Source organism: Nocardia sp. NPDC058518, assembly GCF_042719655.1.
GTDB lineage: Bacteria > Actinomycetota > Actinomycetes > Mycobacteriales > Mycobacteriaceae > Nocardia.
In genome coordinates this window covers 1-57,671 of record NZ_JBHXNJ010000028.1, presented here as the reverse complement: position 1 = coordinate 57,671, position 57,671 = coordinate 1, and the positions used below count along the sequence as shown (strand labels likewise).

Sequence of the window (57,671 nt, the reverse complement as noted above, 5' to 3'; positions counted from 1 at the left end):
GCGATCGAGACCGTCGAAGACTTCCTTGCGCAGCCAGGTGGCCTGGGTGTGGCCTTCCGGCACGGGGAAGACCGGCATCCGGTCGCGGTGTGCCCAGACGTCGTCGTAGGGCTGTACGCGCTCGCCGATGAGTTCGGTGTTGTCGCAGGCGCCGGGGACTTCCGCGTCCCAGATCGCGCGCATCTCCGCGGCGGACTTGAGGTAGTAGCCGTCACCGTCGAACTTGAAGCGGGTCGGGTCCGAGAGCGTCTTGCCGGTCTGAATGCACAGCAGCGCTTCGTGGTTCACCGACTGGTCTTTGGTGACGTAGTGGCAGTCGTTGGTGGCGATCGGCGGGATGCCGAGCTGCTTGCTGATGTCGATCAGGCCCTCGCGGACCCGGCGCTCGATGGACAGACCGTGGTCCATCACCTCGAGGAAGAAGTTGTCGGCGCCGAAGATCTCCTGCCACTTCGCGGCGGCTTCGAGCGCTTCGCGATCGTGGCCGAGGCGCAGGCGGGTCTGCACCTCACCCGACGGGCAGCCCGTGGTCGCGATGATGCCCTCGGCGTGCTGGGCGATGATCTCCTCGTCCATGCGCGCCCACTTGCCCAGCTGGCCCTCGATCGAGGCGAGGCTCGACAGCTTGAACAGATTGCGCAGGCCGACGGCGTTCTCGGCGACCATGGTCATGTGGGTGTAGGCACCCGAGCCGGAGACGTCGTCGCCCTTCTGACCCGGATCGCCCCACTTCACTCGCTTGGTGTCGAAGCGCGAGCCCGGTGCGATGTAGGCCTCGATGCCGATGATCGGCTTGATGCCCGCCTTCTTGGCCGAGTTGTAGAACTCCGAGGCGCCGTACATATTGCCGTGGTCGGTCATGCCGACCGCGGTCATGCCCAACCGATCCGCCTCCGCGAACAGCGGCGAAATCTTCGCCGCACCATCGAGCATCGAGTACTCGGTGTGGTTGTGCAGGTGAACGAACGATCCGGACGGAGCCAAGACGGTCCTTCCTCCCATAGAGTCGGCGGGGGTTGGCCTTGGCATTCTATGCACGGGGGTCCGACAGATTTCGCACTCGGCACGCGCGCCCCGAACCGCACCTCGGCGTGGGTCGGCGTGTCGTGGTGAAGGTCACCGAGGAGCACCCGACCGCGCGATGAAGGCGACCTGAGCCGATTCAGGTGCCCACACCGACATAATCGGTGGGTGTACTCCGATCGGCCCACTCGTTGACCACCTTCATCGTGGCCGCTGTGGTCGTCGCCGCCCTGCTGGTCGTGGCATTACTGGTGTGGCAGCGGACCCAGCGTGTCGTCACCACACCGGCCCAGCGTGCGGTCCACCAAGCGCTGCACACCGCCTCGCTGGCCGCCGTGCCGTTGCGTCGTGGGCTGACCGAGGAGTCCGCGAACGAGGCGGCGCCACACCTGCGCGCCCTCGCCGGCGCCGAGGCGCTGGGCGTGGCCGATGCCGAGGGGACTCTGCTGGCTTGGGACGGTCCGCATACCGGAATGCTCGCGTCGTTCGCCGATGCCGCGCGGCGGGCGGTTGCCGATGAGCGGCCCGTGCTGGTCACCGGCGACGAGCACACGCTGATCGCCCAACCGTTGCCGATCGACACGGGAGCGGCGGTCGGTGTGCTCGGCATGGTGACGACCGGGAAGCCGGGACCGGGCATGCTCGGCGCCGCTGCGGAGGTGGCGCGGTACGCGTGTGGGCAGCTGGAACTCGCCGAGCTGGATGCTTCGAGGTCTCGGGTCGACCGGGCCGAATTGCGTGCGCTGCGAGCCCAGATCAGCCCGCACTTCATCTACAACGCGCTCAATACGATCGCCTCGTTCGTCCGCACCGACCCGGATCGGGCCCGCGAACTGATCCTCGAATTCGCCGACTTCACCCGCTATTCCTTCCGCGCCGCAGGCGAATTCACCGTCCTCGCCGACGAACTGCGCAATATCGAGCGATACCTGGCGCTGGAACAGGCCCGCTTCGGCGACGCCCTCGACGTGCGCTTACGCATCGCGCCGGAAGTCCTCGGCGTCGTGCTGCCGTTCCTCGCCTTGCAGCCACTCGTCGAGAACGCGGTCCGGCACGGCCTCGCCGGCGGCGGCCGGGGCGGGCAGCTGAGCATCGTCGCCAGCGACGCGGGCACCGACTGCTTGATCAGCGTCGAAGACGACGGCATCGGCATGGACCCCGACCTGCTGCGCTCCGGCGCCCTCGACGCCGTCGACACCGATTCCGGCCCTGCCCGCACCGGCGAGGCCGCCCACGTAGGCCTGGCCAACGTCGACGACCGCCTGCGTGCCGCCTTCGGCAACGACTACGGGTTGGTCGTGGAAACCGCGCCGGGAGCGGGAACGAAGGTCAGCATGCGGGTACCGAAGTTCCGCGCCGGAATCCGCGCCTGATTCGCGTAGCAGGGCAGTTCGACACCGCCACCGACGGCGCCGGTTACGATGGATGGGTTGTGACCTGGAACACCGAAGAATCCCCGACCGCTCTGCGGGTGCTCGCCGTCGATGACGAGAAACCGGCGCTGGATGAGCTCGTATATCTGCTGAGCACGCAGGCGGGGGTCGGTGAGATTCATCGGGCGGGTGAGGCGACCGCGGCATTGCGGTTGTTGCGGGCGCATCCGATCGACGCGGTGTTTCTCGATATCGATATGCCTGGGCTCACGGGAATGGAGTTGGCGGGAATTCTGTCGGAGTTCGCGGAGCCGCCCGCGGTGGTTTTCGTGACCGCTCACGATGATCACGCGGTGGCCGCCTTCGATTTGGGCGCGGTGGACTATCTGCTGAAACCGTTGCGAGGTGCCCGGTTGGGCGAGGCGGTGCGGCGGATTCTGGCCGGGCGGGTTTCGGTGCCCAGCGCGGTGGATACGGAGTCCGCGCATCCCAGTGAGGTGATTCCGGTGGAGCTCGGCGGGGTGACCACATTGGTGAATCGGGCGGATGTGGCGTGGGTCGAGGCCGATGGGGACTACGCGCGGTTGCATACCGGAAGCGGGTCGCATCTGGTGCGGATTCCGTTGTCGGCGCTGGAATCACGGTGGGCGGACGCCGGGTTTCTGCGGGTGCATCGGTCCTATCTGGTGGCGTTGCGATTGGTGACCGGGTTGCGGAGTGCGGGGAACGCGACCGTGGTGTGTTTGCGGGCCGAGGGGGCGGCAGGCGCGGTGGAGTTGCCGGTGAGCAGGCGGCAGGTGCGCGAACTCAAGCAGCGGCTCGTGCACGGACCTCGGCAGAACTGGTCGCAACGATGACGGGTCCGCAGCGGCCCCCGCGCGAACGGGTGGTGCTGGCGCAGCGGCGGGGTGCCCGTCAGGTGCGCACTCGCACGGAGATGGTCGAGCAGACCGATCTGGGTGCGGCGTTGATCGGTGGGTTGATCCGGGCGCAGCTCGGACTGGCATTGCGCCTGGGATTGGTGGTGGCGGTCGGGTTCGGTGCGCTGCCGGTGCTGTTCCGCGTCGACGCGATCGCCGAGGCCACCGTTGCCGGAATTCGGCTGCCGTGGCTGGTTCTCGGCGTCCTCGCGTTCCCGACGCTGTACGCGGTGGGGTGGTTGTACGTTCGCCTCGCCCAACGCAACGAAGACGATTTCCTGGAACTGGCCGGGGATTGACACATGAGCCCCGACAATCCAGCACTGACGGTCGCCGCACTGCTGCTGGCCGCCCTTGCCACTGTCGGCATCGGCGTTTACGGAGTGCGCCTGTCCCGCACGACTTCCGACTTCCTGGTCGCCTCACGCACCGTGGGTTCGCGATGGAACGCGGCGGCGATCTCCGGTGAATATCTGTCCGCGGCTTCCTTTCTCGGCGTCGCCGGACTGATCGCCAAATACGGCGCCGACGCCCTCTGGTATCCGGTGGGATTCACCGCGGGCTATCTTGGCCTGCTGATGTTCGTGGCCGCGCCGCTGCGCCGATCCGGTGCGTACACCGTGCCGGACTTCGCCGAATTCCGGCTCGGGTCGATTCGGTTGCGGCGCATGGCCGCCGGTCTCGTCGTGCTGGTCTGCGCGGTGTATCTGATCCCGCAGTTCCAGGGCGCCGGACTCACTCTGCACATTCTGCTCGGGGTGCCCGCCTGGGTGGGCGCGGTCGCGGTGGGCGCGATCGTCCTGGTGAATGTGATCGGCGGCGGAATGCGGTCGGTGACCTTGGTACAGGCCTTCCAATACTGGCTGAAATTGACGGCCGTGGCGGTGCCGGCACTGGTGCTCGGCATGCACTTCCTCGCCGATGAACGACCGGTCGCAACGCCCGTGCCACCGACCGTCGACGAGCGCACCACCGTCGACATCTCCACCGATGTCGTAGTGCACCTGGATGTTTCGCAGCGGGTCACGATCACCGGGACGCTCGACGGGCAACCCATCGCGGGTCCGGTCGTGCTGACACCGGGCGATCACACTCTCGCCGAAGGTAGCGAGCTGATCCTCGCGCCGGGCTCGGCCGTTCCGGTGGTGGCCGGAGCACCGGCCGACGGCGCGAGCTGGGTGGCGGCCGGCGGCGGCTTCGGCGGACAACATCCGCAGTACCAGGTGTTCTCGCTGATCGTCGCGACCTTCCTCGGCACCATGGGACTGCCACACGTGCTCGTCCGCTTCTACACCAACCGCGACGGCCCGTCCGCTCGCCGGACCGCGCTGACGGTGATCGGGCTGGTCGGCGTGTTCTATCTGTTCCCGATCCTGCTCGGCGTCTTCGCCCGCCTCTACGTGCCACAACTGCTGATCACCGGCGCCTCCGACGCGGCGGTCGTGCTGCTGCCCGGCGCGGTACTCGGCGGACTCGGTGGACAGCTGCTGGCCGCGTTGGCGGCGGCCGGGGCGATCGCGGCGTTCCTGTCCACCTCGTCGGGGCTGCTGGTCAGCCTGGCGGGCGTGCTCAGTACCGACGTGCTGCGCGGGCGCATCCGGGACTTCCGGCTGGCCGCTCTGGTCGCGGGCTTGGTCCCGCTCACGCTCGCGGTGACCGTCGCGTCCCTGGATCTGTCGCGCACCGTCGCCCTCGCCTTCTCGGTCGCCGCGTCGACCCTGTGCCCACTGCTCGTCCTCGGTATCTGGTGGCGCGGACTCACCGCGACCGGCGCGGCCGCCGGCATGCTCACCGGCGGCATCACCGCGGGTGGAGCGACCGTGCTGGCGGTGCTCGGTGGCGTCTCCCCCGACCTGGCGAACGGCTGGGCCGCCGCGATCGTCGACTATCCGGGCGCGGTCAGCGTGCCACTGGCCTTCGCGGTGACCATCCTGGTGAGCCTCGCCACCACGGGCCAGGATCCCCGGACGGTAGCCGGAGTCTTCCTGCGCATGCACGCCCCCGAACGGCTCGGGATGAGCGCCGACCGCGACCCCGAAACCACCGCCCACCGGTGATCTTGCGACGACCGTTCGTCGCACCACACCGACCGCTCACCGCACGGTCAGCCACCTTCACCGAGTGACCCACGCCACACCATCATGCGGGCACGTCCGGCCCCTTACCGTCATCTCCACGCACGACCCCCCTTCACGCTAGGACGACCGGCATGACCCAAACCGACACCGAGGCGCCCGATCCGCGCACGCCGAGTGCCGACGAATGGCTCGCGGTACAAGCGAGTCCGCAGTTCCAAGATCTGCGAAACCGGCTGCGCCGCTTCATCTTCCCGATGACCGCGCTGTTTCTGGTGTGGTACCTGAGTTATGTGCTGCTCGGCGCGTACGCGCACGACTTCATGGCGCGGCCGGTCTTCGGCAACATCAATGTGGGCCTGCTGCTCGGCCTCGGGCAGTTCGCCTCCACGTTCCTCATCACCGGGCTCTACGTCCGTTTCGCCAACCGTGAGCTGGATCCGCGCGCCGCGGCCATTCGCGAAGAACTCGAGGGGGGCCGGGCATGAGCGTCACCCTTGCCGCGTCCGAGACGGTGGGCAACCCCATCGCCAATATCGCTATCTTCCTGCTGTTCGTCGCGGTCACCATGGTCGTGGTGATCCGGGCCAGCCGCAACAATGCCAGTGCCGCGGACTATTTCACCGGTGGGCGCGGCTTCTCCGGCCCGCAGAACGGCGTCGCCATCGCCGGTGACTACCTGTCGGCCGCGAGCTTCCTCGGCATCGCGGGCGCGATCGCCGTCTATGGCTACGACGGGTTCCTGTATTCGATCGGGTTCCTCGTCGCCTGGCTCGTCGCGCTGCTGCTGGTGGCCGAAATGCTGCGCAACACCGGCAAATTCACCATGGCCGACGTGCTCAGCTTCCGGCTGAAGGAAGGCCCGGTGCGCACCGCGGCCGCGCTGACCACCCTCACCGTCTCGCTGTTCTATCTGCTCGCGCAGATGGCGGGCGCCGGTGGCCTGGTCGCGCTGCTGCTCGATATCTCCAGTCGCGCGGGACAATCGGTCGTCATCGCGGCAGTCGGCGTGCTGATGATCGTGTACGTGCTGGTCGGCGGCATGAAGGGCACCACCTGGGTACAGATCATCAAGGCGGTGCTGCTGATCGCGGGCGCCGCGCTGATGACGGTGATGGTGCTGGCCAAGTTCGGCTTCAATTTCTCCGACATCCTCGGTGCCGCACAGGAATCGGTGAGCGATTCCACCAGCAAGGCGGTCGCCGCCCGCGATGTACTCGCGCCCGGCGCGCAATACGGCGGCAGCGAGATGTCCAAGCTGAACTTCCTGTCGCTCGGCCTTGCCCTGGTGCTCGGCACCGCGGGTCTGCCGCACGTGCTGATGCGCTTCTACACGGTCCCGACCGCGAAAGAGGCTCGGCGCTCGGTGGTCTGGGCGATCGGCCTGATCGGCGCCTTCTACCTGTTCACCCTGGTGCTCGGTTACGGCGCGGCGGCCATCGTCGGCCCGGACAAGATCCTCGCCGCGGCGGGTGGCCAGAACTCGGCGGCGCCGCTGCTGGCGTTCGAACTCGGCGGGGTGATCCTGCTCGGGGTGATCTCGGCGGTCGCGTTCGCGACGATCCTCGCGGTCGTGGCCGGACTCACCATCACCGCGTCGGCCTCGTTCGCCCACGACATCTACGCCAGCGTGCTCAAGAAGGGCGAGGTCGACGAGGTCAAGCAGGTGCGGGTCTCGCGGATCACCGCCGTGGTGATCGGTGTGCTCGCGATCGGTCTCGGTATCCTCGCCAACGGCCAGAACATCGCGTTCCTGGTGGCGCTGGCCTTCGCGGTGGCGGCGGCGGCGAACCTGCCGACGATCCTGTACTCGCTGTTCTGGAAGCGCTTCAACACCACCGGCGCGCTGTGGTCGATGTACGGCGGCCTGATCTCGACCATCGTGCTCATCGTGTTCTCGCCCGCGGTGTCGGGCAACAAGACCGCGATGATCAGCGGTGCCGATTTCGACTACTTCCCGCTGTCCAACCCGGGCATCGTGTCCATTCCGCTGGCGTTCGCGCTCGGCGTGCTCGGCACCTTCCTCGGTGGCCGTGGCGAGCAGGTCGATCAAGCCAAGGCCGCGGAGATGGAAGTCCGGTCCATGACCGGCGTCGGTGCGGAGAAGGCGATCTCGCACTGACGCCAACCCTGCCCGTGCCGGTGGTTCGCCCCACCGGCACGGGCTGTACCCCCACGCTTTCGAAGGAGAATTTCTTGTGACCAGTTACCCGCCTGCCCCGGAGTTCGCAGCGTCGGCCAACGCCGATGCCTCGCTGTACGAGCGGGCGCGCGCCGATCGCGACGGTTTCTGGGCCGAGCAGGCCAACCGGCTGCACTGGCACAAGCCCTTCACCGAGGTCCTCGACTGGACCGACGCGCCGGTCGCGCGCTGGTTCGGCGACGGCGAGCTCAACGTCGCCTACAACTGCCTCGACCGCCACGTCATCGACGGGCACGGCGACCAGGTCGCCATCCACTGGGAGGGCGAACCGGGCGACTCCCGCGCGATCACCTACGCCGAGCTGCTCGACGAAGTGTGCAGAGCGGCGAACACTTTCACCGCGCTGGGCCTCGTGGCCGGTGATCGGGTCGCGATCTACATGCCGATGGTGCCCGAAGCCATCGTGACGATGCTGGCGTGCGCGCGACTCGGGCTCACCCACTCGGTGGTCTTCGCCGGGTTCTCCCCCACCGCCTTGCGGCAGCGGGTCGACGACGCCGAAGCCAAATTGATCGTGACCACCGATGGACAGTGGCGACGCGGCAAGCCCGCCGCGCTGAAGTACGCCGTCGACGAGGCGCTGGGCTCGGACCCGTCGACCGTCGAGCATGTGCTCGTGGTGCGCCGGGTCGGCCTGGACGTGCCGTGGACCGAGGTTCGCGACCTGTGGTGGGACGAAACCGTCGCCGTCGCTTCACCTTCCCACGAAGCGCAAGCCTTCCCCGCCGAACACCCGCTGTTCATCCTCTACACCTCCGGCACCACCGGAAAACCCAAGGGAATCCTCCACACCACCGGCGGCTACCTCACCCAGACCGCCTACACCCACCACAACGTCTTCGACCACAAAGCCGGACAAGACGTCTACTGGTGCACCGCCGACATCGGCTGGGTCACCGGACACAGCTACATCGTCTACGGACCACTCGCCAACCGCGCCACCCAGGTCGTCTACGAAGGCACCCCCAACTCCCCCGACGAACACCGGCACTTCCAGATCATCGAAAAATACGGCGTCACCATCTACTACACCGCGCCCACGCTGATCCGCACGTTCATGAAATGGGGCCGCGAGATCCCCGACGCCCACGACCTGAGCACCCTGCGACTGCTCGGCTCCGTCGGCGAACCCATCAACCCCGAAGCATGGCGTTGGTACCGGGAAGTGATCGGCGCCAACAAGACTCCGATCGTCGACACCTGGTGGCAGACCGAGACCGGCGCCATCATGATCTCGCCCCTGCCGGGCGTCACCGCGACCAAGCCCGGCGCCGCGATGGGCCCGCTACCGGGGATCTCCGCCCAGGTCGTCGACGACGAGGGCACGCCGCTCGGTCTCGACGAATCCGGTCTGCTCGTCCTGGATCAGCCGTGGCCGTCGATGCTGCGCGGCATCTGGAACGACATGGACCGCTACCGCGAAACCTATTGGCAGCGTTTCGCTTCCGAAAGTTGGTACTTCGCCGGGGACGGCGCCAAGCTCGACGCCGACGGCGATCTGTGGATCCTGGGGCGCGTCGACGACGTGATGAATGTGTCCGGTCACCGCATATCCACCGCCGAGGTGGAATCCGCGCTGGTCGGGCACCCGGCCGTCGCCGAGGCCGCCGTGGTCGGTGCGGCCGACGAGACCACCGGTCAAGGGATCGTCGCCTTCGTCATCCTCACCGGTTCGGCCGGTGTGGCCGAGGCGCTCGTCTCCGAGCTCAAGGCGGCGGTCTCGCTGGAGATCAGCCCGATCGCGCGGCCGCGCGAGATCCACATCGTGCCCGAGCTGCCCAAAACGCGCAGCGGCAAGATCATGCGCCGATTGCTGCGCGATGTCGCCGAAGGGCGCGAACTCGGCGACACCTCGACACTGGTCGACCCGACGGTGTTCGAATCGATCGCCACCGCGTGAGCGCGCCGGATGGGCGGGGACTCCGCGACACCGGGCATGCTGGGACGGTGGAGATACCTATGTTCCCGCTGGGCGCGGTGCTGCTACCCGGTGAGTCGCTGTCGTTGCAGATCTTCGAGCCGCGGTACGTGGCGCTGGTCGAGGACTGCACGGACGGGCGGCGGGAGCCGGAATTCGGCGTCGTGCTGATCGCGCGCGGGCACGAGGTGGGCGGTGGTGAGGTGCGCACGGAGGTGGGCACCGTCGCCCGGATCACCGAGGTCATCGAGCTGCCCGGTTCGCGATACCGCTTGCGCTGCAAGGGTACCGACCGCATCCGCATCGACAAGTGGCTCGTCGACGCCCCGTACCCCCAGGCCGAAGCCGCGCACTGGCCCGACGGCCCCGGCGCCGACGACAGCGCGTTGCTGGCGGGTCTGCGTGAACGCGCGGACCGCCTGCACACCCTGACGGCCCAGTTCGCGCGCCGCAACGGCATCCGCCGCCCGCCGCCCTCGGCCTCGCTGGAGGACCTGTCCGACGATCCGACCACCCGCTCCTACGAGCTCGCCGCTCGCCTGCCGATCGGCCCGACCGACCGCCAGTCGGCCCTGTCCGCCCCGGATCCGCACAGTCGGCTCGCGGCGCTGTCCACCTCCGTCGACGACGCGATCGCGATGATGGAGTTCCGCCTGCTGTGAGGTCAGCCCGCCGACGCGATGGTGATCACGATCTTCGCGCGAGCGTGCTCGGTCTCCATGTACTCGATGGCGGCCGGCGTTTCGGCCAGCGGATAGGTCCGGTCGACGGCCGGGCGGAGCAGGCCCGACTCGATCAGTTCGCGGAGCTCGGTGAGTGACTGCGACGTCTGTTCCGCCATGGGAACACGGATAGCCGGTTTCACGAACGGTCGAGCCAGCTGACCGCGCGCGAGCAGGCCGACCGGACCGAACCAGCTGCCGCCGTCGAAGTTGCCGCCACCGGACAGGACCAGTGTGCCGGTGGATTCGACCAGGCGGAGCAGTGCACGCAGGGTCCGGGTTCCGGCCAGGTCGAGGACGGTGTCGTAGCGGCCGGTCACGGTGTCGCGGGTGTAGTCGACGACATGCTCCGCGCCGAGCGACCGCGCCGCCTCCACATTGCGGGTGCTGCACACCGCGGTGACCCGCGCGCCCCGAGCTCGGGCGATCTGGACCGCGAAGGTGCCGACCCCACCGGACGCGCCGATGATCAGCACCCGCTCGCCGTCGCCGACATGACGCAGGCAGGTCAGGGCGGTATTGGCGGCCAACGGCACCGCCGCCGCTTCCTCGAAGCTCAGATTCGCCGGTTTCCGGTCGAGCAACTTCCGCCGCACCGCGAGGTACTCGGCGAACGAACCGCTGACCGCCTCGCCGAACACCTCCTCGCCGACGGCCAGGTCCGAGACACCGTCGCCCACTGCCTCGACCGTCCCCGAGAAGTCCCCGCCCTGCACCGGGTTCGCCGGTCCCCGGCGACCGAACACCGACCGGTCCATCCATCGCGCGATCTTCGGGTCTCCCCGCATCACATGCCAATCCCGCGCATTCACCGACGCGGCGTGCACCCGAACCAGCACCTCCCCCGCGCCCGCCGACGGCCGCCCGACCTCGGCCACCGCCAACATCGCCGATGACCCGTATATCTGCTGCGTAATCGCCCTCACACCGAGAACGCTAGGCGCCCCGACCACCCGCCCACATCAGGGAATCCCCTGATCCGTCCGGAGATTTCACGCCATGTGCGGAACTGACCCGCGTGACTTCGGAATCGGTCGAACCGGGAGGGGGTGTGGGCCGTTGACAGGGAAGGAGCCGGTCGGCGTGCGTCGCGGACCGGGCGGCCGCACCAACTGAATCGGAGAACGACCGATGACCATCAACGACTACTCGCCGAACCGCCGCACCGTCTTCGTGGGTGCGGGCGTACTGGCCGCCGCGGCGACGCTGACCGCGTGCGGTACCTACGAGAAGAACGAGGCGGCGCCCGCCAGGGCCGCCGAACCAGGGGCACCCGCCGGTGCGCTGATCAAGGCGGCCGATGTTCCGGTGGGCGGCGGGGTGATCGTCGGCGACACCGTCGTCACCCAGCCGACCGCGGGCACTTTCGTCGGGCTGTCATCGACCTGCACGCACGCTGGGTGCAAGGTCGCCACGGTGGCGAACGGCACCATCAACTGCCCGTGCCACGGCAGCCGATTCGGGCTCGACGGAGCCGTGCGCGGCGGCCCCGCGAACCAGCCGCTGCCAGCCAAACCCGTTCGCGTCGAGGGGGACTCGATCGTTGCCGGGTAACCCGACCGCGCACCACACCCGCACCGCGGCAAAGCGGGCGGTGCGGGTGTGGCGATTCGATCAGCCGGCGGCGTCCATCATCTCGGACATGCGCCGTTCCATCTCTTCCGGCGAGACGTCTTCGATGTGGGTGGCCACGGTCCAGCGGTGACCCCACGGGTCTTCGAAGGCGCCGCTGCGGTCGCCGTAGAACTGGTCGGTCATGGGGGTGATCGCGGTGGCGCCGGCGGTGAGCGCCGCGGCGAAGGCGGCGTCGGCGTCGGCGACGTAGACCATCAGGTTCACCGGGGACCCGCCGACGGACTTCGGGTCGCTGAAGCCGATCTCGGGCACCGGGTCGCCGACCATCAGTACCGAGTCGCCGACCAGCAACTCGCTGTGGACGATGGTGCCGCCGGGGCCGTCCATCTTCATGCGCACGGTCGCGCCGAAGATCGCGGTGTAGAAGTCGATCGCCGCGCCGGCTCCCGCGCACGCCAGCCCGGGACAGATCCGCGGATAGCCGTCGGGGAAGGGGGAAACATCAGACATCGGATACCTCCGTGTCGAGAGTGATGCTCGGACGACCACCAGCGTATTCCCCTCGCCTGATCGGGGAAAGGCTGCCGGACTCTTCGGCCGGTCGGTGAGATCAGGACTAGTAGAACTCGTTTTACTCCTGTAGAACTTGTTGCAGGTTATAGAACCTGTTTCAGTTTTGCTGTCGAAGTCGGAGGGCCGGGACGTGCGCTACGGGGTTGTCTTGTTCACCAGTGACCGGGGCATCACGCCCGCCGATGCGGCGAAGGCCGCCGAGGACGCCGGATTCGACGCGTTCTACGTCCCCGAGCACACCCATATTCCGGTGGTGCGGGCCGCGGCCCATCCGCAGACCGGGGATTCCTCGCTGCCCGACGACCGGTACCTGCGCACGCTCGACCCGTGGGTCGCGCTGGCCACCGCCGCCGCGGTCACCGAGCGGATCACCTTGTCGACGGCGGTGGCGCTGCCCGCCGAGCACCACCCGATCACCCTCGCCAAGACCATCGCCTCCCTCGATCACCTGTCCGGCGGGCGGGTGGAACTGGGTGTCGGATTCGGCTGGAACACCGATGAACTCGCCCATCACGGCGTTCCCGCGAACAAGCGGCGCACGGTATTGCGCGAGAACCTCGACGCGATGCGGGCACTGTGGTCGCAGGAGGAAGCCGAATTCGCCGGTGACTTCGTGAAATTCGGACCGAGCTGGTCCTGGCCGAAGCCGGTGCGCGCCGGGGTCCCGGTGTTGCTCGGAGCGGGCGGTACCGAGAAGTCGTTCGGCTGGCTGGCGGCCAATGCGGACGGCTGGATCACCACCCCGACCGAAGGCGACCTCGGCGCCAAAGTCGAACTCCTGCACCGGGTCTGGAAGGACGCGGGCCGCGACGGCACCCCTCGGGTGATCGCGCTGGCGGGTCGTCACGATGCCGAGCAACTCGCTCGCTGGGCCGACCTCGGCGTCACCGAGGTGGTCTTCGGTCTTCCCGACAAGAGCGCCGAGGACGTCCGTGGTTATCTCGGCCACCTCGGCGGGAAGCTCGCCGTCGCGGCGTGAATCCGAACGGGTGTCAGCCGCGGAGTTTGCGCACCTGAACCGCGGTGAGATCGGCGAGCACGCCGGGGTCGACGACCTCCGGCGCGGTGACGACCACCTGAACCAGCGTGTTCCCCACCTGGACAAGTGATGTCGCCGAGGTGAGCGTGAGCCCCTCACTCGTGGCGGTCAGGGTGAACGCCGAGCCCGCGTCGCCCGCGGGCGGCTGCGCGAGCGCGCTGGTTCGATACTCGATCCGCACCCCGGCGTCGTCACCCGAGTAGCTGGTACAGCGCCGGGGCTGGGCCTGGAGCGCGTCGAACGCCGGGGCCAGCGCCGCGTCCGGATAGCTCGCGGCATCGATGTCGATGGTGGCGAAGCTGGGCCCGGCGAACTGTACCGACGCGGCGGCGGCCGACCCCGGCCACTGCTGCGCGATCGGCAAGAGCAGACGCCCACAGTCCGGCGGATCCGTCAGCGCCGCGGGCGGCACCGCGGGCTCGCCGGACTCATCGCGTGGCGGCACCACCGCGAATTCACCGGGCAGATCCGTCGCGGCGAGCAGACCGGCCGACAACTGCGCCGCATCACGAACAACGGCGCCGGTTCCGGGTGCGGCCGTGACCGCCGCGGAGAACGGACCCGATCCCGGCGAGGCCACTGTGTCGTCGGATCCGCAGCCAACGATCCCGGCCAACCCGACGCATGCCGAAACAGCCGCGCCGACGCGCAGCGAAACCACCCGCATCATTCCGTCCAGGTCACCCGGGTCGACTGCGTCTGCACCAACGTGCTCACACTGCGCGCGTCCCGATAGGTCTGCTGTCCACCGATCTCGATGGAGCCCGAAACCGGCAGCGGCATACCGAGATCGATGGTGATCGAGCCGACGCCTTCCATCACGTAACCGTCGATGTCGAGCTCACCCGCGTCGTTGGGCAACTCCCACACAGTGTCGGTGGGCGTCTGATTCACCTGCAGATCGATGGTGAGCCGGTCGCCCTCCCGGCTGGTGAGCGTGGCCGTGGTGATCTGGTCCAGGGTGACTCCGCCGGTGATCTTCTGGTGCACCGTCCACACCGCACCGATCCCGACGGGCTGGTCCGGGAACGCGATCGATTGATACACAGCCTGGTAGAAGGCCTGCTCGAGCGCGGCCCGCGCCGTGTTCGGGGTGTCCGGTGACGGGGCCATGCGCAGCTCGGTGATCGCGCCGAGGTCGCTCATCCCCAGACCGGCGTGTGAGCCGTCGGCGGAAGTGAACGCCTTGTTGAGCGCGGGGTCGGGGGTGGTGACCGCGCCGACGGTGAGGTCGACGCCGTCGGTGCCCGTGCGCGCGACCATCGGGATGGTCAGCGCGGCGGGCGAGAAGTCACGGACAGGCTGATCGTTGACCTGCTGCTGGATCCGGTAGTCGGTGCGCAGCGTCACTTCCTGGGTGGTGCCCGCGGCATAGCGCGGTCGCAATAGATCTCGCGGCTCTTCGCCGGGCGAGACCATCGTGGTGACCGCGGCCGAGATCGGCACGGTGACTTCCTTGCCGATGCCGAGCGGCTCGGTGCCGTCGACCTCCGCGGCAGGGGCCGAGCGGTCGGCGCACCCGGCGCCGAAGGTCGCGAACCCGAGCACGAGCGCCACCAGTAACACCCCGGGGCGCGCGATGCGGGGTAAGCGAGATCTAGACAACACCGTCACAGCCATCAGGGTACGACCGCTTCCTGAGTAACACCTGGGACTCCCCGGCACCGCGGCGAAGGCCAGATCGCCACTAGGGAATGATGGACGCGTGAGTGAAGACCGGCCAACCGACAACGCTGCCGTCCCCGAGACCGGCGACGACTCAGCGGCACCGGCGGCCCCTGCCGCACCCGAGACGGCCGAGACGGCGAAACCCGCTGGTCGCCGACGTTTGACGACGCTGCTGATCATCGCCGTCGTCCTGTTCGGGCTCGACCTGCTGACCAAGTGCCTCGCGGTCGCCCTCATCGACCCGGGCGAATCGGTGCCGATCATCGGCGATTTCGCGCGGTTCACCCTGGTGCGCAACCCGGGCGCGGCGTTCTCGATGGCGACCGGCATGACCTGGCTGCTCACCCTGATCGCCGCCGCGGTGGTGATCGGTGTGATCCGGATCGGGCGCACCCTGCGTTCGCTGTGGTGGGCCATCGGCCTCGGCATGGTGCTCGGCGGGGCGCTGGGCAACCTGGTGGACCGGATCTTCCGATACCCAGGCCCGCTGCAGGGCCATGTGGTCGACTTCGTCGCCATCGGCTGGTGGCCGGTCTTCAACGTCGCCGACTCGGCCATCGTGTGCGGGGCGATCCTGCTGGTCGCGCTCACCGTGTTCGGTTTCGAACCGGACGGCACCCGCAGCGGTCGCAAACACACCGAGGAGACCGTATGAGAGAAACCAGAACCATGCCCGTCCCCGATGGACTCGACGGGATGCGGGTGGACGCGGGACTCGCCCGCCTGCTCGGCCTCTCGCGGACCGCGGTCGTGGCGCTGACCGAGGACGGCTCGGTACAGATCGACGGGGTCGCCGCGGGCAAGTCCGACCGGCTCACCGCGGGCGCGTGGCTGGAAGTGATCTTCCCCGAACCCAAGCGGGCACTGACGGTCGAGGCCACTCCCGTCGACGGGATGAACATCCTCTACGCCGACGACGACATCGTCGCCGTGGACAAGCCGATCGGCGTCGCCGCGCACTCCGGTGTCGGCTGGACCGGACCGACCGTGGTCGGCGGCCTGGCGGCGATGGGTTATCGCATCTCCACCTCGGGCGCGCACGAACGGCAGGGCATCGTGCACCGGCTCGACGTCGGCACCTCCGGTGTGATGGTGGTGGCACAATCCGAACACGCTTACACGATGCTCAAGCGCGCCTTCAAGGAACGCACGGTCGACAAGCAATACCATGCACTCGTGCAGGGACACCCGGATCCGAGCAGCGGCACCATCGACGCGCCGATCGGGCGCGCGCGGGGCAATGCCTGGAAGTTCGCGGTGACCGGTGACGGCAGGCCCAGCGTCACCCATTACGACACCCTCGAGGCGTTCCAGGCGGCCAGCCTGCTCGACGTCCACCTCGAGACCGGCCGCACGCACCAGATCCGGGTGCACTTCTCCGCGGTCCGCCACCCCTGCGCGGGTGACCTCACCTACGGCGCCGACCCGACGCTGGCCAAACGCCTCGGCCTGGAACGGCAGTGGCTGCACGCGCGCCAGCTCGGCTTCCACCATCCCGCCGACGGTCGCTGGCTCGAGATCACCAGCGAGTACCCCGACGATCTGGCGGGCGCCCTGGACGTACTACGCAATGCCTGACGACCCGCGGTCGTCCGAACCGGCGCCGGATACGGCGCCGGACGACCGCGGGGAACCGCCCGCCGACCAGGCGGGAGTAGCGATGGACGACACCGCGAGCACATCCTCGGAGAATCTCGGGAACATGCCGGCGGAGCCGGTATCGCAGGCCGACGACGACGGCCGATTCTCCCGGCGTAATGCCGCCTTCTACGCGATCGCGGCCATCGGCGCGGTGATCCTGCTGGTTGTCGCCTACCGCGAACCGGCGCCCACGTCGGCGGTGGCGACCGATCGGCTGGGGCCCGCACCCGGCGAGCAGGTTCAGCAATACCTCGGCGACGCACGGGCATCCCTCGGCGGTGCCGACACCGACCCGCACTGGGCGCTGGTGTCTTTCGCCGAATACCTGACGCCCCAACAGATTCCGGCCGCAGCCGCTGGGTTGCGGGTTTCCGGGGTGATCCAGCACGTGCCCGTCGAGCGGGTGCAGACACCGGTGATCACGGTCGCCACCCCGGGCGGCAACGAGGCAGCGGTGAATTCCGGCGACGCGGCCGCGGGCCTGGTCGCGGCACAACAGTTCCGCGATCAGCGCAGCGCCGAGATCGCCCATCTCACCGAGACCCGCCTGCGCGCGGGCTGCGCGTGCACGGCGGGCCTCATCGTGCGCGGCACGCTCCCCCAATTACGCGACCTGGCAACACAATCGGGAGTCAGGGCGGTGCAGGCGCTGCCCGCCGACGCCGTCGCGGGCCGGTTCGCGGTGAGCCCGTTGCTGCCGGGCAGCACCGATACCGTCACCCCGAACCCCGATGACGGCCCGGTGCCGACCGAGTAGTACGCCGGTCGAGGCCACGACTGTCCTTGAACCGCAACGGTGTTCGCCGATGCTGGAGCCGCCTACGGCCGATCGGTGGCGCGGCGCGTATCGGCCAGTTCCCACAGCGTGCGCGCCCGGTCCACATCGCCGGCGTGGTCGTAGGCACCCGCCATCAATTCGAGCGCACCGGCATCGAGCCGGTCGAGCTGCACGATGAGGCCGGAAAACAGATCGTCGAGTTCGTCGGGGGTCACCGGGTGGTCCCGAGACGATGCGACAGCGTTACCTCCATAACCGGCAAAGGTACTCCAACACCGAATGTCCATCCGGCACAAGGGTTCTCGAATCGATTACGTTCGGGTCAGTGATTCCTCACGCGCCCTGCGCACCGACCGGGGGAAAGAACTTGCCCGCGCCGCCGGAACGCCGTGCCTGCACCCACCACGCCAACTCGACCAGCACGATGCCGATCACACCGCACACCACCGCGGCCAGCGTGAGGCGCGGGTTCGACGGGTCGAGTTTGAAGAACTCGCGGGTAAACGGGATCGTGAACAGCGCGACGTAGGCCAGCACCGATACCGCGATCAGCACCACCTTCCACCACACATACGGCCGCGCCACCAGCACAAGCACCCACACCGCGATCATGATCAGCGTGATCAACGCGGTGGTGCCCGCCTGCACCTTCTGGGTCTCGGAGGCTTCCGGTCCCGCGTAGGCGATGAGGTAGGACACGAAGGTCGCGACGCCGATCACCACGCCGGAGGGCACCGCGAGGCGCATCACCCGGCCGACGAAGCCGGTGCGGGCGCGCTCGTTGTTGGGCGCGAGCGAGAGCACGAACGCGGGGATGCCGATGGTGAACCAGGCCGCGATGGTGACGTGGCGCGGCAGGAACGGGTAGCCGATGGGGTCGTAGCCGAAGATCTGCGAACCGACGCCCGCCAGGCCGACGAGGAAGGCCAGCAGCACCGAGTACACGGTCTTGGTGAGGAACAGGTTCGAGACGCGTTCGATATTGCCGATCACCCGGCGCCCCTCGCCCACCACATACGGCAGGGTCGCGAACTTGTTGTCCAGCAACACGATCTGCGCCACCGCGCGGGTCGCGGGGCTACCGGCGCCCATCGCGACACCGATATCGGCATCCTTGAGCGCCAGCACGTCGTTGACGCCGTCACCGGTCATGGCGACGGTGTGCCCGCGCGACTGCAAGGCGCCGACCATGGCGCGCTTCTGATCGGGACGGACACGGCCGAAGGTGGTTTCGTGATCGAGGACGTCGGCGAGCGCGGCCGGATCGTCGGGCAGGGTGCGCGCGTCGACGGCGTGGTCACCGCCGGGCAGGTCCAGCGACGTGGCGACCGCGCCGACGGACACGGCGTTGTCGCCGGAGATCACCTTGATCGAGACCTGCTGGCTCGCAAAGTATTCCAGGGTCTCCTTGGCGTCGGGACGCACCTTCTGCTCGAGCACCACCAGCGCGGCGGGCTCGACCCGGCCGGGCGCGTCGTCGGCGTCGACCGGACGGTCGCTGCGGGCCAGCAGCAGCACGCGCAGACCCGACGAGCCGAGCTGTTCGGCGTGGGCGGCATCGGCGGAGGTGGGATCGAGCAGCACATCGGCGGCGCCGAGCAGCCAATCACCGTGGGCGCCATAGGAAACGCCGCTCCACTTCTTGGCCGAGGAGAACGGTGCGACGGCGGTCCGCGACCAGCCGGGCGAGTCGGGCAGCGCTTCGGCGATGGCCTGGACACTGGCATTGGGGCGCGGGTCGTCGCTCGCGAGCGCCGCCAGTGCGGCCCGCACCTGCGCCTCGTCGAACGCGCCGAGCGGTTCGACCTGCGCCAGGCGCATGCCGTTCTCGGTGAGGGTGCCGGTCTTGTCGGCGCACACCACGTCGACGCGGGCCAGGCCCTCGATCGCGGGTAGTTCCTGCACCAGGCACTGACGTTGACCCAGGCGCACCACACCGACCGCGAAGGCGATCGAGGTCATCAGCACCAGGCCCTCGGGGACCATCGGCACCAGCGCGGCGACCATCCCGGTCACCGCGGGACGCCACGATTCCCCGCTCGAGACCAGCTGGTTGTAGATGCTGAGCAGACCGGCCGGGATGAGCAGGTAGGTGATGAATTTCAGGATCTTGTCGATGCCCGAACGCAATTCGGAGTGCACCAGCGTGAACTTGCTGGCCTCCTCGGCCAGTTTCGCGGCGTAGGCGTCCTTGCCGACCTTGGTCGCGCGGTAGGCGCCCGAACCCGACACCACGAAGCTGCCCGACATCACCGGCGCGCCGATGCCCTTGTCGATCGGGTCGGCCTCACCGGTCAGCAGCGACTCGTCGATCTCGAGCGCGGCGGCCTCTTCGACCTCGCCGTCGACCACGATCTGATCGCCGGGGCCGAGCTCGATCAGATCGTCGAGCACCACCTCGCCGGGCGCGACCTGATGGGCGACGCCGTCGCGGCGCACCGTCGGTTTGGCCTGGCTGACGATCGCCAGCTCGTCCAGGGTTCGCTTCGCCCGCACCTCCTGGATGATGCCGACCGCGCTGTTGGCCACGATGAGCAGACCGAACATGCCGTCGATGATCGAACCGGTCGAGAGCACCAGCAGGAACAGCACGCCGAGAATGGCATTGATACGGGTGAAGACATTCGCGCGGACGATCTCGCCGACCGAACGACTCGCCCTGGCCGGGACGTCGTTGGTGCGCCCGTCACGGCGGCGCTCATCGACCTGTGCTGCGGTGAGCCCGGCGGCGGCGGGCTCCTGCACGGATATGGACATGCCCGCCAGATTAGCCGGTCGTATCATGGGATGAATGCAGCGCAGCTCATCCCCGCCCGGTGTCGTTTTCGGTGCGGGGGCCTATCTCATCTGGGGCTCGTTCGCCGCCTTCTTCGGGCTGCTGTCGTTCGCCTCGCCTGCCGAAGTGGTGGCGCAGCGGATCGTCTGGACGCTGGTCGTGGTGCTGCTCGTGCTCACGCTGACCGGGCGGCTGGGCGGGTTGCGCGGGATCGATGCCAGGACCTGGCGAATGGCCGCGGCCGCCTCGGCGGCGTTGTCGCTGAACTGGGGTGTGTACGTCTTCGGCGTCACCACCGGGCACATCGTGGAATGCGCGCTCGGTTACTTCATCAACCCGCTGGTCACCGTCGCCATCGGGGTGCTGTTGTTCCGGGAACGGCTCACCAGGGCGCAGTGGGTGGCGTTGGGGCTCGGTGCGCTGGCGGTGGTGGTGCTGACCGTCGATTACGGCAGGCCGCCGGTGATCGCGTTGATCCTGGCCTGCTCGTTCGCCGCCTACGGGCTGGTGAAGAAGGTGATCCGGCTCGACGCGCTCCCCGGCATCGCGGCCGAGGGCATAGTGGCCGTGCCGTTCGCGCTGGCGTTCCTGATCGTCCTGATGGCCACCGGCCGGAGTGAGATGACTTCCAGCCCCGCCCATTTCGGTCTCATGCTCGCCACCGGGCCGGTCACCCTGCTGCCGCTGCTGCTGTTCGCGGTGGCGGCCAAGCGGGTCCCACTCTCGACCATGGGCATCCTCCAGTACCTCACCCCTGCCCTGCAGATGGCCTGGGGCGTGGCGGTCATGCACGAACCCATGCCTGCCTCACGCTGGGCCGGATTCGCCCTGATCTGGGCGGCGCTGGCGGTGTTCACCACCGACGCCCTGCTGCGGGGGCGGCGCAACCGGCAGCTCTCGGTGGCCGAGGCGACGGACGCGACCGCGCATTAGCTCGATTCGGTGTCACCCCGGCGCGACTCGCCGGTGGATCGCATGCCGACCGGTAGGCTCGCTAGTCGGACAATCGGCTGGTGGGCACCCGAGAGAGGTGGGTTCTGTGCACGATGCGGGGTTCTCGGATCGGGTAGCGGGCGTGCTGGTGGGTACCGCGGCCGGTGATGCGCTGGGGGCAGGCTACGAGTTCACTCATCCCGGGCCGGACACGGTGATCGACATGGTCGGCGGCGGGGTGTTCAGCTGGGCGCCGGGTGAGTGGACCGACGATACGTCGATGGCCGTAGCCGTGGCGGTAGCGGCAGCCAACGGGCCGGGGATCGATCTCGACGCGGTCGCGGCCGGGTTCGTCTCCTGGTACGACTCGAAGCCACCCGACATCGGGAATCAGACTCGAACTGTGTTGTCCGCCAGGCCTTCCTCCGCGCTGGACATGCAGGCCGTGGCGATGTCGCTGACCGGACGAACCGGCGGCAACGGGTCGCTGATGCGGACCGCGCCGGTCGCGTTGGCCTACCTCGACGACGCCGCCGAATGCGTGGCGGCGGCGGGCCGAGTCGGGCTGCTCACGCACTACGACGAGAACGCCGTCGAGGCGTGCAAGATGTGGACCTACGCGATCCGGCACGCCGTGCTGAACGCCGATTTCGACGGCGTCCGCGAATATGTCAGCGGCTCACCACAATCCGCGTTCTGGACCGAACGGCTCGACGAAGCGGAGAAGGGCACGCCCGCCGACTTCCCGAACAACGGCTGGGTGGTGCACGCCCTGCAGACCGCGTGGTGGGCGATCACCACCACCGATCCTGCTACGCCCGAACAGCTTCCGCTCGCCTTGGAGGCGTGCGTGCGCGCGGGCAACGACACCGACACCACCGCGGCCATCGCGGGCGGACTACTCGGCGCCCGCTGGGGTGCCTCGGCCGTCCCCGCCCGCTGGCGCGCCATCCTCCACGGCTACCCCGGCCTCACCGGCGCCGACCTCCCCGACCTGGCCCTACGCATCGCCACCAACTCCCGCTAGCCGGTCCGACGGCAGCCGGACCGGCTAGCTGGCACTCGACCGGTGACTACCAGGCGGTGATGATGGGGCCCGGGGTCCATGTACCCCAGCGGTTGCCGGAGTCGATATCCACCTTCGCGGGAGTGGCGGTGGTGTCGAGAGGGAGGTATTGCTCGAGGGAGCCCCAGTCCCTGTCCCAGTCGTTGTTCAGGTAGGTCGGCAGGGTGCGGGCGGTGAACAGGAGCTGGGTCCAGCCGAGTGGGCCGCCGCCGTCGTGGCCCTGCCAGAGGTTGGTGATGGTGGCCGTGTTGCGGTCAGGCAGGATGCGATATTCGGGGAGGTCTGCAACACCGTTGTAGGTGGGCATTTGATTCTGGCACGGGAAGTGCAGTCCCACAGCCCAGTCCAACAGAACGGGACTGGTACGACCCACGAGAGAGCTCAGAGTGATGGTCTGCGGCATACGCGGCGGCGTGACGGCCAACCATTGGTCTGAGCCGAGATCTTTGTCCACAGCGACCAGACGGATGACGTCGGTGTCGGCTGGCAGCTGGTTCAGCGGAACGCGCAAGTTGCGCCACATGGGAGCTGGACCGATGTCGATAGGGACTACCTGGCCGGCGACAGTTACGGAGCCATCCGCCGCAGCAGTGCCGTACTCGACAGCAAGTTCTTGACCGGGACGCACGACACCGTCAGCGTCGGCCGACCGGATCCGGCCGGCCGCTGAGAGCGCGAGCAGCGGGCCGCGCGGACCGTCTGGCAGCCGGAACCAACCGGTGGTCAGCGACGCAGGTTCCTGCGCACCAGAGCGGTAGCTACCCATAACGGGGGTCGACTCAGGATCGAGCCCGAACGGGAGCTGCAGCGATCCCTGCCGGGACTCCGAGCCGGCCGAGGTCGAAGCATCACGCAGTTTGTCCGGATCATCAGAAACCGAATTTGCCTGACCCGTAGTCGATTCCACCTCGTCGGAGACCAGAACCGGTGCGACACCGCCGACCTGGAAACCTGCCGACTCGGTTCCCGCCATGGCGGTGGCGAGATCGCCAGTCAGAGGCGAGAGCATGGAAGCATTCGGATCGGTTTCGACCAGGACCTCGTCAGCCATGGCGCACCCACCAGCAAAGGCCGCCGAAAAGTTGGAGCTCGCCAGCGAGTACGCCGGATACTGGGCGACGGTGGCCTTGGCGAACGATGCAAGTTCGAAGAGCACCATCATCGCGGCCGCGATTGCGAGGACAGGTAGCCCTGCAAGTCGCCCAGTCACTGGCCCAGGCTTCGGATTCGGATGGATATGGAACCACGCAGCGACGGCAAGCGCTAGCACGGTCAGCCCGACGAACGCGGTTGAGATACCGAATCCGGCGACGGTCGGCGGCTTGTCCCAAAACGGGATTCCCCACGCGGAGACGTACCAGTAGCCATTGGCACCCACGAAGGTCACGGCGAGTGCGAAGAACAGAGCGGCCGCGAACAGCGCGCGGTTACGCAAAGGCCGCAGCACGTTCGCGCTCACCGCAACCGCCGTCACCGCGGCAACACAGGCGGCCAAACTGGCGAACACGCCGAACTGGTGGGTCCACTTGGTGGGCGAAAACATCATCAAGACCATGGCGGCGGCAGTGATTCCGAGGATGCGCCGAGTTGGACCGACTGCGGTACCGGGGATATGACCGCCGCGACGCAGCATGATGGCGATGCAGACAACCAGGCCGAGAAGCATCGCGAACACACCGAAGCGTCGGGTCAGCCAGCCGTCTGCATTGAGCTGCAGCAGGAATTGGTAGCGCAGGAATTCGAAGAACCAGGACTCCCCCGGCCCGATCACGCTGTGCACGGCGAACATCTCCCGCACTCCGGCGAACGTCCGGTCCGCGAAGACGACCGTGAGTACCACCGTGCCTGCGGCCAGAATCGGCAGCAACGACGCGAGATATCCCACCGTCTTCGCCCGCTTCACGACCACCGCGGTGACCACACGCGCACCGGCCACCAGCGCGCCGAGGCAGATCAGGCCCGACGGTGCGCCGGTGAGGGTGAACGCGGCCACGATCACCGCGACGGCGAAGGGCAGCAACCGCCGGGTCGCGATCGCTCGTTCGACCGAGACCCAGGTGACCAGAACACCCAGCGCGACAACGAATTCCGCGCGCAGACCGTTGTTGTAGGGCAGCCAGAAGGCCAGGAAGACGAAGGCAGCGGTCCAGGTGGCGACGCGTTCGCGGCGCAATGCCACGCCGAGTCGGGGCAGCACTTCGCGGCTGATCAGCCACCAGGTGAGCACGCCCGCGCCGAGAGCGGGCAGCCGGACCAGCGGGCTGACCGCGGAGATGTGGGTGAGCCAGCCGATGATGTCGGTGTAGGGGGTGTAGAACGGGCCCTCGTCGACGCTGAACCAGCGGTAATAGTTGGACATGTTGCCCGAACTGCGCGCACCCCTCGCCATGCCGAGGATGTAGCCGTCGTCGGAGGTGTTGGCGCCGATGAAATGCCAGACCAGCAGGACCGAGAACACCAGCCAGTCGACGGGGCGCAGCCGCCACCAGCGTTGTGGCAGGAATCGGCGCGCGGAGCGGCCGTCGAGGGCATCGAGGCGGTGCAGGGCGAACAGCGACAGTGCCGTCGCGAGCAGGCACAGCACGATCGCGGCCAGTTTGGGCCAGGTCGGGGACGACGTGTAGCGGGCGTCGACGTCGACGCGCACCGCGAGGTCCGCGGGGGCCGCGCCGGTCAGCTCACTGAACACGCCGACGACCTGGGGACGCAGATCAGCGGCCACCACGGCGCCGGACGCGGTGAGACCTGTTGTGGTGACCGAGGATTGCTGGGGAGTGATCGCGATCGTCAGCGCGCAGGAGCGGTCGACGACCTCGGCCAGCGGTGCCGTCCACACCAGGGTCGAACGCGAGACCACATCCACGCGGCCGGGGCGTTCGGCGGTATCGGCGACCACCTTGACGACGAAACCGTACTTCTCCATGTCGGCCGACTGACGCGGCACGGTGGAGACCGCGACACCGCCGGTCGCGGCCAGGGAACTCAGCGCGGCGCAGGGCACCGTCGCCGACAGGGCGGCGGGCGCGTAGGCGATGAGCGGCGATTCGACCGCGGCGGGCGATCCCTGCTGCGGCCAGGACACCGTCGCGGCGTCGACCCGGACGGGCAGGAACGGGATCACCGCGGCACTGAGAATGCCGATCAGTCCCGCGACGATCGCGACGATGCGCGCCCATCCCGCGCGATCACGTCGCGTCGGCTCCGAAACACCCTTGGGCGGATGCCCCTGCCGCACGATCGTCTCTACCACGGGGCCCGATAGTAGCCGCGCCACCGACAGCAGGCGAAACACCGTCGCGACTCGCACGCAAAAGCCCCGTCCGGAAACATCCGAACGGGGCGAGAGCGTGCGAGATCAGGGGCAGGCGACCGAGGTCTGACCCAGGTTGGTCATCATGCCGCAGGCCCACGACTTCTGGACCTTCCACTTGCCGTCCTCGGCCACGAACGGCACGTCGACGACATTGGTCTGGCCGTTGACGGTGAAGTTGGCCTTCGCGTTGACACTGTCACCGAAGGAGGTCACCTCGGTGACCTGCACCTGGACGTTGGCGTCCGAGGCGGCCTGGGCCAAGCGGTTCGGCAGCTCGGGATCGGCCTCGCCGCCCTGCACGAAGTCCAGCTTCTGATCGTTGGGGACCGACGGATCCAGCGCGGTGGTGAGCTGCTCGTTGAGCTGCTCCACGGTCGGCACGGGGGGCAGGTTCGCGGCCGCCGAAGTCTCAGCCTTGGCGCTGGTGGTGGTTTTGGCGGCGGGCTTGTCACCCTTGTCGTCGCTGCACGCGCTCAGGCCGAGGGCGGCGACCACGGCCAGTCCGGCGATCGCTACACGTCCGGTCGTACGAAGCTTCAACTGCTCGTCCTTTGCGTTCGAGGTGGGAGTTGTTCCATCGCGGTAGCCGAGGCTACTCCTCATGCGAGGCTGGCCAGCGGATCGGCCCGTGTCAGCCCCGTGTCGTCGGCTGGAAAGGTACGCGCCGGGCCGGGACCTGTCGAGCTGGTCTCGAAACGCACGGTCACCACGCCGTAACCCGCGCCCTGCACCCAGCCGTGCCCGAAGTCCGGATGACTCACGTCCATACCCGGAAACCATAGTCCCGCAGGCAGATTCGGCTGTTCCTCCGGGGGTGGTGCGGCGTCGGTGACGGTGCCGAGGTCGGCGGGCACCGCCTGATCCAGTTCGGGGAACAGCGATTCCTGGCGCACCAGCGACAGCCCGCCGTAACCGACCCCGACGAGGCGGATCGGGCCGAGCTCGGCCGGATCGATCGCGGAGCGTTGCGCGGCCGCTGCCAGGGTGGTCAGGTCGGCGGTGGCGTAGGGCAGCGTGAACGACCTGGTCACGATGCCCATATCCGACTTCTTGAGTTTGAGGACCACGGTGCGGGCGGCACGCCCGTCGCGCTCGAGCCTGCGATGCGCCGACGCGGCCATCGCGGTGACGGCGACGCGAAGGTCGGCCATCGTGACGATGTCGCGCTCGTAGGTGTTCTCGGCGCTGATCTGCTTGGCCTCGGCGCGTTCGGTGACCGGGCGGTCGTCGATCCCGCGCGCGAGCCGGTGCAGCGCGGCGCCCATGCTGCCCCCGAGGGTCGATACCGCCTCCGACTCCGGCAGGGCGGCGAACGCGCCGACCGTCTCGATGCCGAGGCTGCGCAGCCTGGCCTCGGCCACCGGACCGATCCCCCACAGTTTGCGCACCGGCAGCGCGGCGAGCAGCTCGCCCTGTTCCGATGGTGAAATGACCCGCATCCCATCGGGTTTGGCGAGACCGGAGCCGATCTTGGCGAGTTGTTTCCCGGTCGCCGCGCCGATCGAGGCAGTGAGCCCGGTCTGCGCTCGAACGAGAGCGCGCAGCATCGCGCAATAGTCCTCGACCTGGGCGACGCTCGCGCCCGCCAGCTCGGCCGGTTCGGCGAAGGCCTCGTCGAACGACAGCGTCTCCAGCACCGGAACACGGCTGCGCAACGCGTCGAACACCTGCGCGCTCAGCACCGAGTACAGCGCGCCACGCGGCGGCACGACCACCGCCGACACGCCGATCAGGCGCCGGGCCTGATGCATCGGCATGGCCGAGCGCGCGCCGTAGACCCGAGCCTCGTAGCTGGCCCCCGCGACGACACCGCGCTGAGTCGCCCCACCGACGAGGACCGGGCGCCCACGCAGCGTGGGTCTGGTCAATTGTTCGACCGAGGCGAAAAAGGCATCCATATCGATATGCAGCACCCAGCGACGGGCGGTGACCGCCGCATCGGACCTGGCCGGAGCCCCGGCGGCAGGGGTGTGGGTGCTCACGAGGCGCAATCTACGCCGAACCACCGACAATTCCTCGAGCCCGTTGCCAGCCGTCGCACACCGATGACACAGCCGAATATGTGATGATCGGAGGATGAAGATCCGCAAGGCTGTCATTCCGGCGGCGGGAATCGGCTCCCGGCTGCTTCCGCTGACCAAGGCGACGCCGAAGGAGATGCTGCCGGTCGGGGACAAACCGGTCATCGAGCACACGGTGCGCGAACTGGTCGCCTCCGGGATCACCGACATCACCATCGTCGTGAGCAGCGGCAAGTCGCTGATCCAGGATCACTTCCGGCCGAATCCGGCGCTGGTCGCCCAGCTTCGCGCCGACGGCAAATCCGCCTACGCCGACGCGGTGGAGGAGGTGGGCGAGCTCTCCCGCGAGGGACACATCACCTACCTCGACCAGCACGGCCCGTACGGCAACGGCACGCCGGTGCTCAACGCGGCGCGCCACCTCGGCGACGAACCGATGCTGGTGCTGTGGCCCGACGATGTGTTCGTCGCCGAGGTACCGCGTGCCCAGCAGCTGATCACCGCCTACGAGTCCACCGGCTGCCCGGTGCTGGCGCTGCTGCCGATGTCGCCGGGTGAATCGCAGCGCTACGGCGTGCCGGTGGTGCGCGAGGACCTGGACAACGGACTGCTGCGCATCTCCGGCCTGATGGAGAAGCCAAAGCCCGAAGACGCGCCGTCGGCCTTCGCGGCGATCGGCGGGTATGTCGTGACGCCGGGCATCATCGACGAGCTGCGCATCCAGACCGAGAACTGGTACACCCACCAGACCGGTGAGGTGTACCTGACCGACGCGATCAACAACTACGCCGCCGAGCACGCGGTGTACGGCCAGGTCATCCAGGGCCGCTGGTACGACACCGGCAACCCGGCCGACTACCTGGTAGCCCAGTTCGCCTCGGCCCTCGCCCATCCCGAATACGGCCCGCTACTGCGTCAGCTGGTGGACTGAGCGCGGTAATCGGGGCCCGAAGGGCCGCGACCGCGGCGGTGAGTGCACCGACGCCGGCTGGTCGGATCAGGCCTTGTGAGGCCGCCCACGACGCACAGACTTGGCCGGAGCCGCGCGCTGTGTCGGAGTTTCCCGGGACGGATTGTCGTGCCAGCTGATCTCGATCTCGATTTCGGTCTTATCGCCGTCGACTTCGATCTCGAGTTCCCATTGGACGCGATTGGCGACGCTGATCTGGATCGAATCCCCGCTTTCTCCGAGTTGCACCTCGGAGCCGCCCGCGAGGGCGTGTCCGATCGCGATGATGTGCTCGGATATCTCCTTGCGGGAGAGTTCGGATTTCCTCTTGATCTCCAATTTCGGCACGACGACTCCTGACTGCGAATACCGGAGACTCATCGAAAATTGAGCGCTTGCATATGGTTTCAGATGACCACGATCCGTCGATCTCGATAAGCTAGGATTATATCGCAAACTTTCACGTTACCGGGATGGCATCCTAGCCATCCCGGCATCAGGAGCACGTCACGACTGTCGGGACGGTGGGGCTTCGATGAGCGATAGATCGATGAACTCGGCTGGGCAGGTGGGTGGCACGCAACGCCTGCTGGCGGCACTGCTGGCGATGGCGATGTTCGTACTGGTCGTCGATACATCGCTGATGAACGTGTCGATCTCGGCGGTGGTTCGCGATCTGGACACGACCGTCAGTGGAGTCCAAGCCGCTATCGCCTTGGAAGCGCTGGTTTCGGCCGCGTTCATCCTGATCGGCGGGAAAGTAGGCGATCTGATCGGACGTAAGCGGGCATATGCGCTGGGTCTGCTCGGCTACGCGGTCGGGGCGTCGGCGATGGCGTTCGCGCAGAGCTTGACCGCGATCGTCGTGTTCTGGGCAGTACTCGGCGGGATCGGCGCGTCCCTGCTGTTGCCCGCCATGCAATCGTTGATCCACGGCAATTTCCAGGGAGCGGCACAGAAGAAGGTCTATGCCCTGGTCGGCGCGGCGGCCGCGATCGCGGCGGCGGTCGGCCCGCTGCTCGGGGGAATCATCACCACCTACCTGTCGTGGCGCGTCGGGTTCGTGCTGGAAGTCGTCGTTATCGCGATCGTGCTGTCCGGCATCGGAATCGTCCGCGATGTGCCCTACACCGGCCCCCGCGGCGTCGACCTGGTCGGAGCGGTGCTGTCGGTTCTCGGCATGGGCGGAATCGTGCTGGGAGTCCTGGTGTGGCAAGAGGGCGGCGAATCGGTCGGTGCGGTCCTGGCGGTCGGCGCGATCGCGCTGGCCTGCCTCGCCTATTGGCTTGTCCGGCGCCATCGCGCGGGTAAGCCGGTATTGCTCGACCCGGACTTGTTCCGATCCAAGATCTTCAGGCTGGGCATCTCAGGACAGCTGCTTCAGCAGATCGCCCTCGGCGGCACGATGATAGCCCTGCCGATCTATCTGCAGATGGTGCTCGAGTACAACGCGATGCAAGCCGGCCTGTCCATCGCGCCCCTGTCGTTGAGCATGTTCGCCGTTGCGGTGCTCACGGGTAAATTCGCGGGCGATCGGCCTGCGAGCAACATCATCCGGTGGGGATTCGTGCTCCTCACTGTCGGGATAGTGGTACTCGTTCCGATCGTGCCCCGCGCGGAATTCGGTTGGGGGCTCATAATTCCCCTGATCATCGCGGGCTCGGGGTTGGGTCTGCTGGTGTCTCAGCTCAACAACTACACACTGGCCCCGATCGAGGAGGAGCGGATCAGCGAAGCCGCCGGTGTCAATTCGGCGGCCGGGTCGTTCGGGTTGTCCTTCGGGCTCGCGTTCGCCGGTGCCATCATGCTGGCGACCTTGTCCATCACGTTCACGAGCAAGGCGGAATCGAGCACAGTGCTCCCGCAGGCACAGCAACAACAGGTGGCACAGGTGCTGGAGGACGACGCCGAGGTCATGAGCAATACCCAGCTCGATCAGCTTCTCGCTGACCAACCTCCGCAGATCCGTGACGAGGTCGTTCGCATCAACACCGAGGCTCGGCCCCTCGCTCTGCAAGTGGCACTGCTGGTTCCGTTCCTGGCCGGTCTCGTCGGGTTGTTCAACTCGTTCCGGATGAGGCGCATACCGGAAGTCGTGCCGAAGCCGTCCTGATTCAGGTCGCGATATCGGCGGTGATGCGACCCGCGGCGATGGCGTCGAGCATGGCCGCGTGGTCTCGAGTGTTCTGTTCGGCGTAGGTGTCGGCGAATTCCGCCATCACATGGTCGAATTCGGTGTCGTCTCCGAGGTAGGTGGCGATGGCGATCCGGTCGCCGCCCCGAGCGTGCGCGAAAGCCAGTGCCCGCGCGCATATCCGCCCGTACAGCTTCATCACCCGGGGTGTTTGGGATTCGACTTCCGCGGAGCCTTTGCCGTCACGCAGTTGGCGTATATAGAAGTCGTGGTCGATGCCATCGGCATCCGGACCGCGCTCCCACCCCAGGAAGATATCGCCGGCGGCTTGCATCAATCGCTGTCCCTCGACGACGCGTTCACCCTCGGTAGCGAATGCGGGCCCATCGAGATAGGCCGACAACACCGACGGTTTCGCCTCCTTGACCTGGAGGAACAGCGGATCATCCGGGTCTGCGCCCTGCAACAGGATGATCCAGGTGCGGGTGCCGACGCTGCCGACTCCGACGACCTTGCGGGCCATCTGCACCACCTGGAACTGGTTGTAGAGCAGTCGGCGATCCCCTTGCAGGGTGTCCGCGTAACTATCGAGTCGCGCTTGGAGATCCAGATACATCGCTGTGATGTCTTTGCCGTCGTACATGTCCTCGATCGGGACGATCAGCGGTGGTGCGCTGATGATGCGTCTCGTGCCATCGACGTCGGTGGTCAGTTTCGAGAGCGCTTGGATACTGTCGCGTCGGCTTGCCTTCTCCAGCGCAGCGCGGGTGCGCCGCTTTCTGGCCTTGCTGAGGTGATCGCGGAGTTCGGTCAGGTCCGAGCCTGCCTCGATATGGGCGTACCAAACCGCCAGATTTCCGAGCTCCGCCTGCCGGACCATCGTTTCGCGGTATTCGGCGGCGCAGGCTCGGGTGATCTTCCTGCGCTTCTTGTCGCTGAATCCGTTTTCGTCCGCCGCGACAGCGAGACTCGCGACCAGACGTTTGACGTCCCACTCGAACGGGCCCGGATAGGTCTCGTCGAAGTCGTTGACATCGAAGGCCAACTTGCGTTCCGGCGTGGCGAATACGCCGAAGTTGCTCAGGTGCGCGTCCCCGCACAGTTGCGTCCGCAGGGCGGTGGTGGGCGAGTGGGACAGATCGTCTGCCATGATCACCGCGGCGCCACGATAGAAGGTGAACGCGGTGGCGGCCATCCGTCCGTAGCGGAGCGGGACCAGTTCGGGGACCCGGTCGGCTGCCTGCTTCTCGAGGATGCCGACCGGGTCACGCCGAGCGGCGACCCGAAGCTCGGCGAGCGCGGCCAGCGGGGTCTTTCGACGGGCGGTGACGCCGCGATGTTGGCGTTCGGTCCGGTTCGGATGAGCCGCCGAAGCTACGCGCTTCGAAGTTTTCGACATCACAGACGGTCATGTCGCCGAGCAGGCTTCCACGCGGTGACAGCCCAGATGACCACGACGCTCATCGCGATGATCACAATCGACCACGCGGGGTAGTAGGGCAGGGACAAGAAGTTCGCGATGATCACCAGTGCCGCGATGCCCACCGCCGCGTAGCGCGCCCACGCGGTGCCCGACATCAAACCGATCGAGCAGACGATGGCGATCACACCGAGGACGACATGGATCCATCCCCAGGTGGTCGCGTCGAACTCGTAGACGTAGCTGAATCCGGCGACATAGAACTCGTCTTCGGCGATCGCGGCGATTCCCTCGAGGATGGAGGCCGCCGCGGTGATGAACAGCATGATCGCCGCCAGCACGGAGATCCCCGCGGCGACGGCTTGCCGCTCAAAAGGCTCGTCCTCGGGGACAGGTCGATTTGCAGAAGGATTGCGCTCGGTCATAGTAAGCCCCTCGCCGCAGCGAAAACTCCGGACATCGCATAGTTACGCGACATCAGGGCAATCGCGTACTCAAGTATTGCGCGGCGGATTGCGCGGGAAGAATCTGCGCAGCGCCGACTGAGGTGTGCTCGCGATCGGAATCGATCGCCCACGATCCGTCGATCTTGACACGCAGCGAGTTTACCGGACACTTTCCTGCTGATACAGCGATGTTTCAGGTTCGCAATCCGAGCTCGTGGCCTCCCGCGACTCCGCCGAACAGCGTGCGGCTGGTAGCTCGCCAGGACCAGCTCCCGCTATCTGTTCGCATGTGCCGATAGCTTCTTAACATTGGTGGTCCGGCCTGCTTGAATAGATGTATGTGCAGGTGGATGGCATACTCGGGTGAGCCAATTCTCGCTGAAGAACTGCTGTTCGAGCCGCGGCACTCGTTGATCGACCAGAGTCTGCATTCTCGACTCGGAGCCACGACGACCAATGGTGACGGATTCGGTATCGGCTGGTACGGGGAGGGTGACGAGCCCGCGGTATTCAAGAGTATCGAACCGGCGTGGAATGATCGAAATTTGCGTGAGGTTGCGGGTCAGATCCGGACGTCGTTGTTCTTCGCCCATATCCGCGCGTCGACCGGGACACCGGTGCAGCGCAGTAATTGCCACCCGTTCCGGCACGGGCGGTGGCTGTGGATGCACAACGGAGCTCTGCGGGGGTTCCGCGAGGTTCGCCGGGACCTGGTCACCGCGATCGATCCGGGATTGTTTGCCGACCTCGAAGGGTCGACGGATTCGGAAACTTTGTTCTATCTGGCATTGACCTTCGGTCTCACCGACGATCCTCTCGGCGCCGTCGCTCGCGCGGTCGGATTTGTCGAAGATGTCGGTCGCACGCACCGGGTGGAGAATCCGGTCCAGATGACCGTCGCGACGACCGATGGGCAATCCCTGTGGATCTTTCGTTACTCGAGTGAACGACAGTCGAGATCGCTGTTCTTCTCGACGAGAATCGCCGAACTGCGGGCTTTGCATCCCGAGGTCAGCGTGTTGCACCGCCTCGGCGACCAGACCCGATTCGTGGTGTCCGAACCACTGCGTGACCTTCCCGGCGCATGGAACGAGGTACCCGAATCCTGTGCCGGAATCGTGCGTGCCGGGGCGGATGAACTACTGAATTTCCAGCCCGTTTCGCCGACCTGAGTCCGTGATCAGGCGATGAGATTCAGTGCGGCTCTTATGCCGGCGCGTACCGTCTCACTGTCGCCGACCCCGCCACTGATGGTGACACCGTCGCGGGTGAGGAGTAGGGCGCGGGCCGCGTCGTCGGGGGCGCTGTGGCCGCCCTCGCGGAGGTGTTCGGCCATCAGTTCGCGGAACCAGGTGCGGTAGTCGTCGACGACGCGGCGCACCGGATGTTCCGGGTTGGGGAATTCGACCGCGGCGTTGAGGAAGGGGCAGCCGCGGAAGCCGGGGCCGCAGCTGATGTCGCTGAGCGTGTCGAAGATGGTGGTGATGGTGGCGAAGCCTTCACCCGGCACCGATTCCAGCGCGTCGCGCTGGCGCGCGTATTCGCGCTGTAGATAGGCGACGACCAGGTCTTCTTTGGTCTTGAAGTGCCGATAGAACGTGGCCTTGGCGATGCCGGCCTCGGCGATGATCCGGTCGATGCCCACCATGTGGACACCCTCGGCGTAGAACAACCGGGTTGCCGTGTCGAGTAGACGTTCACGAGCCGCACTCATCGCCTGACCTGCGCCCTTTCCTGGAATCAACGCTTCCTCTTGACGATACCAGACAGGTCTGTCTACTCTGATGTTCACAAGAGAACAGACAAGTCTGTCTAGGAGGACACCATGGCACCTATCTACACTGCGGTCGCAACCTCGGTCGGCCGCGAAGGCCGTTCCTACAGCGATGACGGCGTGCTCGATCTGACGCTCGCCCACCCCAAGGCGATGGGCGGCGACGGCGCGGGCACCAACCCGGAGCAGCTCTTCGCGGCGGGCTATTCGGCCTGCTTCGCCAGTGCGCTGCAGCTGGTCGCCAAGCGGATGAAGATCGATGCCGACGACGCGTCGGTGACCGCCGAGGTCGGTTTGAACCCCCTCGAGGGCGGCCGGTTCGGGCTCTCGGTCGTGCTGCGCGTGGAACTTCCCGAGCACCTGCACAACGAGCAGGGGCAGCAACTCATCGAGACCACCCACCAGGTGTGCCCGTACTCCAACGCCACCCGGGGCAACATCCCGGTGGAACTGATTGTCGAGTAGGTCCACCGAACAAGAAAGGTCCGGGCTCTGAACGCCCGGACCTTTCTCAGCTGCAAAGAACTCAGACCTTGGCGACCGAAACCTTGACGCCGCCCGTGATCTCGGCGGCATCGGCACCCGCGTCACCGAAAGTCAGTGCGGTGGCGAGGATTTCCCCGGCGATCAGGTCACGGTGGGTCGCGGCCCACTCCGCCCGCTCGGCGGGCACATCCAGGACCACACTGATCCGGTCGGACACGTCCAGGCCCTGCGACTTGCGGGTTTCCTGCAGGTCGCGGATCAGGTCACGGGCCCAGCCCTCGGCCTCCAGCTCCTCGGTGACCACCGAGTTCAGCACCACCAGGCCGGCATTGCCGGGCAGGGCGGCGGTGGACTCGGGCTCGGCGGCCACCAGGCGCTGGGTGTACTCCTCGGGCAGCAGGGTGATCCCGGCGGCGGTGACGACACCGTCGGCGGATTCGCTCCACTCCCCCGCCTTCACGGCCTTGATCACCGTCTGGACCTGCTTGCCGATGCGCGGACCGGCGGCACGCGCGTTGACGACCAGCTCGAACCGGCCGTGCGCGGAGACGTCGGTGGTCAGGTCGACCTTCTTGACGTTGACCTCGTCGGCGATCAGCTCGGTGAACGGCGTGAGCCGCTCGGCATCCGCCGCGGCGATGGTGACCTCGGCCAGCGGCAGCCGCACCCGCAGGTTCTGCGCCTTGCGCAGACTCAGCACGGTGGAGCACACGACCCGCACCTCGTCCATCGCGGCGACGAGTTCGGGATCGTGCGGCAGCTCGGTCTCCGAGGGCCAGTCGGTGAGGTGCACCGAACGCTCGCCGGTGAGCCCACGCCAGATGACCTCGGTGATCAGCGGCAGCAGCGGCGCGGCCAAGCGGGTAACCACTTCCAGCACCGTGTGCAGGGTGTCGACCGCGTCGCGGTCCTCGGACCAGAACCGCGAACGCGACCGGCGCACATACCAATTGGTGAGCGCGTCGGCGAACCCACGCAGCTCGTCGGCGGCACCGGCGATGTCGTAGGTCTCCAGCGCCTCGGTGACCACGTCGCGGGTCACCGCGAGCTTGGCCAGGATGTAGCGGTCGAGCACGTTCGGCGAATCCGTGCGCCATACGCCGGGCTTCGAGGCGTAGAGCTGCAGGAACGTCCACGCGTTCCACAGCGGCCGCATCGCATGGCTCACGCCTTCGCGGATGCCGCGCTCGGTGACGATGAGGTTGCCACCACGCAGGATGGGCGAGCTCATCAGGAACCAGCGCATGGCGTCGGAGCCGTCGCGGTCGAAGACCTCGTTGACGTCGGGGTAGTTGCCCTTCGACTTCGACATCTTCAGGCCGTCGTCACCGAGCACGATGCCGTGCGCGGCAACGGTTTTGAACGACGGTGAGTCGAACAGCGCGGTCGAGAGCACGTGCAGCGTGTAGAACCAGCCACGGGTCTGCCCGTTGTACTCGACGATGAAATCGCCGGGGAAGTGGCTGTCGAACCACTCCTTGTTCTCGAACGGGTAGTGCACCTGGGCGTAGGGCATCGAGCCCGACTCGAACCAGCAGTCGAGCACCTCGGGAACCCGCCGCATGGTCGAGTTCCCGGTCGGGTCATCGGGATTGGGCCGGGTGAGGTCGTCGATGTGCGGGCGGTGCAGGTCGGTGGGCCGCACGCCGAAGTCGGCTTCCAGCTCGTCGAGCGATCCGTAGACGTCCACGCGCGGGTAGGCCGGGTCGTCGGAGACCCAGACCGGGATCGGGCTGCCCCAGTAGCGGTTTCGGCTGATGTTCCAGTCGCGCGCGCCTTCGAGCCACTTGCCGAACTGGCCGTCGCGGATGTGCTCAGGCACCCAGCTGATCTGCTGGTTGAGCTCGACCATCCGGTCGCGGAACTTGGTGACCGCGACGAACCACGACGGCACGGCCATGTAGATCAGCGGCTGACCGGAGCGCCAGCTGTGCGGGTAGGAGTGCTCGATCGTCTCGTGCCGCAACAGCTTTCCAGCGGCCTTGAGATCCTTGATGATCACCGGGTTGGCGTCGAAGACCATCATGCCCTCGTACGGCGGCACCATCGAGGTGAACTTGCCCGCCGGATCGAGTGGCTGGACGATCTCGATGCCGTTGGCCGTCGCGACATCCATGTCCTCCTCACCGAAAGCCGGTGCGAGGTGGACGATTCCGGTGCCGGAGTCGGTGGTGACGTAGTCGGCGGTGAGCACGCGGTGCGCGTTCGGGTGCCCGACGAAGAAGTCGAACGGCGGGGCGTAGGACAGGTCGGACAGTGCGGCACCGTCGTACTCGCCGAGCACCGTCGGCTCCTCGCCGAGTTCGCGGCTGTAGTGCGAAACGCGTTCGGCGGCAAGCAGATAGCGCTTGTCGTCGGCGCCGCGCACGTGCACGTAGCGCACGTCGGGATGCACCGCGATCGCGAGGTTGGACGGCAGGGTCCACGGCGTGGTGGTCCAGATCAGCGCGTTCGCGCCGTCCAGTGCGGCGAACGGGTGCTCGGCCGGGACGCTCAGTGGCATGTCGACGGTGACCGCGGGGTCCTGACGCATCTTGTACGCGTCGTCGAGGCGGGTCTCCTGGTTCGACAGCGGGGTCTGCTCGTACCAGCTGTAGGGCAGCACGCGGAAGCCCTGGTAGATCAGGCCCTTCTCGTGCAGCGACTTGAACGCCCACATGACCGACTCCATGAAGTCGAGGTCGAGGGTCTTGTAGTCGTTGTCGAAGTCGACCCAGCGGGCCTGGCGGGTGACGTAGTCGCGCCACTCACCGGTGTAGCGCAGCACCGACGACTTACAGGCGGCGTTGAACTCGGCCAGCCCCATCTCGTCGATCTGGGCCTTGTCGGTGATGCCGAGCTGCTTCTCGGCTTCGATCTCGGCGGGCAGGCCGTGGGTGTCCCAGCCGAAGCGGCGGTCGACCTTCTTGCCACGCATGGTCTGGAAGCGCGGGATCAGGTCCTTGACGTAGCCGGTCAGCAGGTGCCCGTAGTGCGGCAGGCCGTTGGCGAAGGGCGGGCCGTCGTAGAAGACGAACTCGTCACCGTCACGGTTGTCGATGCTGGCGCGGAAGGTGTCGTCGCGGGCCCAGTAGTCGAGCACCTGGGTTTCGAGCTCCGGGAACGTCGCGCCCGAACCCGCGCCGAAGTCGACTCGGGGGTATGCGCTACCGGTAGTTGTCTCGTCCGCCATCGCGGATTGCTCCTCGTGCCGCCGCGCCGTGGGCGCGAGATGTGGGCACGGGGACGATGTCGGCGCCGGTGCGCCGTACCGCGGTACCACCCCGTTTGCTCGCGCTGCCCCTCGCCGGGAGCGGCACGAGCCTCTCGTTGTGTGAGCTGTGACGGGCTCACCCGTTCGGTTCTACTGAGCGCTCACGCGCCGTTCTTCCGAAGGCTCCCCGGTGATGGCCGGATCGGTGCCATGTGTAGTTCGATTCTAACCGGGTGCGTCCAGTCGATATTCCGCGCCCGCTCAGTTCCGCCGGGCGTGTCGGCCGGGTGGGACCTGCTCGCTCTCGGGTTTCGGGGTGGCCAGTGCGCTCACGAGCAAACTCGCGGCACCGACAACACAGATCAGAATGCACCCCCACGCCCACACCACCGAACCGGTGGCGAGCGCCGCGACGAGCAGTCCGAAGCCGATCGCCGCAAGAACAAGCGTCAAGACGAGCATGGCGACTCCCAAGCCAACCGAGCAGCCCGACGATAACTGGGCATTCCCGAATCACGCGACGCGCTGCGCCGCGCGACTCGGGAACTAGTTTACTTGCCGCCCTTGGCGAAGGAAGCGGGAGCCAGACTGTTGGCCGAACCGTTGGTTTCGCCCGCGAACTCGCCGCCGTCGACCGGCACGGCCGACCCACGGTTCTCGAGCTCTTCCAGCTGCGATTCCAGGTAGGACTTCAGGCGCACCCGGTACTCGCGCTCGAAGGTCTTCAGCTGCTCGATACGGCTTTCCAGCACCGTGCGCTGCTGGGTGATCGTGGCCATGATCTCGGCGTGCTGACGCTCGGCGTCGGCGGTGAGCGCCTCTGCCTTGTCCTTGGCCTGCCGGATCTGGGTGTCGGAGCGGTTCTGCGCGTCGGCCAGCATCGCGTCGGACTTCTGACGCGCGTCGGCGATCATCGCTTCCGAACGGGTGCGGGCGTCGCCGACCAGTCGCTCGGAGTTTGCTCGCGCGTTCGAGAGCAGACCCTCGGCCTCGGTCTTGGCGTCGGTGGTGAGGCGGTCGGCCATCTCCTGCGCCAGGGTGAGCACCTTCGCGGCCTGCATGTTCGCGTCCGGGCCGTTGTTCTGCACCGGCGCCGCGACGGGCATCGGGGCGGGCGGCGCGACGGGCACAGGCTGCGGAATAGGTTCTGGCACTGGGGGAGGCGCCTGCTGCACGGGCGCCTTCGGGGCGCTGACCGGGGCGGGCCCGCGGTTCTTCTTGGCGTCGGCCAGCTCGGTGTCGAGTTCGGCGACCCGCTGACGCAGGTCGGCGTTCTCCTCGATCAGGCGCGAAAGCTCCTGTTCGACGAGATCCAGGAAGGCATCGACCTCGTCCTCGTTGTAGCCGCGCTTACCGATCGGCGGTTTGCTGAACGCGACGTTGTGCACATCGGCAGGAGTCAGCGGCATCGAAGGATCCCTTCACGCGTCTTTTGGAGAACTAGCAAGCGGTCTTCTCGATTCATTGTGTCACACGGAGGTCACGGGCTGACCGAGCCTACCCACGATCGACATCAGGATGAAGACGAGGAAGAGCAGGACCATTATCGAAAGATCGAGACGAATCCCCCCAAGATTCACAGGAGGTATCAACCGCCTCAGAAGTTTCACCGGGGGGTCGGTAACGGTGAAGATCACCTCCAGGACGATCACCACCACACCGGTCGGGCGCCAGTCGCGCGCGAAACTGCGAATGAACTCGACGATCACCCGACTGATGAGCAACAGCCAGAAGATGAAAAGCACGAGGTACAGAACCGCGAACAGGGCCACGGCTTCACTCTGCCGCAAAACCGGCAAGGTGCAAAATGGCCGCGCCGCGCAGTGCGCGGGCGGCCATCTCGGTGTCGGGTGTGTGTTCCCTATTTCTGGTTGTAGAAGCCGTTTTCGGCGATGCGGCGGCGTTCTTCCGCTGATACGTCGACATCGGCCGGTGAGAGCAGGAACACCTTCGTCGCCACCTTGTCGAACGAGCCACGCAGCGCGAAAGCGAGTCCGGCCGCGAAATCGACCAGCCTTTTGGCATCGGCATTGCTCAGGTCGACCAGGTCCATGATGACCGGATTCCCTTCACGGAACCGTTCACCGATGATCCTGGCCTCGCTGTAGTCGCGCGGACGCAGCGTGGTGATCTTGGACAAGGGACCTCCGTCCTCGAAGATCCCAGGACGCCGTGCGGGCGCGGGCTCGGGGCGCATGCGCTCCTCCAGCCTGCGCTCCTCGGCGTCGGGATCGACCGCGAGCGCACCACGAGTGGAGCCGCGCATACCGGGTGCGACACCGCCTGCCCGGAAGGACCGGCCCGACGACGGCGCCGTTTCGATCCTGGTGGGGCGACGCGGCGTCTCGTAGCGATCGTCGGCGTAGGTGTCGGCGACATAGTCGTCACGACGCGCCTGGTAGGCCGACTTGTAGGCCGGCTGGGGGAAGTCGTCGGCCTCGTCCTCGAAACGGTCGGAGCCGTAACGGTCGTCGGCGTAACGGTCGTAGCTGCGCGGACGGGCGCGGCCCGCGCGCTCCTCGGCGCCGCGAGGGGCATGATCGTCGACGTAGTCGTCTTCGTACTCATCGAGCGGAACCATGCCGAAGTACGCCTTGAACTTATGCAGGGTACTCATCTGGTCGACCTTCCTTCGGCCCCGGTGGCGGCCGGGTGTTGAAGTTCTTGCTCAGCGCCTCTTCAGCCCAATCGTATGTGTCGAATGTGACTGATGAGGTTTCTTTGCTACGCCGAGGTTATCGGCCGGGCGCCCATCAAGGCGGTTCCGACACGCACACACGTCGAACCGTGTTCGACCGCAATCTCTAAATCACCCGACATACCTGCAGAAAGTTCGGTGGCTTCGGCGTGTTGCCCCAGCAGCGAAGTGTGCAATGTCGCAAGATTCGCAAACGACACATCACTGGGGACGTCAAGGGGCGGAATCGCCATCAGACCGGCCAGATGCAGGCCGGGCGCCTTCGCTACCAGGTCGGCGAGGGTGAGTAGATCGGCCGGTGCGACACCCCCGCGTCCGGGGTCGGTGTCCAGGCTCACCTGCAACAGAACCCGCAGCGGCGCGATACGCTCGCCGGCTGCCAGTGCGTCCTGCGCGGCACGGTCTAGAGCGTTTGCCAGACGTTCGCTGTCGACCGAGGCCACGGTGTGCGCCCACCGCGCTACCGCGCGTGCCTTGTTGCGTTGTAAACGGCCGATCATGTGCCATTCGACGTCGTCGTAGGCGAGCTGATCGACCTTCGCGGAGGCTTCCTGTTCGCGGGACTCGCCGAATTCGCGCCGGCCGAGGGCGTGCAGGATGGCGACGTCGGTGGCGGGGAAGAACTTCGTCACCGGGAGGAGGCTGACCGAACCCGCCGGGCGACCCGCGGATTCGACGGCGGCATCGATGCGGGCCAGGAGACCGTCGAGACGGGCAGAGAGCTCCGCGGTGCGGACCGTGTCCGTCGTCATGCGGCGGGGTCCATCCAGATCACGCCCGCGATGCGGCCGGTGGGTGCGCCACGGCGGTGACTGAACAGGGTTTTGTCCTCGATGGTGCAGCGTGGGTCAACGGCGATTCCGCCGACGCCAGCCTCGGTGAGCTGTCGGCGGATGCCCGCTCGCAGGTCGAGACCGGGGGTCTTGCGGACGGTGGTGGTCGCGCTGCCGGGCAGGTGGGCTTCCACGTCGGCGCGCATGGCGGCGGGGACCTCGTACTGGCGACCCGAGGCGGCGGGGCCGAGGAAGGCACCGATGCGGTCGATGCGGGCGCCGACCGAGACCATCGCGTCGAGAACTCGCGGCACTATGCCGATCCGGGCGCCGATGCGGCCTGCGTGGACGGCGGCGATGACGCCCGCCTCGTCATCGGAGAGCAGGATCGGCACGCAGTCGGCGGTGAGCACCACCAGCGCCAGTCCCGGCACGGTCGTGACCAGCGCGTCGGTCACCGGCACCGGTTCGGCGCGCGGCCCGTCGACGATCTCGACAGTGCGCCCGTGCACCTGCTCCATCCACACCAGCCGGTCGGGAGCGAGGCCGATGCCTTCTGCCAGCCGGATCCTGTTACGGCGCACAGCCTCCGGATCGTCACCGACGTGGTCACCCAGGTTGAACGAGTCGTAGGGCGCGGCGGAGAAGCCACCGGCGCGGGTGGTGGTCACCCGGCGAACGGTCACGGTAGGCGGTGCGGAAGTCATAGTTCGAGCGTAGTGCGGTCACGGGGTCGCGCGGTCACCGCGAGGGGTGACGTCGGCAACCCGGGTGCGAACCATCGCATGGCCCCGGACGGCCTCGTTTCGCACCACTTCCCGGCAACGCGACAGCGCCCGAACTCGAAGGGAGTTCGGGCGCTGTCGCACGGGCGAATGCTTTATCGGCGCATGAAGTCCGGGACGTTGATCTCGTCGTCATCGTCGCCTTCGCGAACTTCCGGGTTGTTGACGCGGTTCATGGCCGCCTCGGTGACCCGCTGACGCTCCGACTCCCGGTATCGCTCGGTATCGCGGTAGTTCGGCGCCGCGGCCCGGCTACTGGACACCCCGGCCGTAGCGGGCTCGATGGGACGCGAGGGCGCGTCGGACGTGCGTCCCTGGCCGATCTCGCCGGCGCGGCCGGAACCGATCGGGTTCGCCCCGGTCCGGCTCGTCGTGGCCGCGCTGGACTCGGAACTGCGCCGCGACGGGCCGCCACCGTCGAAACCCGCGGCGATGACGGTGACGCGCACCTCGTCGCCGAGCGAATCGTCGATGACCGTACCGAAGATGATGTTGGCCTCGATGTGGGCCGCCTCCTGCACCAGCGAGGCCGCCTCGTTGATCTCGAACAGGCCCAGATCGGAACCGCCCGCGATCGAGAGCAGCACGCCGTGCGCGCCGTCCATGGAGGCCTCGAGCAGCGGCGAGTTGATCGCTGTCTCGGCAGCCTTCACCGAACGACCCTCGCCACGCGCCGAGCCGATGCCCATGAGTGCCGATCCGGCACCCGACATCACGCTCTTGACGTCGGCGAAGTCGACGTTGATCAAACCGGGGGTGGTGATCAGGTCGGTAATACCCTGAACACCGTTGAGCAGCACCTCATCCGCGGAGCGGAAGGCGTCCATCAGACTCACCGCCGCGTCGCCCAGCTGCAGCAGCCGGTCGTTCGGAATGACGATGAGGGTGTCGCACGACTCGCGAAGCAGGTTGATCCCTACTTCGGCCTGGTTCCCGCGCCGTTTTCCTTCGAAGGAGAACGGCCGGGTGACGACCCCTATAGTCAGGGCCCCCAACTTGCGGGCGATGCTGGCGACGACGGGAGCGCCACCGGTACCGGTGCCACCACCCTCGCCTGCCGTGACGAAGACCATGTCGGCGCCCTTGAGCACCTCTTCGATCTCGTCCTTGTGGTCCTCGGCGGCCTTGCGACCGACTTCCGGATCGGCTCCGGCTCCGAGTCCGCGGGTGAGTTCGCGGCCGACATCGAGCTTGACGTCGGCATCGCTCATCAGCAGGGCTTGCGCGTCGGTATTGACCGCGATGAACTCGACTCCCTTGAGTCCCTGTTCGATCATTCGGTTGACGGCGTTCACGCCGCCGCCGCCGATACCGACGACCTTGATCACTGCAAGGTAGTTGTGCGGGGGCGTCATGGGCTCTCGCCTTCCTTCGATCTTAAACCCTCAACCTCAACCATAGGGTTGGCGTTATGTCAAGTATCCGACTGCTGCGGAACGCTATTCGCAGCCACTGCGATCCCGGCGCAGGCGCGCCGTGATGAGAGCCAGAATCTTGTGCCACAAAGAATGTCGCTCACTTTACCGTGACCAGATTCGGACTCGAAACGTCGAACACGGTCCCCTCACGGGTCAGTAGCGGCAACACGACGGCAGCTTTGCGCTCGCCGTCGCCCGTGCCGCCCCACACTACCTTCCTGCCATCGCGCAGGCTCAGCGAGACGTCCGAAATCGACCGTGCGACAACCTCACCCACCTGCACCGACAAGGCGGGCGGCAGGGTGACCAGCACATCCACCGCCGCCCTGGCCGCCGCGGGCCCGGTGAACGAGCCCTCGGTGAGCAGTTTCGGCACCCCGATGGGCAGTTCGGGCTCGATCGCGAATTCGACGCTCTCGGCGTCGATCAGGTGGGCGCCGTCCGGTGCCTCGAAGTACACCACCGGTGTTCGCTCCACGACGGTGACCAGCACTGTCGAGGGGAATTTACGCTGCACCCGGACCGAGCGAACCTTCGGGATCGCGGCCACGCGCTGGGCGATCGCGGTGGTATCGATCCGTAACATAGAGCGGCCGTTCGGAATTTCGAGCCGCTCGCGCACATCGGTTTCCGGCACCGCCGACAGGCCGTCGATGCGCACGGTGCGCACCGACAGCGCCGGGGTGAACCAGGCCACTGCCACCAGCAGGCTCACCACGACCACCCCGACCACCGTCCAGAGGCGGTAGCCGTGCCACCCGCGTGCGGCGGGCATCGGCAATCTCACCGGCCGCCCTGCTGCGGCCTGGCCCGCAGGCCGTCGAGGATCTGGCTGCCGAGCATGGTGACATCGCCTGCGCCCATGGTGATCACCACGTCACCGTCGCCCGCGAGCCCGGCGACCTGCTTGCCGACCTTGGACATATCCGGCTGGTAGTGCACGGGTTCGGTCACCGACTGGGCGACCAGCGCGCCGTTGACGCCGGGCAGCGGATCTTCACGGGCGCCGTAGACATCGAGTACGACCACCTCGTCGGCCAGGCTCAGCGCGGTGCCGAACTCCGTGGCGAAAGTGGCGGTGCGGCTGTACAGATGCGGCTGGAACACCACGATCACCCGGCCGCGCTGAAGGCGGGCGCCGTCGCGCGCCTCCTGGGCGACGAGCTGCGCGGCGGCCTCGAGCACGGCGCGGACCTCGGTGGGGTGGTGGGCGTAATCGTCGAAGACGCGCACACCGTTTTCCCGGCCGGTGAACTGGAACCGGCGATGCACGCCGCCGAATCCCTCCAGGCCCTGCACGATCTCGTCGATATCGGCGCCGGTGGCGCGGGCGGCCAGCAGCGCCGCCAGCGCGTTGAGCGCCATGTGCCTGCCCGGTACCGACAGTCGCAACGAACGCGCGGTGGTTTCGCCGTCGAGCAGGAACTCGACGATGCCGCCGACGTCACGCGGTTGCCAGTCGAGCAGCCGCGCGCCGACGGGCACTGGGGCATCGGTGAGATCGCCCGATCCGTAGCCGAGGACCGAGATCCCGCGCTCGGACATGCGCGGTGCGACCCGCTGGGCCAGCGCGAGCGAACCGGGATCGTCGAGGCACACCACCAGCAGACCGCCGGGGGCGAGCCGGTCGGCGAAGTCGTCGAAGACCTGGATGTAGGCCTCGTCGGTGCCGAAATAGTCGAGGTGGTCGGATTCGATATTGGTGACCACGGCGACGTCGGGGTCATATTGCAGCAGTGAGCCGTCGGACTCGTCGGCCTCGGCGACGAAGATGTCACCGCTGCCGTGGTGGGCGTTGGTGCCCGCCTCGTTGAGCTCACCGCCCACCGCGAACGACGGATCGGCGCCGCAGTGCTGCAGCGTGACGATCAGCATCGAGGTGGTCGAGGTCTTGCCGTGAGTGCCCGAGACCAGCAGGGTCTTGTGCCCGCGCATCAGCGCGGCGAGCACGGTCGGGCGCATCAGCACGGGGATGTCGCGCCGATTCGCTTCGACCAGTTCCGGATTGGTCTTCGGGATGGCCGCGTAGGTGGTGACGACGACCGTCGGGCCTCCGGGCAGCAGGTCGAGTGCGTCGGCGGCGTGGCCGATGCGCACCTCGGCGCCGCGGGCCCGCAGCGACAGCACACCGCGGCTCTCGCGGGCATCGGAACCGGAGACCTTGCCGCCGCGCGAGAGCAGGATGCGCGCGATACCGGACATGCCCGCACCGCCGATGCCGACCATGTGCACGCGTTCGAGTTCGGGTGGCAGGGCCGCGCCGGTGGACTCCCCGATCTCCTGTTCCCGCTCGCTCATCGGGCGACCTCGGTGACGATCCTGGCCACCGTGTCGGCAGCATCGCGATGGCCTGCGCCTGCGGCGGCGCGGCTCATCTGCGCGAGTCGAGCGTGGTCGAGCAGCAGCGGAATCACCTCATCGATCACGTATTTCGGGGTCAGCTCGGCGTCGGCCACAATTGTGCCACCACCTTGCGCGACCACCGGTCGGGCGTTGAATTCCTGTTCGCCGTTGCCGTGCGGCAGCGGCACGTAGCAGGCGGGCAGTCCGACCGCCGACACCTCGGCCACGGTCATCGCACCGGATCGGCACACCACCGCGTCGGCGGCGGCGTAGGCCAAGTCCATCCGCGACAGGTAGGGCACCGCCACATACGGTGCGGGCGCGTCGGCGGTGCTCACCTCGACGCTGTTCTTCGGGCCGTGCGCGTGCAGCACCGAGACGCCAGCGGCCGCGAGTTGTGGTGCGGCACCGGAGACGGCCTCGTTGAGGCTGCGCGCACCCTGCGAACCACCGAACACCAGCAGCACCGGCCCCTCGGCGGGCAGACCGAAGTGCGCGCGTGCCTGTGCTCGCAGCGCGGGACGGTCGAGTTCGGTGATGGAGGCGCGGACCGGAATACCGACGACCTGTGCGCCTGCCAGTCCCGAGTCCGGAACGGCGGCGAGCACTTTGGCGGCGAGTTTCGCGCCGACCTTGTTGGCGATACCGGCCTTCGCGTTGGCCTCGTGCACGATCACCGGCACCTTGCGCTTGCGGCCGAACAGCCCGCCGCGAGCGGCGAGGTACGCCGGCAGTGCGACGTAACCACCGAAGCCGATGATCACGTCGGCCTGCACGTCGTCGATCACCGCCCTGGTCGCCTTGACCGAGGCGAGCACCCGGCCGGGCAGCCGCAACAGGTCGGCGGAGGGCTTGCGCGGCAACGGCACCGGCGGGATCAGCTCGAGGGGGTACCCGCGTTCGGGCACCAGTTTCGTCTCGAGTCCACGCTCGGTACCCAAGGCGGTCACCCGGATCGAGTCGTCGAGTCTGCGCAGCGCGTCGGCGACAGCCAGCGCGGGTTCGATGTGGCCTGCGGTTCCTCCGCCTGCGACGATCACCGACAACCCGGATCGCGGGTTACTCACCTGGATCTACCTCGTTCTCTGTCGTATCGAATCGATCTCGCGAAGGCATGCGTGATCATGCTCCGCCGCCTCCGCCGGTCCGCCGTTTCACCGGGCGGTGTGGCATCGGGTAGGTCGGCTCCCATGCCCTTGTCGACCGTAGCGAACTCGTGCCGCGGCTTTCCGGCGCGCGTCGCCTGCGATCGGCGGGCGGCTGGCGACGTGGGGCCTGACGTGGGCGTTCGGTTCGGGGACGCGGCGCGACTTTTCGGGGCGCGGGCGGGGTGTACACCTCTGGCACCGGCAGCCGAAGGAGCCTGCTGAGCCTGCCGTCCTGGCCTGCCTTCAGCGCCGATACCGCCTCCGGTTCGTGCCGGGCGGCGCTGGCGATGATGCCGAACATGAACAGCGTGATCGCCAGCGACGAACCACCGGCCGAGACCAACGGCAACTGCAGACCGGTCACCGGCAACAGCCCGACGACATAGCCGATGTTGATCAGCGCCTGCGCGGTGATCCAGGTGGTGGCGGTGGCGGTGAGCAGGCGCAGGAACGGGTCCACCGAACGCAGCGCGATGCGGATGCCCGCGTAGACGAACAGGGCGAGCAGCGCCAGCACCAGCATGCAGCCGAGGAAGCCGAGCTCCTCGCCGATGATGGCGAAGATGAAGTCGTTGTGCGAGTTGGGCAGGTAGCTCCACTTCGCGCGGCTCTGCCCGAGGCCGCGGCCCCAGATGCCGCCGTCGGCGAGGGAGTACTTGGCCTGACGCGCTTGATAGTTGGCGCCCTGCGGGTCGTCACCGGGGTTGAAGAACGCGCGCACCCGGTCGGAGCGGTATCCGGCCGACAGCGCGAGCACCGACGCGGCGACGATGCCCGTCACCATGATGCCGACGAACAACCGCACCGGCAGCCCGCCGAACCACAGCAGCGCCATCAGCACGATGCCGAGCGCGATGGTGGTCGACAGGTTCGGTTCGAGCACCACCAGCAGGCACACCAGCAGTCCGGCGGGCACCAGCGGCACCAGGATGTCCTTGAGCGCCGCGCCGCGCCGCGAGGCGAGCAGGTGCGCGCCCCACACCACCAGGGTCACCTTGACCACTTCGGACGGCTGGATGGACAGCGGGCCGATATCGAACCAGCGCCGCGCGCCACCGTGCATCGAACCGATGCCGGGGATGAGCACCAGCACCAGCGCGAGCACCGAGATGCTGAAGATCGGAAACGACCACTGCCGCAACAGCCGCAGCGGCAGCCGCAACGCCACATAGAAGCCGATCGCCCCGAGCGCGGCGAACATGGCCTGCTGGATGAACAGCGCGTAGGCCGAACCACCACCGGCATAGGCCTCGACGCTCGACGCCGACAGCACCATCACCAGACCGAGCACGGTGAGCAGGGTCGCGATGGTGACGATCAGATGAAACGACGCCAGTGGCCGGGCCAACCACGCACCGAAGCGCTCCCCCGCCCAATTCGGCTGCCCCGAACCCCGCCGGGTGGTACCCGTGCTGCCCTGGCTACCGACCCGGCTGCTGTCCACGCTGCCCCGGCTCTTACCCACGCTGCCCCCTTTTGGGCTGTGACGGGTCGGCCGGGCGCGCCTTCGTCATAGCGCCCGCCCGATGTCACCATCTTCCAGTGCCGTCACCGCATCCACGAAACAGCGTCCGCGATGGGTGTAGTCGTCGTACATATCCAGGGAAGCGGCCGCGGGCGCGAGCAGAACGGTGTCTCCGGCACGAGCCAGGCCCGCCGCGGCGCGCACCGCGCGGCCCATGACCGCCTCGGCTCGCTGGGATCTCGACGACTCCATGTCTGCATCGTCTCCCGCGTCCAGCTCGATGACCGGGACTTCGGGTGCGTGTCGCGCCATCGCGGCGGCGATCACCGGCGCGTCGGCCCCGAACAGCACCGCGCCGACCAGCCGGTCACCGATCTCTTCGATCAGATCGTCGACACCGGCGCCCTTGAGCAGACCGCCCGCCACCCACACCACGTGCGGGTGCGCCATGATCGCGGCGCGCGCGGCGTGCGGGTTGGTGGCCTTGGAGTCGTCGATGAAGTCGACACCGCCCAGTTCGCGGACGAACGCGGTGCGGTGCGGGCCCACCTTGTGCTCGGCGAGGCCTTCCTTGACGAACTGCGGCGCCACATCGATGGCCCTGGTCAGCGCGGACGCGGCCAGCGCGTCGGCGATGCCTGCGGGGCCCTGCGGGCTGATGTCGCTGGTCTCGGCGAGGATCGCGGCCTTGGTGAAGGCGCGGTCGAGGAGCTTGCCGTCGACGACACCCAGCTCACCGTCGGCGGGGACACCGATGCGGAAACCGACCGTGCGGCGGGCCTTGGCCTTGCGGGCCAGTGCGCCCGCGACCGGATCGTCGAGGCCGACGACGCCGACCCGACCGGTCAGCGCACGCGCCTTCGCGGCGGCGTAGGCATCGAGGCCGCCGTGCCAATCCAGGTGATCCTCGGCGACATTGAGCACGACACCGGCCTCGGGTCGCACCGACGGCGCCCAGTGCAGCTGGAACGAGGACAGCTCGACGGCGAGGACCTGCGGACCGGGGTTGCGGCGCAGTGCGTCCAGGATCGGCAGGCCGATATTGCCGCAGGCCACGCTGGAGATGCCGGCGGCACGCAGGATCGAGTGCGTCATCTGGGTGGTGGTGGTCTTGCCGTTGGTGCCGGTGATCACCAGCCACTTGCGGACCGGCCCGTAGATGCGGGCCTGATCGACCCACCAGGCGAATTCGACGTCGCCCCAGACGGGCACGCCCTCGGTGACCGCGGAGACCAGCACCGGCGAATCCGGCCGCCAGCCGGGACTGGTGATCACCAGTGCGAACCGGCTCAGGTCGGCGCTTTCGAGTTCGACGCTCGGGGCGATCTCGAGGCCGAGTTCGGCGGCCTCGGCGAGTGCCTTGGCACCGTTGTCGGTGACAACGGGGTGGGCACCGATATCGCGCAGCGGTTCGATCAGCGAGCGCCCGGAGACGCCCCAACCGGCGACGAGAACGTCGCGGCCACGCAGGAATTCGAGCATCGGGCCCGGGGAACGCAGGGCGCGGGGAGAGTGTTCGACCATGTCTCTACTCACCCGACCTGTGACAGATATTCGCTGTAGAACAGGCCGAGGCCCACCGCGGCGGAGATGCCCGCCAAAATCCAGAACCGGATGATCACCGTGGTTTCGGCCCACTTACTCAACTCGAAGTGATGGTGGAACGGCGCCATCTTGAACAACCGATTGCGCGTGGTGCGGTACACCGCCACCTGCAGCATCACCGACGCCGCCTCGGCGACGAACAGCGCGCCGATCACGGCCATCAGCAGCTCGGTGCGGGTGGTGATCGACAGCCCGGCGATCAGGCCGCCGAGCGCCAGCGAACCGGTGTCGCCCATGAAGATCCGCGCGGGCGCAGCATTCCACCAGAGGAACCCGATGCACGCGGCGGCCGCCGCAGCGCAGACCAACGCCAGGTCAAGAGGGTCTCGCACGTCGTAGCACCCCGGACCTGGGTTGGTGGAGCATGACTTGTCGTACTGCCAGAATGTGATGATCACGTAGGCACCGAGGAGCATGCTCATCGATCCGGCGGCGAGCCCGTCGAGCCCGTCGGTCAGGTTCACCGCATTCGACCAGGCGACGACCAGGAACAGCACCCAGATCACAAAGATGACTGCACCCATCGACACCGTGCTCCAGTCGCGCACGTATGAGAGGTGCTTGCTGGCCGGAGTCAGCCCGTCAGGACTACGGAACTGCAGCGCCAGAACAGCGAAGATGACCGCCGCAGCCGTCTGCCCGATGTACTTGCCCGCGGCCGAGAGCCCGAGATTGCGCTGCTTGCGCAGCTTGATGAAGTCGTCGAGGAACCCGACGATGCCGAGCGCGGTGGTGAGCCCGAGCACGAGCAGACCCGACGCCGTCGGACCTTCCGCGTCGTAGCCGATACCGATAAGGTGCGAGCCGAGATAGCCCGCCCACATGCCGATCAGGATCGCGACACCACCCATGGTCGGGGTGCCACGCTTGGCCTGGTGACTGGCCGGGCCGTCGACCCGGATCTCCTGGCCGAAGCCCTGTTTGGCGAAGACCCTGATCAGTAACGGCGTCAACAGGATCGACACCGCCAGTGCGATCCCCGCCGCGAACAGAATTTGCCTCATCGAGCTGTATTACCTTCCGCTGCCCCGGTCAGGTGCTCGGCGACGGCCCACAGGCCCACCGCCTTCGACGCCTTGACCAGTACCACATCGCCTGCGGCGATCTCGTCGTCGAGCAGCGCGATCGCCGCGTCGATATCGGGAACGAGGATCGATTCCTCGCCCCATGAGCCTTCCATCACCGCTCCCTGGTGCATACCGTGGGAGGGTCGTCCGGTGCCGACCACGATCAACCGGTCGACATCGAGGCGCACAGCCAGGCGTCCGATCGCGTCGTGTTCGATCACCGAGGTGTCACCGAGTTCGCCCATCTCACCGAGCACCGCCCAGCTGCGCCGGGGTTCGGAGCTCGACTTCGCGAGGGTGACCAGCGCTTTGAGCGCCGCGCGCACCGAGTCGGGGTTGGCGTTGTAGGAGTCGTTGATAACGGTGACGCCCGCGGGAGTGGTCGTCACATCCATCCGGCGCACGGATGCCGCGGTGGCACCGGACAGCGCCTGGGCGACGGTCGCCAGATCGGCACCACATTCGAGGGCGACGGCCGCGGCGGCCAGGGCGTTGCCGACCTGGTGCTCGCCGTGCACCGCGAGCTGGATCGGGATCGACTCGCCCGCGACGTGCAGGGTGAAGTGGGCGCGGGCCTGGTCGTCGGTGATCACGTCGGTGGCGCGGATGTCGGCGTCGCCGGACAGGCCGACCTTCACCACGCGCGCCTTGGTGCGCGATGCCATGGCCGAGACGTTCGGATCGTCGGCGTTGAGCACGGCCAGCCCTTCGGCGGGCAGTGCTTCGACGAGCTCGCCCTTGGCTTGCGCGATCGCCTCGCGGCTACCGAATTCCCCGAGGTGGGCGGTGCCCACATTGAGTACGACGCCGATCCGGGGCGGCGCGATGCGGGCCGCGGCGGCGATGTGGCCGACACCGCGAGCCGACAGTTCGAGCGCGAGAAACTTGGTGTCCAGACCGGCGCGCAGGGCAGTCCACGGGTGGCCGAGTTCGCTGTTGAACGAGCCGGGCGGCGCGATGACCGGACCCAGCGGCGCCAGCACGGCGGCCAGCAGATCCTTGGTCGAGGTCTTGCCGGAGGACCCGGTGACGCCGACGACGGTGAGACCGGTGCGCTCGGCCAGCCTCTCGGTGCTGACCCGCGCCAGCTCGGCCAGCGCGGCCAGCACGGCCGCGCCGGAGCCGACGCTGTCATCGTGGCTGAGCGCCACCGACGTCCCCGGAACTGCGCCGAGGCTGGGTGCCACGACAATGGCGGGCACGCCGACCGGGCGGGCAGCGAGAACCGCGACCGCTCCGGCGGCGACCGCCTTCGCGGCGTAGTCGTGCCCGTCGGAGTTCGCGCCGGGCAGGGCGAGGAACAGATCGCCGGAACCGATTCGGCGCGAATCGAATTCGACCGAACCGGTCACCAGTGCCTGGGGGTCGGGTACGTCGTGCAGCTCGCCGCCGACGACGTCCGCGATCTCCCGCAGTGTCATCTCGATCATGAAACCGTCAAGTCCTCCGAGTCCGTGTGCGGACTGTGTCGTATCCGTAGGGCATCCAGCGCCGCCGCGACCACCTCGCGGTCGTCGAAGGGATGCTTGACGCCCTTGATCTCCTGCCCCGCCTCGTGGCCCTTACCCGCGACGAGCACTACGTCGCCGGAACGCGCCCAGTCGAGTGCGGCGGTGATGGCCGCCGCGCGGTCACCGATCTCGCGGATCTCGCCGCGGTCGGTGGCCGGGAGTTCGTGCGCACCGGCCACCACGGCGGACCTGATGGCCGCCGGGTCCTCGGTGCGTGGGTTGTCGTCGGTGACGATCAGCAGATCGGCGTGGGCCGCCGCGGCGCCCATGAGCGGGCGTTTGGCCACGTCACGGTCGCCACCGGCGCCGAGCACGACGGCCAGCCTGCCTGCTCCGGCTTCGGTGAGGTGGCCACGCAGGGTCGTCACCACCGATTCGATGGCGGCGGGCTTGTGCGCGTAGTCGACGACGGCGAGGAAATCCTGGCCGCGCTCGACGCGCTGCATCCGGCCTGGCACGTCGACGACGGCGAGCGCCGGGGCCGCGACGGCGGGATCGACGCCGGCCGCGGCGCAGGTGGCGACGGCCAGGAGCGCGTTGGCGACGTTGTAGCGGCCGGGCAGGCGCAGGCCGACCGTCAGTTCGCCGTCGGGTCCGGCGGCGGTGAATTCCTGTTCGCCGCCGGTGGTTTTGATGTCGCCGCTGACCTGCCAGGTGGCCGCGCCGGTCGTCGACACGGTGACCGGATCGACCAGGTCACCGGCGAGGCGGGTGCCCCATTCGTCGTCGACGCAGATCACGGCGGTGCGCGCGGCGACCGGCGAATCCGCGTCGAACAGCCGCCGTTTCGCGGCGAAGTAGTCCTCGAAGTCGGCGTGGAAGTCGAGATGGTCCTGGGAGAGATTGGTGAAGGCGCCGACCGCGAACCGCACACCATCGACCCGGCCCAGCGCGAGCGCGTGGCTCGACACCTCCATCACGACCGCGTCGACGCCCTGCTCCACCATCGCGGCGAACATCGCGTGCAGTTGCGGCGCCTCGGGGGTGGTGAGCGCGCTCGGCACCCGCTGCCCGCCGATCCGGGTCTCGATGGTGCCGATCAGCCCGGTGGACAGTCCGGCCGCGGCCAGACCTGCTTCCACCAGATACGAGGTGGTGGTCTTGCCCGAGGTGCCGGTGATGCCCACGATGCGCAGCCGATCGCTGGGGCGGCCGTAGATCTCGGCGGAGAGTTCGCCGAGTACCGCGCGGGGCTGCTCGCGCACCAGCACGGGTACCGCGACGTCACCGATCAGCTCGGCGCCCGCGGCATCGGTGAACACGGCCACCGCGCCGTTCGCGATCGCGTCGGCGGCGAATCGGGCGCCGTGCGAGTTCGCGCCGGGTAGCGCGGCGAACAGGTCACCGGCGCGCACCGCGTTGGATCGTTGCTCGATGCCGGTGACGCTCACCTCTGATACGGACACGACGACCGTGGCACCTGCGAGGTCCAGCACGGCCTGCAGCGGCGTCAACGGCGGCGTGTTCGGCCGGAGCGCCTGCGGGTTGGACTTCGCGGACACGGGGCTCCCTCTGGTCATTCGAGCGGGTCGGATGAGTCGATCAGTCAGGTTACCGATAGCGGTTGAAGCGCGCGCTCCCGCCCACGACACACCACGCCCACGATGTAGCTTCTGGCATCTGCCGTCTCACCTCGAAGGCAACCCCGCCCCGCGCTCGGCCATCGATGTGAGCCCGCACTAATTCGTCCGCGTAGCAGCACGCGTCCCGAACTGCAAATGGTTGAAAACTCCCTGGCCCACAGCTAGACTAACAACCGCTCCCACTTGGGGGGAGTGCAATGGTTCACTTGGAGGGGAAAATGAACAGGACGTTGATCGTCGCGTTTACAGCGCTGGCTTTTACATTGCTGACAGTCGGATCCAGTAATGCCTTGCCGTCAAATGGCGCCTGGGAGAAGCAAGGCCCGTTTCGTTCCATGGCGGCATGCAATAACGCCCTTGCTGAAGCCAGAGCGAACGCAGGAGGGGGAAGATACATCGAGTTCCAAGACTGCGTCCCCGTACGTTGGGATTACTACTACATGGCTCGCTACCGCCCCGCTTAGGACCGGTTCCTAGAGTCATGACCGGGCAGGGGCCTCACAATCCAAGGGTGGCTCCTGCCCTGGTCAACCACCATAAAGCTCCCGAAAAATCGATAGATACGACGTCAGCGAACTTGGCTTGAAATTCAACCCTGGGCTGGTCATGCATTCATAGCACACTGAATTCAGAAATGTCATTTCTTGCATCGCGGCTCGCACGATAGAGAGATTTCCGCCAAACAATATAGACTCCGGGGCATGAAACCATGAACGACGATGTGTTTACGCTAAATAATAGCGTCGAAGTCGAGCTTCATGATAATAGAATCGAAACTCTAAAGATATTGCCTACAGTCATATAGCAGCGTCTGGATTGCGCCTACTCGATTACAGTAGTCAGTCGTAACGCAGCAGCGATCTTCCACTTCGGCGTGGACCCGAATTTACGTTGGCATATAGCCGAAGTCGACAGTCCCCGATTTGATCGAATTTTCGGTATTGCCCCCCATCGATCTTATTCGCAATAATATCCCATTTCGCTACTGAACAATTTGCCCCTGCCAGCGACGATCAGTCGGGGTGGGGGTTGCGGCATACCGGACCATCGAGCGAGTAGCGGCGCGGCGCTCACTTCCGGCACCTCCGGCCGGAAGTCCGTGGTAGTTGACTGTCACCGGACCTGGCACCACCTTCAGGACCACGAACCGATGGTGATGACTCAGAAGGCATTTCGCAGCCGTCAAAGCGCAGCACTTCAGGGTAGCCGTCGGCCCGCCAAGGTCCGATCACCATCCGAAGCCGCTGCGGGCAAGCCGCAGTACGGCCCGAGGCCAACGCGAGATGTGCCGACGGACGGACTCAGGACGAGGCCTCCAGCACCAATCGCTTGGGCTCGGGCGAGGGCGGCACCCGATCGCGCTGCAAGGCCCAGGAGGCGATGCTGTGGAACAGGGGCGCGGCCGACCCGCCGCCGGTGCCGTCGGAGCTGCGCACCGGCGCGTCGAGCATCATGCCGATCACGTAGCGGGGGTTGTCGGCGGGGGCCATCCCGGCGAACGTGCTGTAGAACGACGAGGTCGAATAGCACCGGCACGCGGGGTCGACCTTCTGCGCGGTGCCGGTCTTGCCCGCCACCTGGTATCCCTCGATCGAGGCGGGTGCGCCGGTGCCCATCTGCACGCCCATCGGGTCCTTCTGCACGGTCGCCTGGAACATCTCGCGCAGGGTGTGCGCGGTCTGCGGGCTCACCACGCGCACGCCGTCGGGCTGCAGTTCCTCGGTGCGGGTGCCGTTCGGGGCCACCTTGGCCTTGACGATGCGCGGCGGGATCCGCAGGCCGTCGTTGGCGATGGCCTGATACATCGCGGTCATCTGCAGGGTTGTCATCGAAAGGCCCTGGCCGATGGGCAGATTCGCGAAGGAACCACCGGACCACTGGTCACGGGCCGGTACCTGGCCGCTGCTCTCGCCGGGCAGGCCGACGCCGGTGCGCTGGCCGAGCCCGAACCGGTTGATCATGTCGGCGAACCGGTCCTCACCCACGCGCTGGGCGAGCATGAGAGTGCCGACGTTGGAAGACTTTCCGAAGATGCCGGTCGTCGTGTACGGCGCGACGTCGTGTTGCCACGCGTCGTTCACGGTGACACCCGACATGCGGATCGAGCCGGGCACCTGCAGCACCTCGTCGGGAGTGGTCACGCCGTATTCGATGGCGGCCGCCGCGGTGACGATCTTGTTGACCGAGCCGGGTTCGAACGGTTCGGTGACCGACGGGTTGCCCATCTTGCCCGAGGCCCAATGATTCGGGCCGAGTGCGGGATTGAAGGTGCCGTCGTTGGCCATCGCGAGCACCTGGCCGGTCTTGGCGTCGAGCACCACCGCCGAGGCCGAGGACGCGCCGGAGACCTGTTTGGCCTGTTGCACCTGCTGCTGCACGTAGTACTGCAGGTCCGCGTCGAGCGTCAGCTCGACGCCGTAGCCGTTCACCGCGGGCTGCAGGTCACGGTAGCTGCCGGGGATCACCGCGCCGTCGGAACCCTGGTCGTAGGTGCGCGAACCGTCGGTACCCGAGAGCACCGAGTCCAGTGCCGATTCCAGCCCCATCTGACCGTGTTTGTCGCCGCCGATCGCGCCGATGACATTGGATGCCAGTGAGCCACCGGGATACTCGCGCAGGTCCTGTCGCTCGGCGCCGACCTCCGGGAATTTGGCGGTGATCTCGGCCGCCACGCGCGGATCGACATTCTTGACCAGGTAGTGGAACAGTTTGTCGCTGCGCAGCTTGTCCAGCAGTTCCTGCTCGGTGGGCAGTCCGGGGGCCGCGCCGACCTTCTCGTGGATGAACTTCGCGATATCCTCGAGCCGCTGCTCCGGGTCCGGTGCGCTCGGCTTGAGCTTCTTCGCTTCCGCCAGCTGCTTGCGCACCGTGACCGGCTGGAACGTCAGGGCTTTCACGGTGAGCGTGAACGCGAGCTGATTGCCGTGCCGGTCGGTGATCGGACCACGCACCGCGGCCTCGGTGTCCTTCTTGGTGCGCTGCGACGCCGACTGCGCCTGCAACGCCGGGGCGGCGAGGCTCTGGATGTAGAGCAGCTGCAACGCGACCACCGCCAGGGTGGCCAGCAGGGTGACCCGGCCGACGCCGAGGCGAAGGCGGATCGGCCGGTCCGGCGAGAGCGAGCCGGAGCGGCGGGCCCTCGACGAGACCGGCCCGCGGGGGGGGGGGGGGGCCGCGGGGCCCGCGGGGGAGGATGGGACACAAAGTGTTTTTAGAACCCCGCGCGGGGGGGGGGGGGGGGGGGCCGCCCCCCGGC

The 57,671-nt window shown here is 67.5% G+C and carries 50 protein-coding genes (1 of these 50 running past the window's edge); 19 read left to right on the top strand and 31 right to left on the bottom strand.

Translation table 11 applies throughout. From position 1 onward, the window contains the following. On the bottom strand, positions 1-1,002 hold the 5' portion of the coding sequence (gene dnaE, locus ACFWPX_RS32785; protein ID WP_378921580.1) for a DNA polymerase III subunit alpha. 2,562 nt of this gene lie to the left of the window's left edge; 1,002 of the gene's 3,564 nt are visible here — the first part of the coding sequence; it begins with the start codon at positions 1,000-1,002; the stop codon falls past the left edge of the window. Positions 1,003-1,214: 212 nt separating this feature from the next. Here dnaE and ACFWPX_RS32780 point away from each other — a divergent pair, with 212 nt between their 5' ends. The 8 genes from ACFWPX_RS32780 to ACFWPX_RS32745 all read left to right on the top strand — a co-directional run bounded on the left by ACFWPX_RS32780 (position 1,215) and on the right by ACFWPX_RS32745 (position 10,174). Continuing rightward, positions 1,215-2,396 carry a sensor histidine kinase gene (locus tag ACFWPX_RS32780; protein WP_378921587.1) on the top strand — a complete coding sequence of 394 codons (1,182 nt, stop codon included), beginning with the start codon at positions 1,215-1,217 and terminating at the stop codon, positions 2,394-2,396. Between the two features lie 59 nt (positions 2,397-2,455). Then, positions 2,456-3,253, top strand: coding sequence for a LytR/AlgR family response regulator transcription factor (locus tag ACFWPX_RS32775; protein ID WP_378931948.1), 798 nt, complete (start codon positions 2,456-2,458; stop codon positions 3,251-3,253). Beyond that, the gene (locus ACFWPX_RS32770; protein ID WP_378931946.1) at positions 3,250-3,615 is read left to right on the top strand and encodes a hypothetical protein; all 366 of its coding nucleotides are present in this window, start codon (positions 3,250-3,252) and stop codon (positions 3,613-3,615) included. Before ACFWPX_RS32775 ends, ACFWPX_RS32770 begins: the two co-directional genes overlap by 4 nt. Positions 3,616-3,618: 3 nt before the next feature. Then, entirely contained in the window at positions 3,619-5,373 is a 1,755-nt protein-coding gene (locus ACFWPX_RS32765) for a cation acetate symporter (RefSeq protein WP_378931942.1), read from the top strand. 152 nt (positions 5,374-5,525) lie between these two features. Continuing rightward, the gene (locus ACFWPX_RS32760; RefSeq protein ID WP_378921573.1) at positions 5,526-5,879 is read left to right on the top strand and encodes a DUF485 domain-containing protein; all 354 of its coding nucleotides are present in this window, start codon (positions 5,526-5,528) and stop codon (positions 5,877-5,879) included. After that, positions 5,876-7,513 carry a cation acetate symporter gene (locus ACFWPX_RS32755; RefSeq protein ID WP_378931930.1) on the top strand — a complete coding sequence of 546 codons (1,638 nt, stop codon included), beginning with the start codon at positions 5,876-5,878 and terminating at the stop codon, positions 7,511-7,513. Before ACFWPX_RS32760 ends, ACFWPX_RS32755 begins: the two co-directional genes overlap by 4 nt. Positions 7,514-7,589: 76 nt before the next feature. Next, positions 7,590-9,494: an acetate--CoA ligase gene (gene acs / locus ACFWPX_RS32750; protein WP_378931926.1), complete on the top strand. Its 1,905-nt coding sequence runs from the start codon at positions 7,590-7,592 to the stop codon at positions 9,492-9,494. Between the two features lie 47 nt (positions 9,495-9,541). Next, the gene (locus ACFWPX_RS32745) at positions 9,542-10,174 is read left to right on the top strand and encodes an LON peptidase substrate-binding domain-containing protein (protein WP_378931924.1); all 633 of its coding nucleotides are present in this window, start codon (positions 9,542-9,544) and stop codon (positions 10,172-10,174) included. Positions 10,175-10,176: 2 nt separating this feature from the next. Here ACFWPX_RS32745 and ACFWPX_RS32740 read toward each other — a convergent pair whose 3' ends face one another. Then, positions 10,177-11,160 (bottom strand): NAD(P)-dependent alcohol dehydrogenase, encoded by a 984-nt coding sequence (locus tag ACFWPX_RS32740; protein ID WP_378931922.1) that lies wholly within the window; start codon positions 11,158-11,160, stop codon positions 10,177-10,179. A 205-nt stretch (positions 11,161-11,365) separates the two neighbouring features. On the opposite strand from ACFWPX_RS32740, the gene ACFWPX_RS32735 reads away from it, so the two are divergent. Beyond that, positions 11,366-11,788, top strand: a complete 423-nt coding sequence (locus tag ACFWPX_RS32735) for a ubiquinol-cytochrome c reductase iron-sulfur subunit (RefSeq protein ID WP_378921564.1) — start codon at positions 11,366-11,368, stop codon at positions 11,786-11,788. 60 nt (positions 11,789-11,848) lie between these two features. Here the strand turns inward: ACFWPX_RS32735 and ACFWPX_RS32730 are convergent, their stop codons facing one another. After that, complete coding sequence (locus ACFWPX_RS32730; RefSeq protein ID WP_378921562.1) at positions 11,849-12,319, bottom strand: VOC family protein; 471 nt, start codon at positions 12,317-12,319, stop codon at positions 11,849-11,851. 193 nt (positions 12,320-12,512) lie between these two features. Between ACFWPX_RS32730 and ACFWPX_RS32725 the strand changes: the two genes are divergently transcribed. Then, positions 12,513-13,361 carry a TIGR03619 family F420-dependent LLM class oxidoreductase gene (locus tag ACFWPX_RS32725; RefSeq protein WP_378921560.1) on the top strand — a complete coding sequence of 283 codons (849 nt, stop codon included), beginning with the start codon at positions 12,513-12,515 and terminating at the stop codon, positions 13,359-13,361. A 13-nt stretch (positions 13,362-13,374) separates the two neighbouring features. On the opposite strand, the gene ACFWPX_RS32720 is transcribed toward ACFWPX_RS32725, so the two are convergent. Further along, positions 13,375-14,091 carry a hypothetical protein gene (locus tag ACFWPX_RS32720; RefSeq protein ID WP_378931920.1) on the bottom strand — a complete coding sequence of 239 codons (717 nt, stop codon included), beginning with the start codon at positions 14,089-14,091 and terminating at the stop codon, positions 13,375-13,377. Then, positions 14,088-15,041 carry a hypothetical protein gene (locus tag ACFWPX_RS32715; protein ID WP_378931918.1) on the bottom strand — a complete coding sequence of 318 codons (954 nt, stop codon included), beginning with the start codon at positions 15,039-15,041 and terminating at the stop codon, positions 14,088-14,090. Before ACFWPX_RS32715 ends, ACFWPX_RS32720 begins: the two co-directional genes overlap by 4 nt. An 85-nt stretch (positions 15,042-15,126) precedes the next feature. Between ACFWPX_RS32715 and lspA the strand changes: the two genes are divergently transcribed. The 3 genes from lspA to ACFWPX_RS32700 all read left to right on the top strand — a co-directional run bounded on the left by lspA (position 15,127) and on the right by ACFWPX_RS32700 (position 17,487). Further along, on the top strand, positions 15,127-15,744 hold the full coding sequence (gene lspA, locus ACFWPX_RS32710) for a signal peptidase II (protein WP_378921554.1): 618 nt from the start codon (positions 15,127-15,129) through the stop codon (positions 15,742-15,744). Next, complete coding sequence (locus ACFWPX_RS32705) at positions 15,741-16,667, top strand: RluA family pseudouridine synthase (RefSeq protein WP_378921552.1); 927 nt, start codon at positions 15,741-15,743, stop codon at positions 16,665-16,667. Before lspA ends, ACFWPX_RS32705 begins: the two co-directional genes overlap by 4 nt. Before the next feature lie 82 nt (positions 16,668-16,749). Next, positions 16,750-17,487, top strand: a complete 738-nt coding sequence (locus ACFWPX_RS32700) for a hypothetical protein (protein WP_378931916.1) — start codon at positions 16,750-16,752, stop codon at positions 17,485-17,487. Between the two features lie 62 nt (positions 17,488-17,549). Here the strand turns inward: ACFWPX_RS32700 and ACFWPX_RS32695 are convergent, their stop codons facing one another. Both ACFWPX_RS32695 and ACFWPX_RS32690 read right to left on the bottom strand, forming a co-directional pair. Continuing rightward, positions 17,550-17,723 (bottom strand): hypothetical protein, encoded by a 174-nt coding sequence (locus ACFWPX_RS32695; RefSeq protein ID WP_378921549.1) that lies wholly within the window; start codon positions 17,721-17,723, stop codon positions 17,550-17,552. 118 nt (positions 17,724-17,841) lie between these two features. Next, the gene (locus ACFWPX_RS32690) at positions 17,842-20,265 is read right to left on the bottom strand and encodes a cation-translocating P-type ATPase (RefSeq protein WP_378931914.1); all 2,424 of its coding nucleotides are present in this window, start codon (positions 20,263-20,265) and stop codon (positions 17,842-17,844) included. 34 nt (positions 20,266-20,299) lie between these two features. On the opposite strand from ACFWPX_RS32690, the gene rarD reads away from it, so the two are divergent. Continuing rightward, entirely contained in the window at positions 20,300-21,217 is a 918-nt protein-coding gene (rarD, locus tag ACFWPX_RS32685; RefSeq protein WP_378931912.1) for an EamA family transporter RarD, read from the top strand. 97 nt (positions 21,218-21,314) lie between these two features. Continuing rightward, positions 21,315-22,244: an ADP-ribosylglycohydrolase family protein gene (locus ACFWPX_RS32680; protein ID WP_378921543.1), complete on the top strand. Its 930-nt coding sequence runs from the start codon at positions 21,315-21,317 to the stop codon at positions 22,242-22,244. A gap of 46 nt (positions 22,245-22,290) precedes the next feature. On the opposite strand, the gene ACFWPX_RS32675 is transcribed toward ACFWPX_RS32680, so the two are convergent. From ACFWPX_RS32675 to ACFWPX_RS32665, 3 genes are all read right to left on the bottom strand, one after another. Beyond that, positions 22,291-25,533, bottom strand: coding sequence for an arabinosyltransferase domain-containing protein (locus ACFWPX_RS32675; RefSeq protein WP_378931910.1), 3,243 nt, complete (start codon positions 25,531-25,533; stop codon positions 22,291-22,293). Between the two features lie 105 nt (positions 25,534-25,638). Further along, the gene (locus tag ACFWPX_RS32670) at positions 25,639-26,136 is read right to left on the bottom strand and encodes a hypothetical protein (RefSeq protein ID WP_378921539.1); all 498 of its coding nucleotides are present in this window, start codon (positions 26,134-26,136) and stop codon (positions 25,639-25,641) included. Between the two features lie 59 nt (positions 26,137-26,195). Next, entirely contained in the window at positions 26,196-27,494 is a 1,299-nt protein-coding gene (locus ACFWPX_RS32665; RefSeq protein WP_378931986.1) for a DNA polymerase IV, read from the bottom strand. Between the two features lie 178 nt (positions 27,495-27,672). Here ACFWPX_RS32665 and ACFWPX_RS32660 point away from each other — a divergent pair, with 178 nt between their 5' ends. Then, positions 27,673-28,548 carry a UTP--glucose-1-phosphate uridylyltransferase gene (locus tag ACFWPX_RS32660; protein ID WP_378921537.1) on the top strand — a complete coding sequence of 292 codons (876 nt, stop codon included), beginning with the start codon at positions 27,673-27,675 and terminating at the stop codon, positions 28,546-28,548. A gap of 66 nt (positions 28,549-28,614) precedes the next feature. Here the strand turns inward: ACFWPX_RS32660 and ACFWPX_RS32655 are convergent, their stop codons facing one another. After that, positions 28,615-28,914, bottom strand: coding sequence for an amphi-Trp domain-containing protein (locus tag ACFWPX_RS32655; RefSeq protein ID WP_378921535.1), 300 nt, complete (start codon positions 28,912-28,914; stop codon positions 28,615-28,617). A gap of 187 nt (positions 28,915-29,101) precedes the next feature. Here ACFWPX_RS32655 and ACFWPX_RS32650 point away from each other — a divergent pair, with 187 nt between their 5' ends. After that, positions 29,102-30,679: an MFS transporter gene (locus ACFWPX_RS32650; RefSeq protein WP_378931908.1), complete on the top strand. Its 1,578-nt coding sequence runs from the start codon at positions 29,102-29,104 to the stop codon at positions 30,677-30,679. Between the two features lies 1 nt (position 30,680). On the opposite strand, the gene ACFWPX_RS32645 is transcribed toward ACFWPX_RS32650, so the two are convergent. Next, positions 30,681-32,099, bottom strand: a complete 1,419-nt coding sequence (locus ACFWPX_RS32645) for a DUF2252 domain-containing protein (protein ID WP_378931906.1) — start codon at positions 32,097-32,099, stop codon at positions 30,681-30,683. After that, complete coding sequence (locus tag ACFWPX_RS32640; RefSeq protein WP_378921530.1) at positions 32,099-32,545, bottom strand: acetyltransferase; 447 nt, start codon at positions 32,543-32,545, stop codon at positions 32,099-32,101. Before ACFWPX_RS32640 ends, ACFWPX_RS32645 begins: the two co-directional genes overlap by 1 nt. 371 nt (positions 32,546-32,916) lie before the next feature. Here ACFWPX_RS32640 and ACFWPX_RS32635 point away from each other — a divergent pair, with 371 nt between their 5' ends. Continuing rightward, positions 32,917-33,738: a class II glutamine amidotransferase gene (locus ACFWPX_RS32635; RefSeq protein WP_378931904.1), complete on the top strand. Its 822-nt coding sequence runs from the start codon at positions 32,917-32,919 to the stop codon at positions 33,736-33,738. A gap of 8 nt (positions 33,739-33,746) precedes the next feature. On the opposite strand, the gene ACFWPX_RS32630 is transcribed toward ACFWPX_RS32635, so the two are convergent. Then, complete coding sequence (locus tag ACFWPX_RS32630) at positions 33,747-34,280, bottom strand: TetR/AcrR family transcriptional regulator (RefSeq protein WP_378921526.1); 534 nt, start codon at positions 34,278-34,280, stop codon at positions 33,747-33,749. A 111-nt stretch (positions 34,281-34,391) separates the two neighbouring features. Here ACFWPX_RS32630 and ACFWPX_RS32625 point away from each other — a divergent pair, with 111 nt between their 5' ends. Then, the gene (locus ACFWPX_RS32625; RefSeq protein ID WP_378921524.1) at positions 34,392-34,805 is read left to right on the top strand and encodes an organic hydroperoxide resistance protein; all 414 of its coding nucleotides are present in this window, start codon (positions 34,392-34,394) and stop codon (positions 34,803-34,805) included. Positions 34,806-34,866: 61 nt separating this feature from the next. On the opposite strand, the gene ileS is transcribed toward ACFWPX_RS32625, so the two are convergent. The 17 genes from ileS to ACFWPX_RS32540 form a co-directional block, all read right to left on the bottom strand. Further along, positions 34,867-37,998, bottom strand: coding sequence for an isoleucine--tRNA ligase (gene ileS, locus ACFWPX_RS32620; RefSeq protein ID WP_378931902.1), 3,132 nt, complete (start codon positions 37,996-37,998; stop codon positions 34,867-34,869). Between the two features lie 282 nt (positions 37,999-38,280). Beyond that, positions 38,281-38,481, bottom strand: a complete 201-nt coding sequence (locus ACFWPX_RS32615; protein WP_378921520.1) for a hypothetical protein — start codon at positions 38,479-38,481, stop codon at positions 38,281-38,283. An 89-nt stretch (positions 38,482-38,570) separates the two neighbouring features. Then, positions 38,571-39,428 (bottom strand): DivIVA domain-containing protein, encoded by an 858-nt coding sequence (locus tag ACFWPX_RS32610; protein ID WP_378921518.1) that lies wholly within the window; start codon positions 39,426-39,428, stop codon positions 38,571-38,573. Positions 39,429-39,488: 60 nt separating this feature from the next. Beyond that, a complete protein-coding gene (locus tag ACFWPX_RS32605; protein WP_056816435.1) occupies positions 39,489-39,791 on the bottom strand; it encodes a YggT family protein in 303 nt (100 codons plus the stop codon). Positions 39,792-39,880: 89 nt separating this feature from the next. Beyond that, on the bottom strand, positions 39,881-40,636 hold the full coding sequence (locus ACFWPX_RS32600) for a cell division protein SepF (protein ID WP_378921516.1): 756 nt from the start codon (positions 40,634-40,636) through the stop codon (positions 39,881-39,883). A 107-nt stretch (positions 40,637-40,743) separates the two neighbouring features. Beyond that, on the bottom strand, positions 40,744-41,469 hold the full coding sequence (locus ACFWPX_RS32595) for a YggS family pyridoxal phosphate-dependent enzyme (RefSeq protein WP_378931900.1): 726 nt from the start codon (positions 41,467-41,469) through the stop codon (positions 40,744-40,746). Continuing rightward, the gene (gene pgeF, locus ACFWPX_RS32590; protein ID WP_378931898.1) at positions 41,466-42,197 is read right to left on the bottom strand and encodes a peptidoglycan editing factor PgeF; all 732 of its coding nucleotides are present in this window, start codon (positions 42,195-42,197) and stop codon (positions 41,466-41,468) included. Before pgeF ends, ACFWPX_RS32595 begins: the two co-directional genes overlap by 4 nt. 173 nt (positions 42,198-42,370) lie before the next feature. Further along, on the bottom strand, positions 42,371-43,630 hold the full coding sequence (gene ftsZ / locus ACFWPX_RS32585; RefSeq protein WP_378931896.1) for a cell division protein FtsZ: 1,260 nt from the start codon (positions 43,628-43,630) through the stop codon (positions 42,371-42,373). 160 nt (positions 43,631-43,790) lie between these two features. Beyond that, a complete protein-coding gene (locus ACFWPX_RS32580) occupies positions 43,791-44,468 on the bottom strand; it encodes a cell division protein FtsQ/DivIB (RefSeq protein ID WP_378921508.1) in 678 nt (225 codons plus the stop codon). Positions 44,469-44,476: 8 nt separating this feature from the next. Continuing rightward, a complete protein-coding gene (murC, locus tag ACFWPX_RS32575; protein WP_378921506.1) occupies positions 44,477-45,991 on the bottom strand; it encodes a UDP-N-acetylmuramate--L-alanine ligase in 1,515 nt (504 codons plus the stop codon). After that, positions 45,988-47,103 carry an undecaprenyldiphospho-muramoylpentapeptide beta-N-acetylglucosaminyltransferase gene (gene murG / locus ACFWPX_RS32570; protein WP_378931894.1) on the bottom strand — a complete coding sequence of 372 codons (1,116 nt, stop codon included), beginning with the start codon at positions 47,101-47,103 and terminating at the stop codon, positions 45,988-45,990. Before murG ends, murC begins: the two co-directional genes overlap by 4 nt. A gap of 55 nt (positions 47,104-47,158) precedes the next feature. Continuing rightward, positions 47,159-48,532, bottom strand: a complete 1,374-nt coding sequence (ftsW, locus tag ACFWPX_RS32565; protein WP_378921584.1) for a putative lipid II flippase FtsW — start codon at positions 48,530-48,532, stop codon at positions 47,159-47,161. A gap of 162 nt (positions 48,533-48,694) precedes the next feature. Next, the gene (murD, locus tag ACFWPX_RS32560; protein ID WP_378921582.1) at positions 48,695-50,131 is read right to left on the bottom strand and encodes a UDP-N-acetylmuramoyl-L-alanine--D-glutamate ligase; all 1,437 of its coding nucleotides are present in this window, start codon (positions 50,129-50,131) and stop codon (positions 48,695-48,697) included. 50 nt (positions 50,132-50,181) lie between these two features. Continuing rightward, a complete protein-coding gene (mraY, locus tag ACFWPX_RS32555) occupies positions 50,182-51,258 on the bottom strand; it encodes a phospho-N-acetylmuramoyl-pentapeptide-transferase (RefSeq protein ID WP_378921502.1) in 1,077 nt (358 codons plus the stop codon). Further along, a complete protein-coding gene (murF, locus tag ACFWPX_RS32550; protein WP_378921500.1) occupies positions 51,255-52,751 on the bottom strand; it encodes a UDP-N-acetylmuramoyl-tripeptide--D-alanyl-D-alanine ligase in 1,497 nt (498 codons plus the stop codon). The genes mraY and murF overlap by 4 nt, the downstream gene beginning before the upstream one ends. After that, positions 52,748-54,352 (bottom strand): UDP-N-acetylmuramoyl-L-alanyl-D-glutamate--2,6-diaminopimelate ligase, encoded by a 1,605-nt coding sequence (locus ACFWPX_RS32545; RefSeq protein ID WP_378931892.1) that lies wholly within the window; start codon positions 54,350-54,352, stop codon positions 52,748-52,750. Before ACFWPX_RS32545 ends, murF begins: the two co-directional genes overlap by 4 nt. A 1,364-nt stretch (positions 54,353-55,716) precedes the next feature. After that, positions 55,717-57,516, bottom strand: coding sequence for a peptidoglycan D,D-transpeptidase FtsI family protein (locus ACFWPX_RS32540; protein WP_378931983.1), 1,800 nt, complete (start codon positions 57,514-57,516; stop codon positions 55,717-55,719). Positions 57,517-57,671: the final 155 nt, after the last annotated feature.

Coding starts and splice junctions, on each gene's coding strand:
- ACFWPX_RS32760 (WP_378921573.1), top strand. CDS start 5,526: ATGACCCAAACCGACACCGAGGCGCCCGATCCGCGCACGCCGAGTGCC.
- ACFWPX_RS32610 (WP_378921518.1), bottom strand. CDS start 39,428: ATGCCGCTGACTCCTGCCGATGTGCACAACGTCGCGTTCAGCAAACCG.
- ftsZ (WP_378931896.1), bottom strand. CDS start 43,630: ATGACGCCCCCGCACAACTACCTTGCAGTGATCAAGGTCGTCGGTATC.
- ACFWPX_RS32650 (WP_378931908.1), top strand. CDS start 29,102: ATGAGCGATAGATCGATGAACTCGGCTGGGCAGGTGGGTGGCACGCAA.
- ACFWPX_RS32755 (WP_378931930.1), top strand. CDS start 5,876: ATGAGCGTCACCCTTGCCGCGTCCGAGACGGTGGGCAACCCCATCGCC.
- ACFWPX_RS32545 (WP_378931892.1), bottom strand. CDS start 54,352: ATGACCAGAGGGAGCCCCGTGTCCGCGAAGTCCAACCCGCAGGCGCTC.
- murF (WP_378921500.1), bottom strand. CDS start 52,751: ATGATCGAGATGACACTGCGGGAGATCGCGGACGTCGTCGGCGGCGAG.
- pgeF (WP_378931898.1), bottom strand. CDS start 42,197: ATGACTTCCGCACCGCCTACCGTGACCGTTCGCCGGGTGACCACCACC.
- ACFWPX_RS32630 (WP_378921526.1), bottom strand. CDS start 34,280: ATGAGTGCGGCTCGTGAACGTCTACTCGACACGGCAACCCGGTTGTTC.
- ACFWPX_RS32700 (WP_378931916.1), top strand. CDS start 16,750: ATGGACGACACCGCGAGCACATCCTCGGAGAATCTCGGGAACATGCCG.
- ACFWPX_RS32600 (WP_378921516.1), bottom strand. CDS start 40,636: ATGAGTACCCTGCATAAGTTCAAGGCGTACTTCGGCATGGTTCCGCTC.
- ACFWPX_RS32645 (WP_378931906.1), bottom strand. CDS start 32,099: ATGTCGAAAACTTCGAAGCGCGTAGCTTCGGCGGCTCATCCGAACCGG.
- ACFWPX_RS32615 (WP_378921520.1), bottom strand. CDS start 38,481: ATGCTCGTCTTGACGCTTGTTCTTGCGGCGATCGGCTTCGGACTGCTC.
- ACFWPX_RS32580 (WP_378921508.1), bottom strand. CDS start 44,468: ATGCCCGCCGCACGCGGGTGGCACGGCTACCGCCTCTGGACGGTGGTC.
- ACFWPX_RS32690 (WP_378931914.1), bottom strand. CDS start 20,265: ATGTCCATATCCGTGCAGGAGCCCGCCGCCGCCGGGCTCACCGCAGCA.
- ACFWPX_RS32735 (WP_378921564.1), top strand. CDS start 11,366: ATGACCATCAACGACTACTCGCCGAACCGCCGCACCGTCTTCGTGGGT.
- ACFWPX_RS32660 (WP_378921537.1), top strand. CDS start 27,673: ATGAAGATCCGCAAGGCTGTCATTCCGGCGGCGGGAATCGGCTCCCGG.
- mraY (WP_378921502.1), bottom strand. CDS start 51,258: ATGAGGCAAATTCTGTTCGCGGCGGGGATCGCACTGGCGGTGTCGATC.
- ACFWPX_RS32765 (WP_378931942.1), top strand. CDS start 3,619: ATGAGCCCCGACAATCCAGCACTGACGGTCGCCGCACTGCTGCTGGCC.
- ACFWPX_RS32705 (WP_378921552.1), top strand. CDS start 15,741: ATGAGAGAAACCAGAACCATGCCCGTCCCCGATGGACTCGACGGGATG.
- ACFWPX_RS32665 (WP_378931986.1), bottom strand. CDS start 27,494: ATGGATGCCTTTTTCGCCTCGGTCGAACAATTGACCAGACCCACGCTG.
- murD (WP_378921582.1), bottom strand. CDS start 50,131: ATGCTCGAATTCCTGCGTGGCCGCGACGTTCTCGTCGCCGGTTGGGGC.
- ACFWPX_RS32715 (WP_378931918.1), bottom strand. CDS start 15,041: ATGGCTGTGACGGTGTTGTCTAGATCTCGCTTACCCCGCATCGCGCGC.
- rarD (WP_378931912.1), top strand. CDS start 20,300: ATGCAGCGCAGCTCATCCCCGCCCGGTGTCGTTTTCGGTGCGGGGGCC.
- ACFWPX_RS32770 (WP_378931946.1), top strand. CDS start 3,250: ATGACGGGTCCGCAGCGGCCCCCGCGCGAACGGGTGGTGCTGGCGCAG.
- ACFWPX_RS32640 (WP_378921530.1), bottom strand. CDS start 32,545: ATGACCGAGCGCAATCCTTCTGCAAATCGACCTGTCCCCGAGGACGAG.
- murC (WP_378921506.1), bottom strand. CDS start 45,991: ATGAGCGAGCGGGAACAGGAGATCGGGGAGTCCACCGGCGCGGCCCTG.
- ACFWPX_RS32595 (WP_378931900.1), bottom strand. CDS start 41,469: ATGACGACGGACACGGTCCGCACCGCGGAGCTCTCTGCCCGTCTCGAC.
- ACFWPX_RS32720 (WP_378931920.1), bottom strand. CDS start 14,091: ATGATGCGGGTGGTTTCGCTGCGCGTCGGCGCGGCTGTTTCGGCATGC.
- ACFWPX_RS32635 (WP_378931904.1), top strand. CDS start 32,917: ATGGCATACTCGGGTGAGCCAATTCTCGCTGAAGAACTGCTGTTCGAG.
- ACFWPX_RS32730 (WP_378921562.1), bottom strand. CDS start 12,319: ATGTCTGATGTTTCCCCCTTCCCCGACGGCTATCCGCGGATCTGTCCC.
- ACFWPX_RS32625 (WP_378921524.1), top strand. CDS start 34,392: ATGGCACCTATCTACACTGCGGTCGCAACCTCGGTCGGCCGCGAAGGC.
- ileS (WP_378931902.1), bottom strand. CDS start 37,998: ATGGCGGACGAGACAACTACCGGTAGCGCATACCCCCGAGTCGACTTC.